This window comes from Kitasatospora sp. NPDC023385, assembly GCF_055664045.1.
In genome coordinates, this window is record NZ_JBVOOL010000017.1 from 1 (window position 1) to 54,920 (window position 54,920).

At 72.5% G+C, this 54,920-nt stretch carries 54 protein-coding genes and 3 pseudogenes (1 of these 57 running past the window's edge); 29 read left to right on the forward strand and 28 right to left on the reverse strand.

Annotated features, from left to right (window positions below):
* A pseudogene (locus AC0B61_RS24645) lies at positions 1–167 on the reverse strand (IS5/IS1182 family transposase); the annotation flags it as partial.
* Positions 168–449: 282 nt separating this feature from the next.
* On the opposite strand from AC0B61_RS24645, the gene AC0B61_RS24650 reads away from it, so the two are divergent.
* Positions 450–944 carry a hypothetical protein gene (locus AC0B61_RS24650; protein ID WP_471742910.1) on the forward strand — a complete coding sequence of 165 codons (495 nt, stop codon included), beginning with the start codon at positions 450–452 and terminating at the stop codon, positions 942–944.
* Between the two features lie 31 nt (positions 945–975).
* On the opposite strand, the gene AC0B61_RS24655 is transcribed toward AC0B61_RS24650, so the two are convergent.
* Positions 976–1,431 carry a DinB family protein gene (locus AC0B61_RS24655; protein ID WP_471743042.1) on the reverse strand — a complete coding sequence of 152 codons (456 nt, stop codon included), beginning with the start codon at positions 1,429–1,431 and terminating at the stop codon, positions 976–978.
* A 359-nt stretch (positions 1,432–1,790) separates the two neighbouring features.
* Here AC0B61_RS24655 and AC0B61_RS24660 point away from each other — a divergent pair, with 359 nt between their 5' ends.
* Entirely contained in the window at positions 1,791–2,666 is an 876-nt protein-coding gene (locus AC0B61_RS24660; protein WP_471742911.1) for a class I SAM-dependent methyltransferase, read from the forward strand.
* Between the two features lie 177 nt (positions 2,667–2,843).
* Here AC0B61_RS24660 and AC0B61_RS24665 read toward each other — a convergent pair whose 3' ends face one another.
* Positions 2,844–4,265, reverse strand: coding sequence for a non-reducing end alpha-L-arabinofuranosidase family hydrolase (locus AC0B61_RS24665; RefSeq protein ID WP_471743043.1), 1,422 nt, complete (start codon positions 4,263–4,265; stop codon positions 2,844–2,846).
* Between the two features lie 193 nt (positions 4,266–4,458).
* A complete protein-coding gene (locus AC0B61_RS24670; RefSeq protein WP_471743044.1) occupies positions 4,459–5,907 on the reverse strand; it encodes an arabinofuranosidase catalytic domain-containing protein in 1,449 nt (482 codons plus the stop codon).
* A gap of 1,601 nt (positions 5,908–7,508) precedes the next feature.
* Here AC0B61_RS24670 and AC0B61_RS24675 point away from each other — a divergent pair.
* A complete protein-coding gene (locus tag AC0B61_RS24675) occupies positions 7,509–7,790 on the forward strand; it encodes a helix-turn-helix domain-containing protein (RefSeq protein ID WP_471743045.1) in 282 nt (93 codons plus the stop codon).
* Positions 7,791–7,957: 167 nt separating this feature from the next.
* Here the strand turns inward: AC0B61_RS24675 and AC0B61_RS24680 are convergent, their stop codons facing one another.
* The 3 genes from AC0B61_RS24680 to AC0B61_RS24690 form a co-directional block, all read right to left on the reverse strand.
* Entirely contained in the window at positions 7,958–8,338 is a 381-nt protein-coding gene (locus AC0B61_RS24680; protein ID WP_471742912.1) for a CBS domain-containing protein, read from the reverse strand.
* Positions 8,339–8,497: 159 nt separating this feature from the next.
* Complete coding sequence (locus AC0B61_RS24685; protein WP_471742913.1) at positions 8,498–10,045, reverse strand: DEAD/DEAH box helicase; 1,548 nt, start codon at positions 10,043–10,045, stop codon at positions 8,498–8,500.
* A gap of 364 nt (positions 10,046–10,409) precedes the next feature.
* Positions 10,410–10,613, reverse strand: a complete 204-nt coding sequence (locus AC0B61_RS24690) for a cold-shock protein (RefSeq protein ID WP_030918248.1) — start codon at positions 10,611–10,613, stop codon at positions 10,410–10,412.
* Between the two features lie 503 nt (positions 10,614–11,116).
* Between AC0B61_RS24690 and AC0B61_RS24695 the strand changes: the two genes are divergently transcribed.
* Complete coding sequence (locus AC0B61_RS24695) at positions 11,117–11,344, forward strand: hypothetical protein (RefSeq protein ID WP_396459730.1); 228 nt, start codon at positions 11,117–11,119, stop codon at positions 11,342–11,344.
* Between the two features lie 191 nt (positions 11,345–11,535).
* On the opposite strand, the gene AC0B61_RS24700 is transcribed toward AC0B61_RS24695, so the two are convergent.
* Entirely contained in the window at positions 11,536–12,981 is a 1,446-nt protein-coding gene (locus AC0B61_RS24700; protein ID WP_471742914.1) for a non-reducing end alpha-L-arabinofuranosidase family hydrolase, read from the reverse strand.
* A 392-nt stretch (positions 12,982–13,373) separates the two neighbouring features.
* Here AC0B61_RS24700 and AC0B61_RS24705 point away from each other — a divergent pair.
* Positions 13,374–13,457: pseudogene (locus AC0B61_RS24705) on the forward strand (MarR family winged helix-turn-helix transcriptional regulator); the annotation flags it as partial.
* Positions 13,458–13,472: 15 nt separating this feature from the next.
* On the forward strand, positions 13,473–13,631 hold the full coding sequence (locus AC0B61_RS24710; protein WP_471742915.1) for a hypothetical protein: 159 nt from the start codon (positions 13,473–13,475) through the stop codon (positions 13,629–13,631).
* On the opposite strand, the gene AC0B61_RS24715 is transcribed toward AC0B61_RS24710, so the two are convergent.
* The 3 genes and pseudogenes from AC0B61_RS24715 to AC0B61_RS24725 all read right to left on the reverse strand — a co-directional run bounded on the left by AC0B61_RS24715 (position 13,616) and on the right by AC0B61_RS24725 (position 16,079).
* Positions 13,616–14,929 (reverse strand): MFS transporter, encoded by a 1,314-nt coding sequence (locus tag AC0B61_RS24715; protein ID WP_471742916.1) that lies wholly within the window; start codon positions 14,927–14,929, stop codon positions 13,616–13,618. The two genes, AC0B61_RS24710 and AC0B61_RS24715, sit on opposite strands and share 16 nt — an antisense overlap.
* A gap of 158 nt (positions 14,930–15,087) precedes the next feature.
* Positions 15,088–15,315, reverse strand: a pseudogene (locus tag AC0B61_RS24720) (beta-ketoacyl synthase N-terminal-like domain-containing protein); the annotation flags it as partial.
* A gap of 5 nt (positions 15,316–15,320) precedes the next feature.
* Entirely contained in the window at positions 15,321–16,079 is a 759-nt protein-coding gene (locus AC0B61_RS24725) for a beta-ketoacyl synthase N-terminal-like domain-containing protein (protein ID WP_471742917.1), read from the reverse strand.
* A gap of 337 nt (positions 16,080–16,416) precedes the next feature.
* On the opposite strand from AC0B61_RS24725, the gene AC0B61_RS24730 reads away from it, so the two are divergent.
* The 4 genes from AC0B61_RS24730 to AC0B61_RS24745 all read left to right on the forward strand — a co-directional run bounded on the left by AC0B61_RS24730 (position 16,417) and on the right by AC0B61_RS24745 (position 21,026).
* Positions 16,417–17,802 carry a condensation domain-containing protein gene (locus AC0B61_RS24730; protein ID WP_471742918.1) on the forward strand — a complete coding sequence of 462 codons (1,386 nt, stop codon included), beginning with the start codon at positions 16,417–16,419 and terminating at the stop codon, positions 17,800–17,802.
* Positions 17,803–17,843: 41 nt separating this feature from the next.
* Positions 17,844–18,947 carry an alkene reductase gene (locus tag AC0B61_RS24735; RefSeq protein ID WP_471742919.1) on the forward strand — a complete coding sequence of 368 codons (1,104 nt, stop codon included), beginning with the start codon at positions 17,844–17,846 and terminating at the stop codon, positions 18,945–18,947.
* A gap of 92 nt (positions 18,948–19,039) precedes the next feature.
* Positions 19,040–20,008, forward strand: coding sequence for an NAD-dependent epimerase/dehydratase family protein (locus AC0B61_RS24740; protein ID WP_471742920.1), 969 nt, complete (start codon positions 19,040–19,042; stop codon positions 20,006–20,008).
* A gap of 208 nt (positions 20,009–20,216) precedes the next feature.
* Complete coding sequence (locus AC0B61_RS24745; protein ID WP_471742921.1) at positions 20,217–21,026, forward strand: AAC(3) family N-acetyltransferase; 810 nt, start codon at positions 20,217–20,219, stop codon at positions 21,024–21,026.
* An 86-nt stretch (positions 21,027–21,112) separates the two neighbouring features.
* On the opposite strand, the gene AC0B61_RS24750 is transcribed toward AC0B61_RS24745, so the two are convergent.
* From AC0B61_RS24750 to AC0B61_RS24765, 4 genes are all read right to left on the reverse strand, one after another.
* The gene (locus tag AC0B61_RS24750) at positions 21,113–22,639 is read right to left on the reverse strand and encodes a M1 family metallopeptidase (RefSeq protein WP_471742922.1); all 1,527 of its coding nucleotides are present in this window, start codon (positions 22,637–22,639) and stop codon (positions 21,113–21,115) included.
* A 190-nt stretch (positions 22,640–22,829) separates the two neighbouring features.
* Positions 22,830–23,702 (reverse strand): sulfurtransferase, encoded by an 873-nt coding sequence (locus AC0B61_RS24755; protein ID WP_471742923.1) that lies wholly within the window; start codon positions 23,700–23,702, stop codon positions 22,830–22,832.
* Between the two features lie 278 nt (positions 23,703–23,980).
* Complete coding sequence (locus tag AC0B61_RS24760; protein WP_471742924.1) at positions 23,981–24,307, reverse strand: hypothetical protein; 327 nt, start codon at positions 24,305–24,307, stop codon at positions 23,981–23,983.
* A gap of 168 nt (positions 24,308–24,475) precedes the next feature.
* Entirely contained in the window at positions 24,476–25,411 is a 936-nt protein-coding gene (locus AC0B61_RS24765; protein WP_471742925.1) for a polysaccharide deacetylase family protein, read from the reverse strand.
* A gap of 263 nt (positions 25,412–25,674) precedes the next feature.
* Between AC0B61_RS24765 and AC0B61_RS24770 the strand changes: the two genes are divergently transcribed.
* A complete protein-coding gene (locus AC0B61_RS24770; protein ID WP_471742926.1) occupies positions 25,675–26,535 on the forward strand; it encodes an SAM-dependent methyltransferase in 861 nt (286 codons plus the stop codon).
* A gap of 83 nt (positions 26,536–26,618) precedes the next feature.
* Here AC0B61_RS24770 and AC0B61_RS24775 read toward each other — a convergent pair whose 3' ends face one another.
* Positions 26,619–27,488 (reverse strand): Fpg/Nei family DNA glycosylase, encoded by an 870-nt coding sequence (locus AC0B61_RS24775; RefSeq protein ID WP_471742927.1) that lies wholly within the window; start codon positions 27,486–27,488, stop codon positions 26,619–26,621.
* A gap of 98 nt (positions 27,489–27,586) precedes the next feature.
* On the opposite strand from AC0B61_RS24775, the gene AC0B61_RS24780 reads away from it, so the two are divergent.
* The 5 genes from AC0B61_RS24780 (at position 27,587) to AC0B61_RS24800 (ending at position 30,996) form a co-directional block, all read left to right on the forward strand.
* Complete coding sequence (locus AC0B61_RS24780) at positions 27,587–28,060, forward strand: SRPBCC family protein (protein WP_471742928.1); 474 nt, start codon at positions 27,587–27,589, stop codon at positions 28,058–28,060.
* Between the two features lie 98 nt (positions 28,061–28,158).
* Positions 28,159–28,818: a hypothetical protein gene (locus AC0B61_RS24785; protein WP_471742929.1), complete on the forward strand. Its 660-nt coding sequence runs from the start codon at positions 28,159–28,161 to the stop codon at positions 28,816–28,818.
* A gap of 129 nt (positions 28,819–28,947) precedes the next feature.
* Complete coding sequence (locus tag AC0B61_RS24790; protein ID WP_471742930.1) at positions 28,948–29,736, forward strand: DsbA family protein; 789 nt, start codon at positions 28,948–28,950, stop codon at positions 29,734–29,736.
* The gene (locus AC0B61_RS24795) at positions 29,733–30,350 is read left to right on the forward strand and encodes a vitamin K epoxide reductase family protein (RefSeq protein ID WP_471742931.1); all 618 of its coding nucleotides are present in this window, start codon (positions 29,733–29,735) and stop codon (positions 30,348–30,350) included. Before AC0B61_RS24790 ends, AC0B61_RS24795 begins: the two co-directional genes overlap by 4 nt.
* A gap of 85 nt (positions 30,351–30,435) precedes the next feature.
* Positions 30,436–30,996 (forward strand): dihydrofolate reductase family protein, encoded by a 561-nt coding sequence (locus tag AC0B61_RS24800; protein WP_471742932.1) that lies wholly within the window; start codon positions 30,436–30,438, stop codon positions 30,994–30,996.
* Between the two features lie 79 nt (positions 30,997–31,075).
* Here AC0B61_RS24800 and AC0B61_RS24805 read toward each other — a convergent pair whose 3' ends face one another.
* Genes AC0B61_RS24805 through AC0B61_RS24815 form a run of 3 tightly spaced genes read right to left on the reverse strand, consistent with a single transcriptional unit; the run spans position 31,076 to position 34,056 of the window.
* Positions 31,076–32,059 (reverse strand): adenosine deaminase, encoded by a 984-nt coding sequence (locus AC0B61_RS24805; RefSeq protein WP_471742933.1) that lies wholly within the window; start codon positions 32,057–32,059, stop codon positions 31,076–31,078.
* 60 nt (positions 32,060–32,119) lie between these two features.
* Positions 32,120–33,445, reverse strand: a complete 1,326-nt coding sequence (locus AC0B61_RS24810; RefSeq protein ID WP_471742934.1) for an MFS transporter — start codon at positions 33,443–33,445, stop codon at positions 32,120–32,122.
* Positions 33,442–34,056: an ArsR/SmtB family transcription factor gene (locus AC0B61_RS24815; protein WP_471742935.1), complete on the reverse strand. Its 615-nt coding sequence runs from the start codon at positions 34,054–34,056 to the stop codon at positions 33,442–33,444. Before AC0B61_RS24815 ends, AC0B61_RS24810 begins: the two co-directional genes overlap by 4 nt.
* A 143-nt stretch (positions 34,057–34,199) precedes the next feature.
* Here AC0B61_RS24815 and AC0B61_RS24820 point away from each other — a divergent pair, with 143 nt between their 5' ends.
* Complete coding sequence (locus AC0B61_RS24820) at positions 34,200–34,481, forward strand: DUF6158 family protein (RefSeq protein WP_051711280.1); 282 nt, start codon at positions 34,200–34,202, stop codon at positions 34,479–34,481.
* Positions 34,482–34,616: 135 nt separating this feature from the next.
* Positions 34,617–36,005, forward strand: coding sequence for an NADP-dependent succinic semialdehyde dehydrogenase (locus tag AC0B61_RS24825; protein ID WP_471742936.1), 1,389 nt, complete (start codon positions 34,617–34,619; stop codon positions 36,003–36,005).
* Positions 36,006–36,038: 33 nt separating this feature from the next.
* On the opposite strand, the gene AC0B61_RS24830 is transcribed toward AC0B61_RS24825, so the two are convergent.
* Entirely contained in the window at positions 36,039–36,320 is a 282-nt protein-coding gene (locus tag AC0B61_RS24830) for a hypothetical protein (protein ID WP_471742937.1), read from the reverse strand.
* Positions 36,321–36,372: 52 nt separating this feature from the next.
* Positions 36,373–37,407: a non-homologous end joining protein Ku gene (gene ku, locus AC0B61_RS24835; RefSeq protein WP_471742938.1), complete on the reverse strand. Its 1,035-nt coding sequence runs from the start codon at positions 37,405–37,407 to the stop codon at positions 36,373–36,375.
* 189 nt (positions 37,408–37,596) lie between these two features.
* On the opposite strand from ku, the gene AC0B61_RS24840 reads away from it, so the two are divergent.
* The 5 genes from AC0B61_RS24840 to AC0B61_RS24860 all read left to right on the forward strand — a co-directional run bounded on the left by AC0B61_RS24840 (position 37,597) and on the right by AC0B61_RS24860 (position 45,126).
* On the forward strand, positions 37,597–37,830 hold the full coding sequence (locus tag AC0B61_RS24840; protein ID WP_471742939.1) for a hypothetical protein: 234 nt from the start codon (positions 37,597–37,599) through the stop codon (positions 37,828–37,830).
* Positions 37,831–38,047: 217 nt separating this feature from the next.
* Complete coding sequence (locus AC0B61_RS24845) at positions 38,048–39,484, forward strand: amino acid permease (protein WP_471742940.1); 1,437 nt, start codon at positions 38,048–38,050, stop codon at positions 39,482–39,484.
* A 635-nt stretch (positions 39,485–40,119) separates the two neighbouring features.
* A complete protein-coding gene (locus AC0B61_RS24850) occupies positions 40,120–40,803 on the forward strand; it encodes an aggregation-promoting factor C-terminal-like domain-containing protein (protein ID WP_471742941.1) in 684 nt (227 codons plus the stop codon).
* A 251-nt stretch (positions 40,804–41,054) separates the two neighbouring features.
* Positions 41,055–42,059 carry a glycosyltransferase family 2 protein gene (locus AC0B61_RS24855; RefSeq protein ID WP_471742942.1) on the forward strand — a complete coding sequence of 335 codons (1,005 nt, stop codon included), beginning with the start codon at positions 41,055–41,057 and terminating at the stop codon, positions 42,057–42,059.
* A gap of 157 nt (positions 42,060–42,216) precedes the next feature.
* Complete coding sequence (locus AC0B61_RS24860; protein WP_471742943.1) at positions 42,217–45,126, forward strand: FAD-binding and (Fe-S)-binding domain-containing protein; 2,910 nt, start codon at positions 42,217–42,219, stop codon at positions 45,124–45,126.
* A 145-nt stretch (positions 45,127–45,271) separates the two neighbouring features.
* Here the strand turns inward: AC0B61_RS24860 and AC0B61_RS24865 are convergent, their stop codons facing one another.
* Entirely contained in the window at positions 45,272–45,721 is a 450-nt protein-coding gene (locus tag AC0B61_RS24865) for a CBS domain-containing protein (protein ID WP_471742944.1), read from the reverse strand.
* A 70-nt stretch (positions 45,722–45,791) separates the two neighbouring features.
* Positions 45,792–46,802 (reverse strand): slipin family protein, encoded by a 1,011-nt coding sequence (locus AC0B61_RS24870; protein WP_471743046.1) that lies wholly within the window; start codon positions 46,800–46,802, stop codon positions 45,792–45,794.
* Positions 46,803–47,011: 209 nt separating this feature from the next.
* On the opposite strand from AC0B61_RS24870, the gene AC0B61_RS24875 reads away from it, so the two are divergent.
* Positions 47,012–47,809: a uracil-DNA glycosylase gene (locus AC0B61_RS24875; RefSeq protein WP_471742945.1), complete on the forward strand. Its 798-nt coding sequence runs from the start codon at positions 47,012–47,014 to the stop codon at positions 47,807–47,809.
* A 40-nt stretch (positions 47,810–47,849) separates the two neighbouring features.
* On the opposite strand, the gene AC0B61_RS24880 is transcribed toward AC0B61_RS24875, so the two are convergent.
* A complete protein-coding gene (locus tag AC0B61_RS24880) occupies positions 47,850–48,728 on the reverse strand; it encodes a CHAD domain-containing protein (protein ID WP_471742946.1) in 879 nt (292 codons plus the stop codon).
* Between the two features lie 152 nt (positions 48,729–48,880).
* On the opposite strand from AC0B61_RS24880, the gene AC0B61_RS24885 reads away from it, so the two are divergent.
* From AC0B61_RS24885 to AC0B61_RS24895, 3 genes are all read left to right on the forward strand, one after another.
* Positions 48,881–49,555 carry a hypothetical protein gene (locus AC0B61_RS24885; RefSeq protein WP_471742947.1) on the forward strand — a complete coding sequence of 225 codons (675 nt, stop codon included), beginning with the start codon at positions 48,881–48,883 and terminating at the stop codon, positions 49,553–49,555.
* Positions 49,556–49,730: 175 nt separating this feature from the next.
* Entirely contained in the window at positions 49,731–50,546 is an 816-nt protein-coding gene (locus AC0B61_RS24890) for a DsbA family protein (protein ID WP_471742948.1), read from the forward strand.
* Positions 50,547–50,639: 93 nt separating this feature from the next.
* The gene (locus tag AC0B61_RS24895; RefSeq protein ID WP_471742949.1) at positions 50,640–51,287 is read left to right on the forward strand and encodes a vitamin K epoxide reductase family protein; all 648 of its coding nucleotides are present in this window, start codon (positions 50,640–50,642) and stop codon (positions 51,285–51,287) included.
* Between the two features lie 7 nt (positions 51,288–51,294).
* Here AC0B61_RS24895 and AC0B61_RS24900 read toward each other — a convergent pair whose 3' ends face one another.
* The 4 genes from AC0B61_RS24900 to AC0B61_RS24915 form a co-directional block, all read right to left on the reverse strand.
* Positions 51,295–51,804: an NUDIX domain-containing protein gene (locus tag AC0B61_RS24900; protein ID WP_471742950.1), complete on the reverse strand. Its 510-nt coding sequence runs from the start codon at positions 51,802–51,804 to the stop codon at positions 51,295–51,297.
* 118 nt (positions 51,805–51,922) lie between these two features.
* Positions 51,923–53,008: a serine hydrolase domain-containing protein gene (locus tag AC0B61_RS24905; RefSeq protein WP_471742951.1), complete on the reverse strand. Its 1,086-nt coding sequence runs from the start codon at positions 53,006–53,008 to the stop codon at positions 51,923–51,925.
* Positions 53,009–53,065: 57 nt separating this feature from the next.
* Complete coding sequence (locus tag AC0B61_RS24910; protein ID WP_471742952.1) at positions 53,066–53,590, reverse strand: GNAT family N-acetyltransferase; 525 nt, start codon at positions 53,588–53,590, stop codon at positions 53,066–53,068.
* 24 nt (positions 53,591–53,614) lie between these two features.
* A complete protein-coding gene (locus AC0B61_RS24915; protein ID WP_471742953.1) occupies positions 53,615–54,031 on the reverse strand; it encodes an ankyrin repeat domain-containing protein in 417 nt (138 codons plus the stop codon).
* 391 nt (positions 54,032–54,422) lie between these two features.
* Here AC0B61_RS24915 and AC0B61_RS24920 point away from each other — a divergent pair, with 391 nt between their 5' ends.
* On the forward strand, positions 54,423–54,617 hold the full coding sequence (locus AC0B61_RS24920) for a hypothetical protein (protein WP_030243350.1): 195 nt from the start codon (positions 54,423–54,425) through the stop codon (positions 54,615–54,617).
* Between the two features lie 105 nt (positions 54,618–54,722).
* Positions 54,723–54,920, forward strand: partial view of a hypothetical protein gene (locus AC0B61_RS24925; protein ID WP_471742954.1) — the start only. 1,419 nt of this gene lie beyond the right edge of the window; 198 of the gene's 1,617 nt are visible here — the first part of the coding sequence; it begins with the start codon at positions 54,723–54,725; the stop codon falls past the right edge of the window.

Below are 54,920 nucleotides of genomic sequence, written 5' to 3' on the forward strand. Positions count from 1 at the left end.
GCGGCCAGGACCTGCGGCGGCATGCTCGGCCGCCCGTTCGTCGACGGGTACATGTCTGCGAACATCGACCCCGGGAATAGCGTCTCCCGGTGCTCAGCCAGGAACGCGAAGACGCTCCCCACCGGGATCAACTCCCGGCAGGTCTCCCACACGTCCGGCCCGACCAACTCCCCATCCCACTGTCCCAGCACACCAGCAGTCTGACCCCACACCGAGTGACGCGGGGCCAGAACCCCTGATTTTCAGTGAACTTCTAGGAGCACGCGGGCGGCCCGTCCGCCCACCGGGTCGGGGACGACTCGGGGCACCCGTTTGGACTAGGTTGATCCCCGAAACGCATCAGTCGTAGGGACGAGGCGATCGGCTGTCCGGATAGGGGCCGACCAGCTCCTTCGCACTCCGACCGCCCCGGCTACCCCCCTCCCCGGCCCGCGAAGGGATCAGCAGCTGTGAACCGTACGACCGTAGGTGGGCCGGAGCTCGGGGGCGGCCGGGGTGCCGGTGGCGTCCTCGTCCTTGTCGACCCGTCCGGGGCCGGGAACAGCCCGGTCGCGGAGTTGCTCGCGCGGGAGCTGAACCCGAGCGTCCACCTGCGGACGGACGACTTCCTGCGGGTCATCGGCGGCGGCCGGCTGCCACCGCACCTGCCGGAGGCCCGGCGCCAGGACGCCACCGCCCTGGCCGCCGCCGCGCAGGCCGCCTTCGCGTACGCCACCCGCGGCTACCAGGTCGTGGTGGAGTCCCCGGCCGTCCCGGCCGCGCTCGACACCTTCCGCCGCGAGAGCCGCGCCACCGGCGCCGCGCTCCACTACGTCGTGCTGCACGCCGGTCCGGCCCCGGACGGCGCCTCGCACACCCTCGACACGGGCGACCTCACCGCCGAGAGCGCCGCCGAGTCCGTCCGCACCGCCCTCACCCGCCGCACCCACCTCCTCGGCTGGTAGGGCCTGCCGCCCCTCCGGCCCCCGATGGCCCCTACGCCCCCACCACCCCGTCGATCGCCTCGCGCAGGAAGTCCGCGTGCCCGTTGTGCCGGGCGTACTCGTGGATCAGGTGCAGCATCACCAGCCGCAGCGACACGTCGGCGTCCCACCGGGGCTGGTGCCCGGTGACGTCGAGGGTCTCGGCGGCGAGCTCGATGCGCCGGGAGTGCTCGACCTCGGCCTGCCACGCGGCGAAGGACTCGGCCCGGGTGGCGTCGGTGACGTCGTACGCGACCTGGTAGTCGCGGTCGGACCAGACCAGCGGAAGCTCCTCGGCGTTGATCACCCGGCGGAACCAGGTCCGCTCGACCTCCGCCATGTGCCGCACCAGGCCGAGCAGGCTCAGGCTGGATGGCGGGCTGGAACGCTGCCGCAGCTGGTCGTCGGTCAGCCCCTCGCACTTCATGGCGAGGGTCGCCCGGTGGTAGTCCAGGAAGCCGCGCAGCATCTCACGCTCACCACCGGTCAGCGGCGGTACGGGGCGGTCGTCGGGGACGTTCACGGTGTCGTTCTCCTCAAGCTCGGGTCAGGACCGTCGGGAATCCTCGCGGACTGTAGCGAACCGGCCTCCCCCGCCGCCGAGAATTTCCGCGCGCCCGCCCTCTCCGGACGGCCTCGGCCGCCACCCGTCCCACCTGCTCCCCGGCCGCTCCCAACCGCTTCCAGGCGTTCGGCGCCCCTGGTCAGCGCCCCGGTCGCCGCCCCCGGTCGCGCGGGTGCTCCTCCGAGCCCCCTCGGATCACCGCCGCGCCCCTTTCCCACCGACCCCACCGGCCCATCACGTAACGTGTTCGGACCATCACCGGTTTGGGTACGTACCTCGGCGCGTCCGACGCCCGGGCGCCCACCGAGCAGGAGATCCAGCGGCCCATGGACCACAACCGCATCCCCCCGACGGTACGCCGGACATACGGCGCCGACGACCTCAGCACCGCCCCGTCGTTCGCCGGCGGGTTCATCAACTTCGGTTACTGGCAAGGGATCGACCTCACCGCCCCCACCTCCGAGGACCGGGTGCGCAGCCAGGAGCAGCTCTACCGGCGGGTGCTGCGGGACTTCCCCGAGCCGCGCGAGCGGCTACGGCTGGCGGAGGTCGGCTGCGGGCGCGGGCTGGGTACGGCGCTGGCGCTGCGGGAGTTCCGCTTCGCCTCCGTCACCGGCGTCGACATCCACCCCGACCAGATCGAACGCGCCCGCGCCGTCAACGCCAGAGCCCTGGCCACCTACCCCGACCGGCTCGCCTACACCCTTGGCTCGGCCGACGAACTCCCCTTCCGTGACGCCTACCTGGACGGCGTGTACTCCGTCGAGACCGCCCAGCACTTCCGCGAGCTGACCGGCTTCGCCCGCGAGAGCGCCCGCGTCCTGCGCCCCGGCGGCCGCCTCGTCGTGACCACCTTCTTCACCGCCCCGGGCCCCGACGCCGCCGAACGCCTCAAGATCCTCCTCGCCAGCTTCGCCGACGGCCTCGACATCGCCCACCCCCTGACCACCTTCACCGACGACCTCACCGCGTCCGGCTTCACCGACATCGCCACCGAGTCCATCGGCACCCACGTCTGGCCCGGCCTCGACCGCTACCTCACCGACACCGTCCCGACCTCCCACTGGACCCGCAACTTCCTCACCGCCTGGCGCGACGGCCTCGTCGACTACCACGTCGTCACCGCCATCCGACTCTGACCGGCACGACGCAGGGGCCACCCCTGGGCCTGCCCGCACCAACCGAACAGGCCCAGGGCAGGAGACACCACCGCCCGACGCCAGCCTCCTCGACCCCCAGTTAAGGCGACTTATTACTGTCGGCCGCCGAAACCTCCAGGCCTCGGCGGCGTAGCCACACGTCGAACGGCTTCGGTACTAGCGCTGCAGTGTCAGCACGCCCGGCCGGTACGGCAGGAGGCCGTAGTCCGTGCCGTCGGTGCTGGGGTCGCGCCCCTGGTAGAGGAACTGCAGATTGCAGGGGTCGATGGTCTTGGTCTGGTCGGGGTTGGTGCGGACCAGATCGCCGTGGCTGATGTCGTTGGTCCACGTCGCGCCGCTGTTGGCCTTGCCGGCGAAGGGGTTGCTCAGGGTGTCGGCCTGCGGTGTCCACGTGCCGTCGAGGCTGGTGGCCGTGAAGGAGCGGAAGTAGCGACCACTCCCGGTGTAGTTCTGGGCCTCGACGATCATGAGGTACTGGTTCTGGCCCTGGACCTTGTAGACCTCAACCGCCTCGAACAGATTGAGCGCCGTGTCGCTCATGACTGTCGTGTACGAGGAGCCGAAGCTGCTGGGGAAGTTCCCGATCGGCATGCTCGCCCGGTAGATCTTGCCGTTGTCACCGGCGAAGAACAGGTACATGGTCGTGTCGTCGCCGATGAGGGTCACGTCGAGCGGGCCCCCATCCGGGAGGGTGCCCGTGAACAGCGTCTGCTGCGCGGACCAGCCGTTGGGGTTGGTGGGGTCGCTCGAGGTGCGGTAGGAGAAAGCGTCTGGCCACCCCCCGTTGTAGGCGAGCACCCAGATGTTCTTCGGGGCGAAGTAGAACAGCGTCGGCGCGATGCCGTCGAAGGGGATCGTGTTCTGGGTGGCGGTGGCCATGTCGGACCAGTTCGTGAAGGGGCTGAAGCTCGTCAGTCCCCAGCGCCCGTCGTTACCGGCGAGGGTGTTGTGCGCCGTGGCATAGACGATGTGCCGGCCGTTGTAGACGACGTCGGTGAAGTCCTTGAGCGAGGCCCACCCCGCCTTCGGGTTCGCCAGCGGGCCGGTCGATGTCCAGCGGTACGTCGACGGCAGCGTGCATGTGCCGGTGCCGCCATCCACCTTGACGAGTTGCCACTGTTGGTTGGTGCCGCCCCAGTCGGTGTACTGCACGACGTCGGCGCCGTCGTTGGTTGCCGCGTTCTGGACCTCGACCGCCTTGTTGCTGTTGCGGTTGATCAGTCGGACGTAGCCGCTGTCGGAGTCCGCCAGCCTGAACTGCTGGTTGGCACCGCCGTGGTCGGTCCACTGGTGGATGGCGGCACCGTCGGCCGTCGACCAGCTGGACACGTCGATCATCTTGCCCGAGTGCCGTGCCTTGATCCGGTAGTAGCCGCCGCCGGAGTCCACGAACTGGAACTGCTGGTTGCTGGCGTTGGTGCGGGTCCACTGGACGACGTTGGCGCCGTCGGCGGCGGAGGAGTTGTAGACGTCGAGGGCCTTGCCGCTGTTGTGGTTCACCAGCACGTACCAGGCGGTGGTGTCCACCGAAGCCGCCGAGGCGGACGACGGGTTCACCATCGCCAGGAAGCCGGCCATGAAGACCACCGACAGCAGGGCGGCCACCTGGGGCCGCCACCGACGACGCCACCTCGCGGCGCGCGCTGACCAAACCGACACAGCGTCTTCCTTCCATCATGGGGATCGCCGACATGAGACGGGCCGCATCGGCGCGGACGCCGCTTGGAGCGGCGGCACCGCTTGTACCCGTCAGGCCGGCGGCCGGGTCTGGTTATCGGTAGCCGGCGGCGGCGATGTTCGCCTGGACCGCATTTTCGGTCGCATCCGACGGGTAGCCCGAGACCATGGCACCCTCGTAGAACGTGCCCGCGCTGTCGTTGATATTGCCTACGTCGGGTGGGCAGCAGTCGCCGCCGCTGCCCAAGACGATGGCGCCTTGCTTCTTCATCGGGCTGTACACGTTGGGCTCGTTGGGAAGCGCGCCGTCCCATAGGGTGTTCAGGCTTCCGGCCTGGGCATTGCTGCCCTTCATCGCGAATCGCGACGTCCCGTTGTTCTTGAGTGTCGCCGTGACGAACTTGCTGCTGAACGGCTGCTGGTTCGGGTTCCACGTGCTGCTGCCACCTGGGAACAGGCCCCATTCGAGGTCGGCCTGCACCCAGGGTCCGGTTCCGGAGCAGCCGCCGAACCAGCAGCTCGTCCCGAAGTAGATGGCGTCCATGGCACCTGGTCCGTCGGCCTTGCGGGTGGTTTCGCTGTTGCCGTAGTCGAAGCAGCAGCCGCTGTTGACATGTGTGCCGCTGGTGACCATGTACATGCCCTCGGGTGCGCTGCCCGTCGGGATACCCGTCAGGTGGCCGTCGCGCCAGTAGGTGGCACCCGGGTTGATGTACAGCGAGTAGGCCTTGCTGCCACCGACCGTCAACGATTCGGTGGTCGCTACGGCCGGGCGGGTCTGTGGTGAGCCCGGGACCACGCTCGAACCCTGGTACCACAGGTCGTTGCCATGCCCGGACTGATCGAACAGGACCGTGATGACACACGTGGTGTTTGCGCAGAAAGAGTCCTGGGCCGCCGCGTTGGCGACGCCGCCAGGGGTCAGTACGCCGATGTTGCGGGTTGTGTTGTCCGAGCGTCGGACCTGATACAGGTCTCCGTTGTAGGCGCTGTAGAGGGCGCGCGTTGTGCTGTGCGCCGCCACGCAGGGCGTACCACCTGCGCCGTAGATGTCGCACGGGCCGGATCCGGTGCCGCCATCCACCTTGACGAGTTGCCACTGTTGGTTGGTGCCGCCCCAGTCGGTGTACTGCACGACGTCGGCGCCGTCGTTGGTTGCCGCGTTCTGGACCTCGACCGCCTTGTTGCTGTTGCGGTTGACCAGTCGGACGTAGCCGCTGTCGGAGTCCGCCAGCCTGAACTGCTGGTTGGCACCGCCGCGGTCGGTCCACTGGTGGATGGCGGCACCGTCGGCCGTCGACCAGCTGGACACGTCGATCATCTTGCCCGAGTGCCGTGCCTTGATCCGGTAGTAGCCGCCGCCGGAGTCGACGAACTGGAACTGCTGGTTGCTGGCGTTGGTGCGGGTCCACTGGACGACGTTGGCGCCGTCGGCGGCGGAGGAGTTGTAGACGTCGAGGGCCTTGCCGCTGTTGTGGTTCACCAGCACGTACCAGGCGGTGGTGTCCACCGAAGCCGCCGAGGCGGACGACGGGTTCACCATCGCCAGGAAGCCGGCCATGAAGACCACCGACAGCAGGGCGGCCACCTGGGGCCGCCACCCTCGCTGTGTCGAGGTTCGTGGGGCTGTACCCAGAGCGTTCATCTGCACCCTCCTAGGGGCGACTTGAGCAGGGGTGGTCCTTCTCGGTGCGTACGGACCGGGCACAGCACGCCCGAGGCGGCGGCACGACGTAACCCCTGGGGGTGGGGAGCCGGATCTCCGGCGCATTGTTAGCGCTAACAATTCAGTCGGACATCCTGCGCGTTGCAGGGAGAAAACCATGGGGCATGAGAGGACGTCAAGTACCGCGCTGCAACCTGTCGGTTACTGATGCGTCATCAGAACCACGTCTAGTCGCGACTGTTAACGGGGCTGACCCGAGCGCTCACACTCTTCGGCGCGGGCGGCAGTCAGAAGCCGTTGCTCTATCGATCTTGGTGAACATCGGTTCGAGCGTGGCGATTCAGTCGGGTGATCGCGGCGTCCTCCATGCCCGGTGCGGCTGCGGCGACCGGCCGCCCCGCCCTGTGCGGAGCGAAGGATACCTTCCCGGCCTACGCCGAAAAATCTATGCCCGCTGGAGTAGACATTGCCATACCTCGTGGTTAAGGTTTCTCTCGTAGACGAGATCAAGCGGTACCCGCCAGACACGAACTGGCGGGAGCAGTACAGAAGTTTGCACGTCAGCACGGTTGCAGGGCCCTGAAGCCAGGGATGGTGCAGTAAGGCGACAGGACCGGTGGCCGGGCCGGGCGGCCCGCAGGCATCAGGGGCCGCCACCGAGCGGTACCGCATTTCAGCAGGACGCGCCGGGCAGATGGGCGTGAAGAAGGTGACGCAAAAAGACGGCGCGGTAGCGGAGTTCCGGAGCCACAGCAGGTGTAGGACGGCGACGGGACTGGCGGCCGGGCCGGGCGGCCCGCAGGCATCAGGGGCCGCCACCGAGCGGTACCGCATTTCGGTAAGTGCATTACCAGCAGGTGAAGTTGAGTTGCGCAGTACCGGCAGTCGCAGTACGCGGTATCCCAGTGAAGGCGCTCAAGACTGCGGGCGCGCGTGCTGGGAGTCCGGCAGTGGGGTTCCGAGCCGAGCGGTTGAGCAGGACGGGCGACGGGGCTGGCTGCCGGAACCGGCGGACCACCAGGATCGCCGCAGCAGTAGCGGGTAGTTGGCACTACCGCGCAGTTCGCAGTACAGGCAGTTCGGCAGTACCTGGTAGTGGGAACTATCCGCAGTTCGTAGCAATCCGGTCAGTACAGAGGATGAACGGAGGGGACAGAGCGCCATCAGGATCGCCCGGCCCGCGAGGCAGTCACCCGGGCGGACTCCGAAGACCCCAAGGCAAGGACGGTGGTTTCCGGTCACGCATACGCGATCCCCGCACGCCCCCTCCCCCGGGGCGAGGCGGACATGAGGAAGCCGGTCACAGGGCCGGCAGATGGTGTAAAACCCTTCGGGGCCCCGGGAGCCGCAACGGCCCCGGGGCCCCTCAGCGCGTCCCCGACACAACAAGAAGAGGTGCAGTGACCACGGCAACCATCCGACCGCATACCCTCGGTGCCGTCAGCTCGCTCGACGATGACGACTACCCCGCCTACACCATGGGCCGCGCCGCCGAGATGACCGGCACCACCCCCGGCTTCCTGCGTTCGCTCGGCGACCAGGGCCTCATCACCCCCCTGCGCTCCGACGGCGGCCACCGCCGCTACTCCCGCTATCAGCTTCGGATCGCCATGCGCGCCCGCGACCTCGTCGACCAGGGCACCGCCATCGACGCCGCCTGCCGCATCATCATCCTCGAAGACCAACTCGAGGAAGCCCTGCGCATCAACGAGCAGCTCCGCCGCTCTGCACACGGCCAGGAACCCGCCGCCGACACCTGACCGAACCATCCACTCCGACGAGACCGGCCCGCGGTGAGCAGTAGGTGCTCACCGCAGGCCGCCCCGGGCACGAGCACCCTCGCACCCAGGCGCATCCGTCGGCAGTCGCGAAGCGCGCTACGGGCGGACACGGCGATGGCCGGCGCGGCGGCGCCGACGCGCCGGTCCTAGAAGCTGAGCAGGCCGATGGCGTGGCCGTCGTGGTCCACCACCGGCCACACGGCCAGGCCGCGGGCGCGCATGGCGGCGGCCGCGGTGGCGGCGGGCATGTCGGCGGTGGCGAACGGGGAGCGGTCGAGGACGATGTCGCGCACCGGGGTCCGCTCGGTGGACCGGGAGCGGGTCTGGAACGGCGCCAGGTGCAGGCGCGTCAGCAGCCCCGCGCAGCGGCCGTCGTCGTCGCGGACCAGGAGGTGGTCGGCACCGGAACTCTGCAGGATGTCGATCGCCATGTCGACCATGACGTCGTCGCTGATCTGCAGCTCCGGGCATTTCATGAGGTCGCCGACCGTGGCGGTGGTCACGGGGCGTTCGAGGGCGATGGTCACGGCGGACTCCTTGGCGTCGTTTCCGCCGGGGCCGGCGGTGGTCGGGGCGCCGGCGGTGGGACAACCGGCGGGGCCCGTCGGAGCGGGCCGAGACTGCTCTGCGCTTGGTGAGTGGTGGGGGCCCGGACTGCGGCGGCAGTCCGGGCCCCCGCGTACGCGCTAGGCGGCGAGGGCGACGCGGCGGGGTGCCCGGCGGCGGCCGGTGGAGCCCTGGTTGTCGCGGCCCGCGACGGTTGCACGGGTGTCGGCTCCCGCGTGGGCGGGTCGGCCCCGGCGGCCCCGGCTCGCGGACGCGCTGCGGCGGGGGCGTTCGACGACGGGGGCGGCGATCACGACGGGGATGCCGGTGGGCACCCGGGCGCCGGTGATGCGGGCCAGGTCCTCGTCGCCGGCGCTGACGCGGGTGGTGACGGGAGTGATGGCGGCGGTGGTCATCAGGCGGGCCATCTCGCGGCGCTGGTTGGGCAGCACCAGGGTGACGACGGTGCCGGACTCGCCGGCCCGGGCGGTGCGCCCGCCGCGGTGGAGGTAGTCCTTGTGGTCGCTCGGCGGGTCCAGGTTGACGACCAGGTCGAGCCCGTCGACGTGGATGCCCCGGGCGGCGACGTTGGTCGCGATCAGGGCCGTGACCTGGCCGGTGCGGAACTGCTCCAGGGTCCGGTTGCGCTGCGGCTGGGACTTGCCGCCGTGCAGGGCCGCGGCCTTCACCCCGTTCGCGAGCAGGTCCTCCACCAGGCGGTCCGCACCGTGCTTGGTGTCGATGAACATGATCACCCCGCCGTCGCGGGAGGCGATGTGGGCGATCGTGGCGTTCTTGTCGAAGTTCTGCACCTGCAGGACGTGGTGCTCCATCGTGCTGACCGCACCCGCGGACGGGTCCACCGAGTGCGTGACCGGGTCCTTGAGGAAGCGCCGCACCAGGCGGTCGACGTTGCGGTCCAGGGTGGCGGAGAACAACATCGTCTGGCAGCCCTCGGCGACCTGGTCGAGCAGCTCGGTGACCTGCGGCAGGAAGCCCATGTCGGCCATCTGGTCGGCCTCGTCGAGCACCGTGATGCCGACCCCGTCCAGCTGGCAGTCGCCGCGCTGGATCAGGTCCTTGAGCCGACCGGGCGTGGCCACCACGACCTCCGCCCCCCGGTTCAGCGCCTGCGCCTGGCGCCCGATCGACATTCCGCCCACCACGGTCGCCATCCGCAGCCGCACCGCGTGGGCGAACGGGGTGAGGGCATCCGTGACCTGCTGCGCGAGCTCACGGGTGGGGACCAGCACCAGGGCCAGCGGCCGGCGCGGCTCGGCCTTCTGCCCGGCGGTGCGGGCCAGCACGGCGAGACCGAACGCGATGGTCTTGCCGGAGCCGGTGCGGCCACGTCCGAGGACGTCGCGGCCGGCCAGCGAGTTCGGCAGCGTCGCGGCCTGGATCGGGAACGGAGCGGTGACGCCCTGGCGGGTCAGCACCGACAGCAGCGCCTTCGGCATGTCCAGCTCGGCGAAGGACTCGACGGCCGGCAGCGACGGGGTGGTGCTCACCGGCATCGCGAACTCCCCCTGCGAGGAGGATCCCTGACGGGAGCTCCGGCCGCCGGCGGGCCGGTCGCCGTAGAAGGAGCTGCCGCCGGAGCGGGATCCGTAGCTGCCGCCGGAGCGGGCGGAGGCCGAGGAGCGGGAGTTGGTGTTCTGGTACGGGGAGCGACTGGAGCGGTTCATGGGAGACCTTCCTGGAGCGGCACGTCGCGAGGAGGCTCCGCAGCGCGGGGCGCCGGCAGGAGGCCGCAAGGAACGGGCCGAAAGTATGGAATGCGGGGCGTGGACGGTGAAACCGTGCGGCACGTCACCTCAGGTCGGCGCTCACCGCGGAGGGCGGGAGCGAAGAACCTCGAACCGTGGGATGTCACGGCAGGGCGCCGATCCGGACGCGGCGCTGGGCGTCTCGCGTGGGGATGGCCGCCGGTGGCGGAGCCAGGGGCCTGAGCGGCCGGGGAATGCGCGTGGCGCAATGCGGAGGGGCCCGCACCGGGCATCATGTACGCGGTGCGGGCCCCTCGCTACCAGGCGGGTGCCGTGGCAGAAACTACAGCGGACGAATGTTCTCGGCCTGCGGGCCCTTCTGGCCCTGCGTGACGTCGAACTCGACCTTCTGGCCCTCGAGCAGCTCACGGAAGCCGTTGGCGTTGATGTTCGAGTAGTGGGCGAACACGTCAGGACCGCCACCCTCCTGCTCGATGAAGCCGAAGCCCTTTTCCGCGTTGAACCACTTCACAGTGCCATTAGCCATAAAAAAATCTCCTTCAAGGGGCTGTCCGAAACCCGCACAGCACGGGATCCGAGTCGCCGCGATGAGCACCCACCCGGGGAAGACCCGGGAAACAAAAATGCGCCTGCGAAACATCAGCAGGCGCACACAAAGTTCATGGGAACCACTACTGCAACTAAGACGACTCTAGCAGGCCCCAGCCCGCCACGGGCGGATATTTCACCTCCGGTTCCGCGGGCCCCTTCCCCGGGGCCGCCGATCGCGAGGCGCCAGGACCATCAACGCCCCTGGAGAGCAACCTCGTTGGGCATGCCTCCTGCCCTGCCAGCGCCGCCGACTCCAGGAAGGGAAAGGCGGCCAACGCGTGCGCGGGGCGCCTGGCCTGGCCGCGAACAGCGAAGCGCCACGTCCGCCGGCGCCATCCGGGGGCCCGTTGGACAGCGCACGCGACATTCCTGTCGAACTCCGAAATCGAATGCGCCGGAAGGACCCGCTCCCGCGATTTCCGGCGCATACTGCAGGAAATGACGAAATCTGCAGCAGTCCGCCGCGTCCTGCCCACAAGCCCCTTCAAGGCCCGGATCGAAGCACCGCGCAAGCACTTCGCCGTCGGCGACCGCGTCACTCACGACCAGTACGGCCTCGGCCGGGCCATCGGCGTCGAAGGCGACAGCGACATCGCGGTCCTCGTCGACTTCGGATCGCGGCAGGAACGCATCACCCAGCCCTACGCCGCGATGTTCAAACTCTGACCCAGGGCGAGCGGGCTCTCTAGGCCCTGAAAAAACCGCCTGCACACAGGATGAGGAACCCCAGCCGATGCGCGGCTGGGGTTCCTCGGTGCGGTGAGTACCGGTCAGCAGGTGAAGTTGCGCGCGCCGTGGACAGCTCGTCTACGCGTCGGCGGACCGCACCACATCGCGATCACCGTGGAGCAGACGGGTCAGCGCTGCAGGGTGAGCAGGCCCGGCCGGTACGGCAGGGCCGCGTAGCCGGTGCCCGCCGGTATGTTCTTGGGGAGGCCCTGGTAGAGGAACTGCAGGTTGCAGGGATCGATGGTCTTGGTCTGGTCGGGGTTGTTGCGGACCAGGTCACCGTGGCTGACGCCCTGCGCCCAGGTGGAACCGCTGTTGGCCTGGCCCGCGAAGGGGCTGCTCTCGCTGCCGGCCTGGACGGTCCACGGACCGTTCAGGCTGGAGGCGGTGAACGAGCGGAAGTAGCGGTTTGCCCCCTGCGCCTCGACGATCATGAGGTACTGGTTCTGGCCCTGGACCTTGTAGACCTCCGGCGCCTCGAACAGAAGGTCCGTTGTGTCGCTCATGACCGTCGTGTACGAGGAGCCGAAGCTGCCGGGGAAGTTCCCGATCGGCATGCTGGCCCGGTAGATCTTGCCGTTGTCAGCGGCGAAGAACAGGTACACGTTCTGGTCGTCGGCGATCATGGTCGGGTCGATCGGGGCGTCCTTCTGGCCCTGGGCGTTCACGGGGAGGCTGCCGGTGAACAGCGGCTGCGAGGCGGACCAGCCGTTGGGGTTGGTGGGGTCGCTGGACGTGCGGTAGTAGAGCGGCCACTGACTCCACTGGGACACCATCACCCAGACGTTCTTGGGCGCGAAGTAGAACACTTCGGGCGCCACCGCGGGATCGTTCATCGCGGTCTGGGTGGCCGTCGCCATGTCCGACCAGTTCGTGAAGGGACTGAACCCCGTCGAGCCCCACGACGTTCCGTTGGAGGTCGTCCCGTAGACCAGGTGCTTGCCGTTGTACGTGGTGGTGCTGAAGTCCTTCAACGCGACCTGCCCGTTCGCCGGCTCCGCCAGCGGACCCGTCGATGTCCAGCGGTAGGTCGACGGAAGAGCGCACGTGCCGGTGCCGACGTCGGCGACGGGGACGAGCTGCCACTGCTGGTTGCCGCCGCCCCAGTCGGCGTACTGGACGATCCTGCCGCCGTCGGCGGTGGAGGCGTTCTGGACTTCGAGGGCCTTGCTGCTGAGGCGGTTCAGGAGGCGGACGTAGCCGCCGGCGGAGTCGGCGAGGCTGAACTGCTGGTTGGTCGCGTTGAGGTCGCTCCACTGGACGACGTCGGTGCCGTCGGCCGAGGACCAGTTGTAGTCGTCCAGGACCTTGCCGGAGTTACGGTTCTGCAGGCGGTAGTAGCCGCTACCGGAGTCCAGGAAGCGCCACTGCTGGGCTTCGTTGCCGGAGCGGGTCCACTGGACGAGGGGCGAACCGTCGGCGGTGGCGAAGTTGTAGTCGTCCAGCGCCTTGCCGCTGTTGCGGTTGACCAGCACGTACCACTTGCCGGTGTCGACCGAGGCAGCGGAGGCGGACGACGGGTTCACCATGGCCAGGAAGCCGGCCACGAAGACCATCGAGAGCAGGGCGGCCATCCGCGGCCGCCATCCTCGCCGTGTCGAGGTTCGTGGAGCTGTACCGGGAGCGTTCATATGCACCCTCCTAGGGGCGACTTGGGCAGGGTCGGTTCTTCTCGGTGCGCGCGGACCGGGCACGGCACGACCGAGGCGGCGGCAGGACGTGACCCTGCGGGGTGGGGGGTGGGGGGCACCAGGTCGCCGACGCATTGTTAGCGCTAACAATTTGTACGTCGGACATTCGGCGTGTTGGGAGAAAACCATGGGAAACGAGAGGTCGTCAAGTACCGTGCGGCAACCTGTCCATTACTGAGGCCTCATCAGAATCCTGACCTGATCCCTGGCCACCTACCCCCGACCGGCTCGCCTTCCTCACCGCCTGGCGCGACGGCCTCGTCCTCGCCGCGGGAACCGAGACCACCGGTGCCGCCACCACCCAGCTGGTCAACGGCCTGGTCGCGGCCGGGTACGTCACCCGCACCCGGCCCCCGGAGGACAAGCGCTCCGTCGTGGTCACCCTCACCGACGCCGGACGCGAGCGGCACCGCCGGCGCCAGGAGGCGCTGGCCGAGGCCCTGCACACCGACCTGGGCGACTACGGCGACGCGGACCTCGACCGTGCCGCCGAGGTCCTGCACCGCCTGTCCGCCGTCTACGGCCGGCTCTGACGGAGACCAGCCGCCCGGCTCCGCGGCGACCCGCCCCCCGGCCGGGCCACCGGACCGGCGAGGGCCGCCAGTCGGCCCAGGCTGGCCCGGCGCTGAAGCGCACCGAGCCCGACGGTCGCCGCGCCGAGGGCCAGCCAGCCCACCGGGCCGGCCGCCATCACCACGCCGGTCAGCAGCAGCGGGCCCGCCGACTTCTGCACCGACTGGGACATCCCGGCCACTCCCAGGTAGGAGGCCTGGGCACGCGGCGGCGCCAGACTGACCGCAAGCTCCCAGGAACTCACCGAGCGCATCAGCTCCGCCAGGGTGACCAGCATGGCCGCGGCCAGCAGCGCGAGCGAGGCCGTCCACGGTCCGGCGCCGGTGGCCAGCACGATCAGCAGGCAGCCCGCCGACAGCGTCACCCCGTACCAGCGCACCGCCGCGGCGGCCCCGCGCGGGCCGTCCGCCCACGCCGAGACCCGCAGTTGCAGCAACACCACGAGCACCGTGTTGAGCACCAGGAAGACCGGGACGACGGCGTGCGGCGCCCCGGTGTGGTGGACGAGCCAGAGCGGCAGCCCGACGTTGAGGACCGAGTCGTCCAGGTTCAGCGGCATGTCCAGCAGCACGAACAGCAGGTACCCGCGGTCGCGCCAGGGGCTCGGCACCGCCGACGGGCCACCGCACGACTCGCCCTCACTCGGCCCGCTCCCGGACGCCGCCGCGACCAGGCCGCGCCCGGCCGGCTCCCGGGTGCGCCACACCAGCACGGCGGCCAGCAGGTACGAGAGCCCGTTGGCCAGGATCAGCACGCGGTAGGCGGTCGTGGTGCCCACGGCGAGGCCGATCGCCGCGCCGCCCGCGCCGAGCGCGTACCCGGCGTTGGCCACGCTGCGGAACAGCGCCTGGTACGTGCCGCGCCGCTCGCCCGCGACCCGGGTGGCGAACAGCATCTCCAGGGTCTTGGCCGCGCGTTCGGCCAGACAGGTCAGGGCGACCACGGGCAGCAGCAGCGGGAAGCCGTCGACCACCAGCAGCAGGGCCATCGTCCCGAGCCGTAGCAGGTGGCATCCGATCAGCAGCCACCGCACCGGTACGCGTTCCGCCGCCCGCCCGGCCAGCGGGGAACCGGCGATCCCCGCCACCGCGCCCACCCCGAGCAGCAGGCCGAGCTGCCGGGCGTCCATCCCGCACGCGTAGGTGAAGTACAGGACCGAGGCCGCCGCCCACAGCCCGGTCCCGGTCCGGTCGACGCACTGCGCCAGCAGCATGATCCGCGCGTCCCGCCCCCCGGGCGGCTTCTGCAGCTGCGCCATCAGTCCGTTCCCCCGCATGGCAGGCCCCCGTCACACGCTCGCTCATCAATCTCGACGTCAAGATACTTCATGTCGAGAGACAGGGACCAGCGGGATCCGCCCCGGACGGCCACGCGGCTCCCCGGCCGCGTCGATCGCCGTGACGATGGACACCATCCGTACCGGGTCGAGACGTCGGTCTGCGGCAGCAGGCGGCTGGGCAGGTGGTCGGCGGCCTCGAAGTCCAGGATCTGCCCGGCCAACCGCGCCGGGTAGCCCGAGACGTCGAACCGGGTCAGCTCGCCGATGCCGCTGCGACCGGTCAGCACGGACTTCCAGTACTCCTCCGTGCCCAGCCCGTTGGGCGCCACCACGGACATCCCCGTGACCACGACCGGGGCGCTCACCGGCTTCACCGGCTCGCCCGCTCGGGCCGGTGCAGGACCATCGCGCTCTGGAACCCCCCGAAGCCGCTGCCGACCGACAGCACCGCGTCGACCCGCTTGGACCGGGCCGTCAGCGGCACGTAGTCCAGGTCGCACTCGGGGTCGGGCGTGTGCAGATTGGCCGTCGGCGGGACGACGTTGTGCTCGATGGCGAGCGCGCTGGCCGCGATCTCGATGGAGCCGATGGCGCCCAGCGAGATGGCGTCCAGGCCCGACGTGCAGCCGTCGGAGGTCATCACGACCGGGCCCTCCGCACCGGCCACCCAGGCCACCTCGGCGGGCATCACGCCGGGGCTGAGGTAGTCGGCCATGTGCGGCGAAAGGTAGCCCGGGTCCATCCGCCGGTCCCGGCCCCGGTCGGACAGCACCAGGTACTCGTTGTCCAGGCTGGTCGCGGAGGCGACCGCGCTGCCGAGGCTGACGCCGATCCGGTGCGGGTCGAGCGCCTCGGTCTCCAGTCCGCTGTCGGCGAGCGCGTCCCCGGTTGCACGCGACGGCGAACTGGGTGGCCCGGTCCATCCGCCGGATCTCCCGCAGGCTGAACCCCTCCGCCCGGCGTCGAAGTCCACCTCTCCGGCGATCCGCGAGCGGAACGGCGAGGCATCGAAGAACGAGATGGTCCGGGTGGCGGTGCGTCCCTCGGTCAGCAGGTTCCAGAAGGCCTTCGTACCGGGGCCGCCCGGGGCGCGCACCCCGATTCCGGTGATCACTATCCGCCGGGTCATCGCCGGCCTCCGTCCGTGCGTCGCGTCACAGTCCGTTCCTTTCGCCTGTGTCCGGTGTCCGGTGAGGACGCCAGGCCCCGGAGCAGCTCACCGGAGGCCACCTGCAGGCTGGAACGGCGGGCTCGAGCGCGGCTCGATTGCCGATAGGAAGGCGAACGAGCCGTCTCGCCCGCCGACCGGCACCTCCAACCACCCGACCGGCAACCGGCAAACGGCAGCCGGGGGCGGCTCGGGCCTCGACGTGCGGCGGGCGGTGCGCCACACTCTCCCCAGCAGCACCCGCGCTCCCAACGCACCGGCACCACGCCATGACCACCGCATCACGGAGAGCCACACGGTGACCACTCGTCAACTGCTGCAGATCGCCTTCTCCTCCGGACGAGCCGGGTCCGGACCGGCCACCTGGGGCCAACGGGCCATCCGGGACGCCGTCCACCGACTCGGCCCGGCCGACGCGCCGCGCTACAACATCGCCACCGAGGCCCCCCTGGACCCGGGCCTGCCGCTGCCCGTCCTGCTGGACGCGCTGGAGCGGCTGCTGCACCTGCACGACTCGCTGCACACCCGACTGCTCCCGGGCGAGGACGGTCGCCTCCGCCAAGTCGTCGACGGGCAAGGGTCGTTGGACGTCGAGGTCCGGTCTGCCGGCGACGGCGACGGCGACCCGGCGGAGCTCGGCGCCCGGCTGCACGAGGAACTGGTGGCGCAGCCCTTCGACACCGCCGCGCGCTGGCCGGTCCGGGTCGGCGTGGTGGTGGCGGACGGGCTGGCCCGGCACATCAGCCTGGTACTCTCCCACACTGCGGTCGACGGCTCCGGGATGAGCCGGCTGGTGGCGGATCTGACCGCGCTCTGCCTCGGCAACTCCGCCGAAGGCCTGGCCGAGCTCCGCGAGAGCGCCCAACAGCCGCTGGAGGAAGCCGAGTTCCAGGCCTCCGAGCGGGGCGTTCGCCGTGACGCGGCCGCCCGCAAGCAGTTCCTGCGCAAGCTGCGGCTGGGCCCGCCCCGGCTGTTCCCGCCGGCCGCAGACGGCCCCGCCCCGTTCCCGAACGCGGTGCTCCGCTCCCCCGCCCCGTTCCCGAACGCGGTGCTCCGCTCCCCCGCCCTGGGCCGCGCGGTCGAGCAGGTGGCCGCCCTCCACCGGGTCAGTACGGGCTCCGTGCTGCTCGCCGCGACGGCCGCGATGACGGCCAGGCTCGCCGGGACGACCGAGGCCGTGCTGAACGTCGTGGTGAACAACCGATTCCTGCCCGGGCTGGCGAACGCGGTGAAGGTGGTCACCGGCGACGGCCTGTTCCATCTCCCGGACGCCACGGCCGAGTTCGGCGAGGTCGTGCGCCGCACCCACGCCGCCGCGATCGGCACCTACCGCCACGCCTACTACGACCGGCTCGCCCTGGCCGCCGAGATCGAGCAGCTGACCGCCGAGGGCATCGAACTCGCCGACCGTTCCTGCGTGTTCAACGACACCCGCGAACTACTCCCGGCCGCGCCCGGCCCCGGCGACGACCGGACGACCCTCATCTGGCCGGTGGAGTTCGAGCCCCGCCCCGGCCTGACCTACGCCCTGGACGCCCTGCAGTCCCGCGAGGCCCTGAGCCTGGCCATGACGGCGAACCCGGCCGTGCTCCCACGCCCCGCGATGGAGCGTTTTCTGTACGGTATCGAGGAGTTGGTCCTCACCGAGGCGTCCGCGGGCACAGCCGCGGGCACGGCCCGCTGACGGTTGAACCTGACACATGCGTCAGGTTCTACCGTACCGGCATGACCACCACGGAATCCCTGCTCAGCCCGTACCGCCTCGGCTCGCTCGACCTGCCCAACCGCGTCGTCATGGCCCCGATGACGCGGTACCGGGCCGCCGAGGACGGTACGCCGCTGCCCGTCGTCGCCGAGTACTACGCCCAGCGCGCGAGCGCCGGCCTGATCGTCACCGAGGGGATCTGGCCCAGCAGCCGGGGCCAGTCCGGCTGGTTCCTGCCGGGCCTGGAGACGCCCGCGCACACGGCCGGCTGGCGCGCGGTCACCGAGGCGGTGCACGCGGCCGGCGGCCGGATCGTCGCCCAGCTGATGCTCGGCGGCCGCCAGGGCCACCCGCTCAACCGGCTGCTCGGCGACCTCCCGGCCGGCCCCTCCGCCGTCCCCGCGCCGGGCCCGGTGCACGTCAGGGACGGCGGCAAGGCCGAGGCCGTCACCCCGCGCGAGATGACCCGCGACGAGATCCGCCAGGCGGTCACCGACCACGTCGACGCCGCCCGCAACGCGCTCGCCGCCGGCTTCGACGCCGTCGAACTGCACGGCGCCAACTCCTACCTGATCCACCAGTTCCTGGCCGACAACACCAACCTGCGCACCGACGAGTACGGCCCCGGCACCCTCGCCGACCGCCTGCGCCTCCCGATCGAGCTGGTCACCGCCGTCGCCGACGCCATCGGCCCGGACCGCCTGGGCCTGCGCCTGTCCCCCGGCAACCCGCAGTTCGGCATGCACGAGGCCGACCCGGCGCCGGTCTACCGGGCGCTGCTCGCCGAGTTGGGCGGCCTCGGCCTGGCCTACCTGCACCTCACCGACAACGACGACTACCCGGCCCTGGCCGACCTGCGCCCGCGCTGGTCCGGCCCGCTGATCGCCAACGTCGGCGAGAACCGCGCCGCCACCGACCGCGAGCGCGGCGAGGCGGTGCTGGCCGCCGGACTGGCCGACCTGGTCTCCTACGGGCGCGCCTTCATCGCCAATCCGGACCTGCCGCAACGATTCGCCGCCCATGCCCCGCTGACTCCCGTCGACCCGACCCACCTCTACGGCCAGACGGCCACCGGCCTCACGGACTACCCGACGCTCACCGACTACCCGAGCCTCACCGGCTGACCGGGCCTCACCGGCTGACCGAAGCCCCCGGCCGGCCGCGCAACCCCCGAAACCCCGCGCATCGGCGGAGGGCGAGTCCTACCCTGGGGCCCATGCGGATCCTCGTCCTCGGCGGCACCTCCTTCGTCGGCCGTGCGATCGTCGACGACGCCCTGCGCGGCGGCGCCGAGGTCACCCTGTTCAACCGCGGCCGGACCAACCCGGGCCTCTTCCCCGACGCCCGCCACCTCGTCGGCGACCGCGACACCGGTGACCTCACCGCCCTGCGCGACGGCCGCTGGGACGCCGTGGTGGACGTCAGCGGCTACCGGCCCCACCAGGTCGACCAGGCCATGGCCACCCTCGGCGACCGGGTCGGCCGCTACCTCTTCATCTCCAGCCACGCGGTCTACCGGCGGGACGGCCTCGCCCCCGGCTCGGACGAGTCCGCCCCGCGCCGCGCGCCGCTGCGCGAGGCCGAGCAGCTCACCGAGGAGACCTACGGCCGGCTCAAGGTCGCCTGCGAGGACGACGTCACCGCCCGCTACGGCGGCCGGGCGACCATCGTGCGGCCCGGCAAGGTCGCCGGGCCGCACGACGAGCAGCGCGGGCTCACCTACTGGGTGCGCCGGACGGCGCGCGGCGGGCGGATCGCGCTGCCGGGCCGTCCGGAGCAGCCGGTCCAGGTGGTCGACGCGCGCGACCTGGCCCGGCTGGTGCTCCGGCTGCTCCAGGACGACCGCCCGGGCGCCTTCCACGCCGTCGGCCCGGCCGAACCGACCACCCTGGGCGCCCTCATCGCCACGTGCGCCGAGGTCGCGGGCGCCGAAGTGGAGATCGTCCCGGTGCCCCCGGAGACGGCCCCGCCGCCGTTCTTCCCACTGGTCCGGGCCCGGCCGCTCTGGCCCGGCCAGCAGCGCGACCCCGCCCGGGCCCGCGCGGCCGGCCTGCCCGCGACCCCGCTGGCGGTCACCGCCGCCGACGTGCTCGCCTGGGACCGCGACCGCGGCGAACCACCGCTCGGCCACGGCTTCACACCCGAGCAGGAGGTACTGGTACTGACCGGGACAGCCCCGCGATGACTCCCGCCCCGGCCGCCGACTGACGGAGGGTGCCCCTGCCCTGACCGGTTGTCACTGGCAGCCGCTATGGTCGGCCCCGAACGATCCCAACCGGACCACACCACCGGCGCATCACCGGCGCAGCGGCAGCGACACCAGCAGCGGCACCGGCACCAGGCACGGGGCGCCGACGCACCGGGCACCGACACCAGCACCGCCAGGGAGCACCATGGCCACACCGGACACCACCTCGCTCACCACCACCGACCTCGTGGAGGGCTGGCGCCGGGTCGGCGTCCGCGAAGGCATGGCGCTGATCGTGCACTCCTCGCTCGCCAGCCTCGGCCGGGTCGAGGGCGGCGCGGCGGCCGTGGTGGCCGCCCTGCGCGAGGCGGTCGGGCCGGCCGGCACCGTCGCGGTGCCCACCTTCACCACCGACACGGTCTGCGACCCCGCCCCCGGGCACCCCGGCCCGCCGACCCCCGAGATCGCCGAACTCCGGTCTGCCGTCCCGCTGTTCCACGCCGCGCTCCCCTCCCGCATGGGCGCGGTGGCGGAGGCCCTGCGCGCCCTGCCGGAGAGCCTGCGCAGTACGCATCCGCAGGTGTCGGTCGCCGCCGTCGGGGCGCACGCCAAGGAGGTCACCGCCCGCCGCTCGCTCGGCTTCGCCGTGGGCCGCGAGTCGCCGTTCGGCGCGCTGCACGACCTCGGCGGGTACGTCCTGCTGATCGGTGTCGGGCACAACCGCAACACCTTCCTGCACTACGCGGAGACCTTCGCGCCCAACCGCCGCCTCAAGCTCCGCCGCTTCCCGATGGCGATCCAGGGCGAGCGGGTCTGGATCGAGGCGCCGGACGTGGGCGATGACAACGACACCCACTTCCCGGTCGTGGGGCGGGAGTTCGAGGCGCGGTCGGGCATCCGCGAGGTGCTGGTCGGCAGCGCGCCGTGCCGGCTGGTCCCGGTCCGCGACCTCATACCGTTCGCCGTCCGCCGGCTCACCGAGCTGCTGGCGGCGGACGGCTCCGCAGTGGCGTAGCCCGGTCGGCGCTCCCGCGCGAGCGGCCGACCGGGCCACGCCCGTCACCTCAGTGCGCGCCGGGCATCAGTGCTCAGCGCCTGGCGTCAGTGCCCGGCGTCGTGCAGGGAGTTGGTCTCCTGGATCTTCTTCCAGGACTTCGGCTCCACCAGCACCTGCCCATCAGCCTGCCCCGCGCCCGGTGCCAGCGAGGCGACAGCCGGAGCGCCCGCCGGGACCGGCCCGGCGGCCGGCTTCGCGGCGGTGAACAGCCAGGTGTCGAAGAGCCCGCCGAGCTTCTGGCCGGAGACCTTCTCGGCGTACGCCTGGAACTCCGGGATGGTGGCGTTGCCGTAGCGGCGCTCGGTCGGCCAGCCCTTGATGATGCGGAAGAACTTCTCGTCCCCGACGGCGTTGCGCAGCGCCTGGATGGCCACCGCGCCCCGGTCGTACACGGCGCCCGCGAACTGGTTGTCGGCGCCCGGGTCGCCCGGCTTGACGGTCCAGAACGGGTCGTCGGCCGGGTGCGAGGCGTAGACGTAGTCGGCCAGTTCCTGGGCGGTGCCCTCGTTCTCGTGCTCGGACCAGAGGAACTGCGCGTACCGGGCGAAGCCTTCGTTCAGCCAGATGTCGCTCCAGCGCGAGAGCGAGACGCTGTCGCCGTACCACTGGTGGGCCAACTCGTGCACGACCACCGAGGTGTTGGAGCCCTTCGCGAACTGCCGGGGGCTGTAGAAGACCCGGGTCTGGGTCTCCAGCGCGAAGCCGGTCGTGACGTTGGGGACGTAGCCGCCGACCGAGCTGAACGGGTAGTCGCCGAAGTAGCCGCTCAGCCAGTCGACCAGTTCGCCGGTGCGCTCGACGCTGGCCTTGGCCGCGTCCGCGTTGTCGCCGAGGTCCTTGCTGTACGCGTTGTAGACCGGCAGTCCGCTGGGCGTGGTGTCCGTGGTGACGTCGAACTTGCCGACCGCGAGGGTGGCCAGATAGGTCGCCTGGGGCTTGGTCTCGCGCCAGCTGTAGCGGGTCCAGCCGGCCTGGGAGGCGGTGCCGGCCAGGATGCCGTTGCTGATGACCTGGTTGCCGTCCGGCACCAGCACCGAGACGTCGAAGGTGGCCTTGTCGCTCGGGTGGTCGTTGCTCGGGAACCACCACCACGCCGACTCGGGCTCGCCGGCCGCCACCGCACCGTCCGGGGTGCGCAGCCAGGCGGTGAAGCCGTACTTCTTCACCGTGGACGGCACGCCCTTGTAACGGACCACCACGGTGGCCTGGCTGCCCTTGGCGAGCGGCCGGGCGGGGGTGATCTGCAACTCCTGCTCGCCGCTGGTGGTGAAGGTCGCGGGCCGCCCGTTGACCCGGACCTCCGAGACGTTCAGCGCGAAGTCGAGGTTGAACCGGGAGAGGTCCTGGGTCGCCGTGGCGAGGATGGTGGTGGTGCCTTCGAGTTCGTCGGTGGCGGGCTGGTACTTCAGCCGGATGTCGTAGTGCGAGACGCGGTAGCCGCCGTTGCCGTAGGTCGGGTAGTAGGAGTCGCCCACCCCGGCTGCGCCGGGTTGGAAGTCGGATGCCGAGGCGGGGACGGCCAGGAACAGGCTCAGGGCGCTGGCAGCGGAGACGATCAGTCTCTTGCGCACGTGGTCCTCCAGGATCACCGGAACGATGGGTCGGATCGATCCTTGTCCCGGTGGTCCCCGGTCCACTCCCATATTGTGAGATGTTCATGAAAAGAAACGCGCCGAAATGACGTCGTCGCAACGGTGCCGCGACGCCGTCACACCACCCCACCCGTCACGCCCATCACGCAGGCCACGCAGGCCCCGCCCCTCAGGTCCCGAGCACCACCGGCGCCCGCACCAGCGAGCCGTACTCCGTCCACGAGCCGTCGTAGTTCTTGACGTGCGGGTACCCCAGCAACTCGGTGAGCGCGAACCAGGTGTGCGCGGACCGCTCGCCGATCCGGCAGTAGGCGATCACCTCGCGCTCCGCCTCCACGCCCTTGCCCTCGTACAGCGCCCGCAGCTCCTCCGCCGAGCGGAACGATCCGTCGTCGTTGGCCGTCTGCGACCAGGGGATGTTGACCGCCCCCGGGATGTGCCCGGGCACCTGCGCCTGCTCCTGCGGCAGGTGCGGCGGTGCGATCAGCTCACCCCGGAACTCGGCGGGCGAGCGGACGTCCACCAGCACCGCGTCCGCCCCGGGCTTGGCGAACACTTCGGCCTTGGCCAGCACCTCGTCCCGCAGCGCCCGCAGCTCCGGCCGCTCGGGCCCGCTCAGCCGGTAGGCGGTGTGCTGGTAGTCCATCACCTCCTGGGTGAGCTCGCGCCCCTCCAGCTCCCACTTCTTGCGCCCGCCGTCCAGCAGCCGGACCGGCCCGAAGCCGCGCAGCCGCAGCAGCCAGTAGGCGTACGCCGCGAACCAGTTGTTGTTGCCGCCGTACAGCACCACGGTGGTGTCGTCCTCGACCCCGGCCGCCCGCAGCAGGTGCTGGACGCCCTCCCGGTCGACGTAGTCGCGGCCGACCCGGCTGTGCAGGTCGGTGGTCCAGTTCCAGCCGACCGCGCGGGGGATGTGGTCCCGGTCGTACGCGGTGGTGTCCTCGTCCACCTCGACGACCCGGACCGTCCCGTCGTCCAGGTGGTGGGCCAGCCATCCGGTGCCGACCAGCGTCTCGGGGTGTGCGTAGCCGTTGCCGCTCATCCCGCGCCCTCCTTCACTCCGCCCAGGGCGGTACGGACCGGGCCTCCGGGCGCACACGCACCGGCGCACCGCGAACGGGCCGGACACTTCGAACGTACGTCGCCCACCGCGCCCGGGCCACCCCGGGCCGCCCGTGGCCATCCCTCGCCACCCCGGGCCGGGTGCCGCGCCCCCGGCCCCGACGCCGCGAGCGCCCCAACAGGCGAGCGGCCCGGCGATCGGTCACACCGATCACCGGGCCCCCCGGGCGTGAAACGGTTCCGTCGGCCTCAGGGGACTCAGGAGAAGACGACGGAGCGCAGCTTCAGCCGGTCGCCGAGCTTCTTGCCGGGGTTCATCACGTAGAAGACGTCACCGTCGCAGTCGAAGTCGAGGAAGACCGTGGCCGTCGAGCCGGTGAGGTTCTCCGGCGCGAAGGCGGGGTCCTTCTCGGTGGCCCCGAACAGGTTGACGCACTTGCCGCTCTCCGGGTCGGCCATCCCGGCCGGAATGCCCTTGCCGACCTTGTAGAGGAAGTCGCCGGTGGCGGCGTTCGCGGAGACCGGGGTGGCGAGGACGAGGGCGGCGGCGCTGGCGACGGCGAGGACTGTGTTGCGGAGACGCATGAGTGAGGGCCTTTCAGATGGCACCGGGGCGGTACCGGTATGAAGTGGTGCGATATCACCCTAGAAGCCCAAAATCCGCAGAAACGGTTCTCCCAATCCACTCGTCCGGGTGGTTTAGACGGAAAAGCCATGACCTCGCGGCCGCTCACGAGACCGCGCTCACCGCTCTCAGTTCGGCGGGGCCGTGAAGAAGTACCCCGAGTCGATGAGCACCGGCAGGTACGTCTTCAGCGCGGCCACCGTCTGCGACCGGTCCCCGCCGCCGTCGTGGTTGAGCACGATCGACCCGGGCCGGACGTCCTTGAGGATCCGGTCGGTGATCACCGAGGTCCCCGGCCGGGCCCAGTCCCTCGGGTCCACCGACCAGCCCATGTTCCGCATCCCGAGCTCGGCGGCCACCTTGAGCGACACCGGGGACCAGTCCCCGCCCGGCGCGCGGAACCAGGCGGGCAGCCGGCCGGTGGTCCGGTGCAGCAGGTCCGAGGTGCGCTCCAGTTCGTCCCGCACCTTGGTGTCGGACAGGTGCCGCAGGTCCGGGTGGGTCCAGGTGTGGTTGGCGATGTGGTGGCCGTGGTCGGCGATCTCCCGCACCAGCTCCGGGTGCTCGACGGCGTTCTCGCCGATCAGGAAGAAGGTCGCCCGGATCCCGTGCTGCTGGAGCAGCGTCAGCACGGTGGGGGTGTACCGGGGGTCCGGCCCGTCGTCGATGGTGAGCGCCACCACCCGCCGCGCCGCGTCCAGCTCGTACACCGGCTTGCTCTCCGCCTCGGTGAGCACCTTGTGCACGGGCACCGCGGTCGGCGCGGCGGCCGAGGGGGAGGCGCCTGCGGGGGCGGCGGCCGAGGGGGAACCGGACGGCGGCGCCGGCGAGAGCGTCGCGGACGGAGCGGTCGCCGCGCCGGCGGCGGACGTGGCCGGCGCGGCGCCCGGCGCGCCCTCGGGCCCGGCCTGCGCCACCGGGAGGGCGCTTTCGGTCACGCCCGCCTCGACGTCGCCCTCCCCGCCGCTCCAGGGGCTCCGGCAACCGGTGGCCGCCCCCAGCAGGGACATCCCGGCCGCGACCAGCAGCAATCTTCGCGAAGTAATCTGACGATCTGACAGCATGGAGAATGCTTCCCCCGGCCGTCACCGCCACTCCCCGGCGGCAACTCCGACGGACCCGATCACCACTCCGACGGCCCAAGACCGACCGTGCGCCCACCGCGCTTCCAGGGTCGCCCACCGCATTTCCAGGCCCGTCCACCGCGCCTCCCAGACCCTTCCGTCGACCTCCCGCCGACCTTCCCCGCCCGGACGCCCGGCCTCCCGACCGGACCGCTACGCTGTGCCTTCGCCAGTGTGATGATCTGCCATCAGAGGACGTGGCCATGACGACAAGTCAGGACTCCCCCCAGCCGGGCCCGCAGGACGACGACGCCACCGAGCCCACCCAGTGGGAACGTTTCGGCGTCGACACCACCACCCCGCACTCGGCCCGTGTGTACGACTACTGGCTGGGCGGCAAGACCAACTTCCCGCCGGACCGCGCCATGGGGCAGGCCATCGAGCAGGCCGTGCCGAGCATCAAGGAGATGGCCAAGGCCAACCGCGCCTTCCAGGGCCGGGCCGTCCGCCACCTGGCCCGGGAGCACGGCATCCGCCAGTTCCTCGACCTCGGCACCGGCATCCCCACCTCGCCCAACACCCACGAGATCGCCGAGGCCGTCAGCCCCGGCACCCGGGTCGTCTACGTCGACAACGACCCGATCGTGCTCGCCCACGCCCGCGCCCTGATGGTCTCCAGCCCGGCCAGCCGCACCACCTACATCCACGCCGACCTGCGCAAGCCCGAGGAGCTGTTCGCCGACCCGGCGCTCACCTCCACCCTCGACCTCACCCAGCCGGTCGGCCTGCTGATGATCGCCGTGCTGATGCTGATCGCCGACGAGGACGACCCGTGGGGCCGGGTCGCCGCGCTGCGCGACGCCCTGCCCGCCGGGAGCTGCATCGCCCTGACCACCCCCACCCCGGACTTCGACCCGGAGGCCGTCGGCAAGGTCGCCGAGGCCGCCCGGGCCGGGGGGATGACCCTGGTGCCGCGCGGCTACGACGACGTGGTCCGGTTCTTCGACGGCTGGGAGCTGGTCGAACCGGGCGTCGCCCCGGTCCTGGCCTGGCGCCCGGACGGCGAACTCCCGGCCGACCCGAAGGCCGCGTACTACTGGGGCGGTGTCGCCATCAAGCGCTGAGCCGCCGCGTCACTGAGCCGCCGGGCCGGTGGCGGGCGCGGCTCCAGCTGGCCCCGCTCCCACCAGCCCCGCTCCGACCGGCCTCACTTCAGCAGCCGCGACATCCGCCGGTCCGCCAGCGGCTTGCCGCCGGTCTGGCAGGTCGGGCAGTACTGCAGCGAGGAGTCGGCGAAGGACACCTCCCGCACTGTGTCCCCGCAGACCGGACAGGGCTGACCGGTCCGGCCGTGCACCCGCAGCCCGATCTTCTTCTCCGCCTTCAGCTCCCCCGCCGCCAGCCCGCGCGAGCGCTCCACCGCGTCGCGCAGCGTGCTGCCGAGTGCGTCGTACAGCCGCGCCGTCTCCTCCTCGGTCAGGCCGGACGCCAGTTTGTACGGCGACATCCGGGCCACGTGCAGCACCTCGTCCGAGTAGGCGTTGCCGACGCCCGCCAGCACGCTCTGGTCCCGGAGCACGCCCTTGATCCGGCGCCGATCGTTCCGCAGCAGGGCGGCGAAGTCGTCCAGGGCGAAGTCCGGGTCCAGCGGGTCGGGGCCGAGCCTGGCGACGCCCGGCACCTCGGCCGGGTCCGCCACCACATAGACGGCGAGCCCCTTCTTCGTGCCGGCCTCGGTGAGGTCGAAGCCGTCTCCGGCCTCGCCGTCCAGGCGCAGCCGCAGTGCCAGCGGGTTCTTCGGGCCGGGGCGCGGCGGCTCGGTGGGCAGGCTGTCCTTCCAGCGCAGCCAGCCGGCCCGGGCCAGGTGCACCACCAGGTGCAGCCCGTCGGCCTCGATGTCCAGGAACTTGCCGCGCCTGGTCACCGGGCCGACCGTGCGCCCTTCCAGCGCCGTCACCGGCGGGTCGTACGTCTTCAGTGCGCTGATCGCCACCGGCTGCACGCGGGCGATCACGCGCCCGGTCAGCCGCTCGGACAGGAAGGCGCTCAACGCCTCGACCTCGGGCAGCTCCGGCATGCGCCCAGTCTCCCCCACCCCGCCGCCGGCCGCCTGCCGCCCCTTTGCCCACCCCCACCCCGAAGCGCAGGCTGGAACGGAGGAGGTGCCGCCCCGCCATGAGCACCCTTGAGGAACAGATCGACATCACCGCCCCCGTCCTCGCCGCCTGGGAGCAGCTTCACCGCGTGCACGAGTACCCCCAATTCGTCGACGGCGTGCGCAGCGCCCAGCCGCACGGGCGCAACCTCGCCCACCTCGGGGTGGAGGTCGACGGCACCGAGCGCTCGGTCGACACCGAGATCACCGACCGGGGCCGGGGGCGGGTGATGGCCTGGCGGACGTTGGACTCCCTCCGGCTGAGCGGTGCTTTCGCGCTGCTGCCGCTCGACGCCCGGCACACCCGGCTGCAGATCCGGGTGGAATACGACCCGGACGCCGTGCACCAGGTGTTCGGCGGGCCGCGTGGCTTCGCCCAGGCCGGGGCGATCGAGCGGACGGTCCGCGAGGACCTGCAGCACTTCCGGGAGCTGGTCGAGGCCCGGGTGAGCGCGGCCGACCACCACCCACCGGCGGGCGAAGCCGACCGATAAGGAGCGGATAAGACCAGCTCAGCGCGGGTGGTGAGGCTGTTCACAGCGCCCCGCCGACCCGACCGTTCCACTTTCAACCTGTGGCAGACTCGGATGCCATGGACATCGGCCCGGTCACCAGGACGCTCCGCGCGGCGGTCTTCGCCGCGCTGGTCGTGCTGCTCGCCGGGCTCGGCCAGGTGCTGGTCACCGGCCGCACACTGCCGGTCGGCACGATGCTCCTGGCGTCGGCCGCCGTGTTCGCGGCGGCCTTCATGCTCGCCGGCCGCGAGCACGGGTACCCGGCGATCGCCGCGGTGTTCCTGCCGCTGCAGCTGGGCGCCGGCGCGCTGTTCGACGTCGCCCAGTCCGCCTGCCCGTCCCTGCCGCCCGGCGCCGGGCACGGTCTCCAGCCGCTGCTGTGCGGCGGCGGTTCGCTCGGCGGTTTCCTGCTCGGCCACGGTGTCTCCCAGCAGACCGGTGTGCTGCTGCTCGCCCTGCTGCACGCGGTGATCGCGCTGGTCGGCGCGTACTGGCTGCACCGGGCGGACGCCGCGCTGGCGGGCCTCGCCCGGGCCGTCCGGACGCTGGGCGAGTTCCTGCACCGCCACCTCCCGGCCGCGGCCCGCTGGCTGCTGCTGCTCGCCGCACCCGTCCCGGCCCGCCCGGTGGTGCGGGTGCCGTTCCCCCGGGCCAGTCGAGTGCTGGTCCCCGCCGAGGACGTCGTCGTCCGTCCGGCTGTCCGGCGCGGTCCGCCGGTGTTCGCCCCGGCCGTCTGAGCCCCTCGCCGCCCGCGCCACCCGCGCCTGCGCCCCGTCGGCCAGCCCGGTCCTCTCCCTGCCCGCGCAGGCCCCGTCCCCCGGGCCGCGCCTGCCTTCCGCACGTTCGAGAGCACAGGACGACACCCCATGAGCAACACCCGCAAGACCGACCAGGCCTCCGCCACCGAGCGCATGCGCACCGCCCGGGCCCAGGCCCAGCGCTCCGACCGGATCCGCCGCCGGATCGTGGTCGGCGCCGCCTCCGCCGCCGTGCTCGCCCTCGCCGCGGGCGTGGCCTTCGCCGTCGGCGGCTCGTCCGGTTCCGGCTCGGGCGCCGCCGCGAGCGGCCCGCTGGTCGTTCCGGCCAACGCGAGCGGCGGCGGCACGGTGGTCACCTACGGCAAGGGCGACGCCCCGCACACCCTGGAGGTCTTCGAGGACTTCCGCTGCCCGTTCTGCGAGCAGCTGGAGACCACCACCGGCACGGCCGTCCAGCAGCTCGCCGACGGCGGCACGTACAAGATCGAGTACCACCTGGCGACGTTCCTGGACAAGAACCTGGGCGGCAGGGGTTCGCGCACCGCGCTGGCCGCGGCCGGCGCCGCGCTGAACGAGGGCGTGGACAAGTTCAAGCAGTTCCACGACGTGCTGTACGCCAACCAGCCCGACGAGCGCAGCGACGCCTTCGGCGACGTCAACCACCTGCTGGACCTGGCCGGCCAGGTGCCCGGTCTGAAGACCGACGCCTTCGTCAAGGCCGTCCAGAACGGCACCTACGCGCCGTGGGCGGCCAAGGTCGACGAGGAGTTCGGGAAGAGCGACGTGACCGGCACCCCGACCGTCAAGCTGGACGGCAGGAAGCTGGACGTCCTCTCCAACGGCAAGGCCGTCTCGCCCGAGCAGTTCACCGCGATGGTCAAGCAGGTGACCGGGTGACGGCCGCCGGCCCGGCCGCGCGGACCCACGGCGCGAGCCGCCCGTTCGCCTGGCTGCTGCTGATCGGCGGCGCGGTCGGCCTGTTCGCCTCGGCGGTCCTCACGCTGGACAAGCTCCGGCTGTTGAAGGACCCGTCGTACGTCCCCAGCTGCAACATCAATCCGATCATCAGCTGTGGCTCGATCATGCGCAGCGACCAGGCGGAGGCCTTCGGCTTCCCCAACTCGCTGATCGGGCTGGTCGCCTTCGGGGTGGTCGTCGCGGTCGGCGCCGGGCTGCTCGCCGGGGCTTCGTACCGGCGCTGGTTCTGGCTCGGCCTGCAGGCCGGGACGGTCTTCGGGATCGGCTTCGTGAGCTGGCTGATGTACCAGGCGCTCTACCGGATCGGCGCGCTCTGCCCGTACTGCATGGTGGTGTGGGCCACGGTGATCCCGCTGTTCTGGTACACCACGCTGCACAACCTGCGCTCCTGCGTGATCCCGGTGGGCCCGCGCCTGCGGGTGGTCGTCCGGGAGGTGGCCCGCTACCACTGGGTCGTCCCGGCCCTGGGGTACGCGGTCGTCGCGCTGTTGGTCCTCAACCGGTTCTGGTACTACTGGAGCACCCTGATCTGATCCCCGTCCGCCGCCCCCGCCCGATACCGGGGGCGGCGGCCCCTCTCCGGTGAGGTCGTCGATGCGACGCAGGATCGTCCTCTTCATGTCCGTGTCCCTGGACGGCTACTTCGAGGGCCCGGACCACGACCTCGGCTGGAACCTCGTCGACGACGAAGTGCACTCCGCCATCAACCGCGAGCTCGCCCGAATGGGTGGATTCCTCTCCGGCCGGCGCACCCACGAACTGATGGCCGCGTACTGGCCCACCGCCGACCAGGACCCGGCCGCAGCCCCGACGGTCGTGGAGTTCGCCGGCATCTGGCGCGCGATGCCGAAGACCGTCTTCTCCCGCACCCTCGACCACGCCGACTGGAGCACCGGCGTCGTCCGCGAGGTCACCCCCGCGTCGGTCGCCGCCCTCGCCGACGGGCCCGGCGGAGACCTCGCCCTCGGCGGCGCGGACCTGGCCGCGTCCTTCCTCGCCCAGGACCTGATCGACGAGTTCCACCTCCTCGTCCACCCCGTCGTCCTCGGCCGCGGCACCCTCCTCTTCCGCCCGACCGACCACCCCGTCCCCCTCACCGTGAAGAGGATCCACCGCTTCACGAACGGCGTGACGCTGCTCCACTACGCACGCGGCGGTCCGTCACCCCTCGACGGGTGACGGACCGCCCGGCGCGCATGTCCGCACGCATGTCCGCGCGCGTGCCCGCGAATCTGCCGGCGTCCCGCGGGTCTGCCGGTCAGAAGGCGAACGCCTCGACCTCCGCCAGGAGTTCGGCCCGGCGCTGCTCGCTGATGAACGAGGCGCGGAAGGAGTTGGCGGCCAGGAGGCGCAGGGTCTCCTGGTCGAGGCCGAGGGCCGCGTGGACGGCGCGGAAGTTGTCCTCCACGTAGCCGCCGAAGTACGCCGGGTCGTCGGAGTTGACGGTGACCAGCAGCCCGGCGTCCAGCATCTCGCGCAGCGGGTGGTCGGCGAGCGTGTCGATGCAGCGCAGGCGGACGTTGGAGAGCGGGCAGAGGGTCAGCGGGACCTGCTCGCGGACCAGGCGGGCGACCAGTTCGCCGTCCTCCAGGCACCGCAGCCCGTGGTCGATCCGCTCCACGCCGAGGACGTCCAGCGCCTCGGTGATGTACGACGGCGGGCCCTCCTCGCCCGCGTGGGCGACCCGCCGCAGCCCGGCCTCGGCGGCCCGCCGGTACACCTCGCGGAACTTCGCCGGCGGGTTGCCGACCTCGGCCGAGTCCAGGCCGATGCCCGCGATCCGGTCGAAGTACGGGCGGGCGGCCTCGAAGGTCTCCAGCGCGGACTCGGCCGTCTCGTCCCGCAGGAAGCACATGATCAGCTGGGTGCTGATGCCGTACCGCTCCTCGCTGCGCGACAGCGCCCGGGTCAGCCCGTCCACCACGACGTTCAGCGGCACTCCGCGCGCGGTGTGCGCCTGCGGGTCGAAGAAGATCTCGGCGTGCCGGACGCCCTGGTCGGCGGCGCGTGCCAGGTAGGCGTCGGCGAGGTCGGCGAAGTCGTCCTCGGTGCGCAGCACGGCCATCAGGGCGTAGTAGAGGTCCAGGAAGGACTGCAGGTCACTGAAGGAGTACGCGGTGCGCAGTTCCTCGGTGTCGGCGTAGGGCAGCGAGACCCCGTTGCGGGCGGCGAGTTCGAAGGCGAGTTCGGGCTCCAGGGTGCCTTCGATGTGGAGGTGGAGTTCGGCCTTGGGAAGCGGCATGTGCGATCTGTCCGAGCGGTAGCGGGAGGAACCGGGAGGTACGGTACGGAAGGATTCATCCTACGATCTTGCCGATCCCCGGGGTGCCGTGGGCAGGTCCCGGAGGGTGCGCAACGGCGAGAACAGCGGCAGCGTGCCGGACAGCGTGAGCAGACCGGTCATCACCCACATCGTCGCCCGCAGACCGATCACCGCGCCCAGTGCGCCGCCGGTCAGGGCGCCGAGCGGAATGGTGGCGTGGACGGCGAACATCGAGCCCGCCGTCACCCGGGTGAGCAGTCCGGGCGGGGTGTAGGACTGCCGGAAGCTGCCGAGCACGATGTTGCAGAGCACCACCGCCGCGACGACGGCGAGCGACCCGACCACGTACAGCGCCGTCCCGGCGCCCGGCCCGGCCAGCGGCATCAGCAGCCCGAACGGCACGACGGCGAGCAGCACGATCCGTACCCCGCGCGCCGTCCCGAACCGGCGGCACAGCGGGCGGGCCGCCAGCGCACCGAGCACGCCGCCGACCGCGGCGGCGGAGGCGAGGGCGCCGACCCAGCCCGGGGCGATCCCGGCCTCCCGGACCAGGAACAGCGCGAGGATCGACTGGTAGCCCATGAGCGCGAAGTTCGCGGCCGCGCCGAAGCACAGGAAGGCGCGCAGGTACGGGTCGCGCAGCAGGAAGGCCAGACCCTCCCGGATCTGCCCGCGCACGGCCGCCTGCCCGCGCGTGTCGGCCTGCTCGCGCGCGGCCGTCTGCTCCAGGGGCGTCGGCTCCGGCCGGGCGCGGATCCGCAGCAGGGCGCCGGCCGCGATCAGGAAGCTCACCGCGTCTATGAGCAATCCGGCTGCCGCGCCGACGAGTTGGACGGTCATACCGGCCAGGCCGCGCCCGGCGACCTCGGCCGCCGAGCCGCCGCCCGACAGTTTCGCGTTGCCCTCGATCAGGTCGTCCGCCGCCACCAGCTCGGGCAGGTACGCCTGGTCGGCGGCGTCGAAGAACACCGAGCAGACCCCGCTGAGGAAGGCCACGGCCAGCAGTTGCGCGAGGGTGAGCGCGCCGAGCCGGGCCGCCAGCGGCACGCTCGCGAACAGCACGGCGGAGCCGAGGTTGCAGCCGATCATCACGGCCCGCCGGGGCACCCGCCCGACCCACACCCCGGCCGGCAGGCCGAACAGCAGCCACGGCAGCCAGATCGCACTGGTCAGCAGGCCGCCGGCGAGCGGCCCGGCGTCCAGGGCGAGCACCGCGACGAGCGGCAGCGCGACGGTGGTGACGCTGCTGCCCAGCCGGCTGACGGTCTGCCCCGCCCACAGCAGCCGGAAGTCCCGTTGGGCGAACAGGCCCCAGCGGGGCCGGACTTCGGGACTTTCGGGCGACCGGGCGAGAGTGGCGGTCACGGCTTGGCCGGGACGCTGTGGGCGAAGGCGAGGACGGTCTCGCGGTCCCGCCCGTCCTCGGGCACCGGCCGGTGCGCCCACTTCTGGATCACCTCGTGCAGGTCCGCCGCCAGCTCCCGGGCCTCCTCGGGGGTCAGCCGCAGCCAGGTCTGGGTGGCCACCGAGCAGCCGTCCCGCCAGTCGGGCCCGTACCCGACGCGCCGCGCGGACCACTCACGGACCAGCTCGACCTGGCGTTCCAGCAGGATCGATCCGGCCGCGTCCGCGACCGCCTCGGTGACCGGGTCGCCGTCGAAGTCGGCCCTGGTCCAGCTGAGTTCGCGATCGGCCAGCCGCCACCAGTGCTCCCGCCGGTCCCGGGCGAGCTCGGGCGCCTCCTCGATCAGTCCGCTTTCGGCCAGCACCTTCAGGTGGTGGCTGACGTTGCCGACGGCCTGCTCGGTGCGCCCGGCGAGCTTCCCGACCGTGGCCGGGCCCTCGACCTTGAGCAGGTCGAGCAGCCGGCGGCGCAGCGCATGGGTGAGGGCGGCGAGCACCCGGGAGTCCTGGATCTCCCGGGCGCCGCGCGGACGGTCCGTGGTGTCGGCCCTGCGGCTCGTCGTGTCGTCCATGGCGGAAGAATATCAACAAGAGCTCTTGTACGACAGTTCTTTCACAACCTCCCTTGTCCAATGCCTCCTCGCCCGAACGGGGTGTACCGCCGCCGGACACCGGGCACCCGGATAGCAGGGGGATCCGCCGAGGAGGTACCGAGATGCGGCATGCCGACGCCACACACATCCGGCCCGAGGGCATCTCCCCGCACGCTCTGGGCAACGACACGCTCCTGCACGAACTGGAGCAGCTGCACCGCACGCGCCACGAGACGTTCCTGTACGGCTCGGAGGAGGCGTTGAAGCGGCACACGCTGCGAACCGGTCAACTGGAGGCCGAATACCTGCACCGCTTCCCCACCCGTCAGGTGACCGCCGGGCGGACCAGGGCCGGCGCCCGGGCCCGGGAGGCGGCGGCCCGGGTGGAGTCACTGCCGGAGTGACGGAGCCGACGTGACTGACGCGGGCACCGCTGTCCGGCGGGACACGCCGGACAGCGGTGGCGTGCCCGGGGCCGGGCCGTCGGGGAGGGTGTGAGGGCAGACGCACCGGACCCAAGACCCCCTCGGGAGCCCCGCATGCCCATCGCCAGCGTCAATCCCGCGACCGGCGAGACCCTGGAGACCTTCGAACCGCTCGACGCGGACGGCATCGAGCAGCGGCTGGCCCGCGCCGACGCCGCCTTCCACAGCTACCGCACCACCCCGCTCGCCACCCGCGCCGGGCTGATGCGCCGCGCCGCCGACCTGCTGGACGAGGGCCTGGAGGCGGTCGCCCGCACCATGACCGAGGAGATGGGCAAGCCGCTGGCCGCCGCCCGGGCCGAGGCCGCCAAGTGCGCGAAGGCGATGCGCTGGTACGCGGACCACGCCGAGGAACTGCTCGCCGACGAGTACCCGGCGCCGGACGACGTCTCCGACTCCGGCGCCGCCCGCGCCTACGTCCGCTACCGCCCGCTCGGGCCGGTACTGGCCGTGATGCCGTGGAACTTCCCGTTCTGGCAGGTGATCCGGTTCGCCGCGCCGGCCCTGATGGCGGGCAACGTCGGCCTGCTCAAGCACGCGTCCAACGTGCCGCGCACGGCGATGGCGCTCGAGGACCTGTTCCGGCGGGCCGGCTTCCCGGAGGGCTGCTTCCAGACCCTGCTGATCGGCTCGGGCGCGGTCGAGGACGTGATCCGGGACCGCCGGGTCGCCGCGGTCACCCTCACCGGCAGCGAGCCGGCCGGACGGGCGGTCGCGTCCACCGCGGCGGACGAGGTCAAGAAGGCCGTGCTGGAGCTGGGCGGCAGCGACCCGTACGTCGTGCTGCCGAGCGCCGACCTGGACGCGGCGGTGCGCACCGCCGTCCGCGCGCGGGTGCAGAACAACGGCCAGTCCTGCATCGCCGCCAAGCGCTTCATCGTGCACGCCGACGTCTACGACCGCTTCACCGCCGGCTTCACCGAGGCGATGAGCGCGCTGCGGGTCGGCGACCCGATGGACGACGCCACCGATGTCGGCCCGCTGGCCAGCCGCCAGGGCCGGGACGACCTGGAGGAGCTCGTCGAGGACGCCCGCACCCACGGCGCCCGGGTGGAGTGCGGCGGCGGGCGCCCTGAGGGCTGGGACACCGGCTGGTTCTACGAGCCGACGGTGCTGACCGGCATCACTCCGGCGATGCGGATCCACCAGGAGGAGACCTTCGGCCCGGTCGCCACCGTCTACCGGGTCGCCGACCTGGACGAGGCGGTGGCTCTCGCCAACGACACCCCGTTCGGCCTCAGCGCCAACGTGTGGACCACGGACGAGGGCGAGCAGGAGCGCTTCGTGCGCGACATCCAGGCGGGCGGCGTGTTCTTCAACGGGATGACCGCCTCCCACCCGGCGCTGCCCTTCGGCGGCGTCAAGCGCTCCGGCTTCGGGCGGGAGCTGTCCGGGCACGGGATCCGGGAGTTCTGCAACGTCACCACGGTGTGGATCGGCTGAGCACTCCCGGCCCGTCGCTCACCTCCGCCGGGGTCAGGCCGCCATCCGGTGCCTGCCCCGGCCGGGGGTCATCCAGCGGGCGATCACCCCGACCATGGCGAGGACCGTCAGGCCCCAGAAGATCGCCATCACCACCAGCATCGGCAGCAGGTTCACCTGGGTGGCGATCATGCCGAGGCCGACCGAGAGCGCGATCATGAACGTCACGACCGTCGGGCTGAGGGTGAGCAGCCAGCTCCAGGCCCGGTGCCCGAGGCTCGGGTCGCTCGGGGCGTCGGGGCCGGTTTCGAGTTCCTTGTAGGTCAGCAGGTCCATCGGGGTCGCCTCCAATGCTGGACGGGAGAGGAAAGCCTGGCCCTGGGAGGGGTCAGGAGGCCTTGCGCGGAGCCGCGGACTTCCGAGTGGTGGTCTTCTTCGCCGACGAGGTCTTCGAAGCAGTCTTCGAGTCAGTCTTGGAGTCGGTCTTCGAGTCAGCCTTGGAGTCAGCCTTGGAACCGGCCTTCGACGCGGTCTTCTTGGCGGTCGCGGTGCTCTTCTTCGCCGGGGCGCGCTTGCGCGGCGCGGGCTCCTCCTCCGAATCCTCCTCCGGCTCCGCCTCGTCCTTCGCCGCGCCTCCCGGCCCCCGCCCGCCCTTGGCCTGCTTGAGGCTGCTGCGCAGCGCCTCCATCAGGTCGATGACGTTGTCCGGCGCCTCGCCGGACTCCTCCTCGTGCGGGATCTCGACGCCCTCCAGCCGCGCGGTGATCACCTGCTGCAGCGCCTGCTGGTAGTCGTCGTGCAGCTGGGACAGGTCGAAGTCCTCGGAGAGGGTGTCCATCAGCGACCGCGCCATCTTGAGCTCCTGCGGCCGGACGGTGACGTCGTCCTCGGGCGCGATCCCGGCCGCCGGGCGGACCTCGTCGGGCCAGATGCAGGTCTGCAGCACCAGCGTGTTGTCGTGCACCCGCAGCACCGCTGGCGACTCCCGGGTGCGCAGCGCGATCTTGGTGACGGCGATCTGCCCGGACTCGGTGAGCGCGTCGCGCAGCAGCGCGTACGGCTTGGCGGCAGCCTTGTCGGCGACGCCCACGTAGTAGGCCTTGGAGAACATCAGCGGGTCGATCTCGCTCTCGTCGACGAAGGCGAGCACGTCGATGATCTTCTTGCTGGGCAGCGGCAGGTCGGCGAGGTCTCCGTCGCTGAGCGTGACGGTCCGCCCGTCGGGGGACTCGTAGCCCTTGGCGATCTCCGCGTACGGGACTTCCTTCTCCTCCCGCTCGCAGTACCGCTTCATCCGCACCCGGCCGCCGTCCTTGGCGTGCACCTGGTGCAGCGGGACGTCGTGCTCCTGGGTCGCGGAGTAGAGGTGGACGGGGATGCTGACCAGCCCGAAGCTGATCGTCCCCTTCCAGGTGGTCTGCATGGGGTCGCTCCTGACCGGCGCCGGGAACGGACCGCGCCGAGAACGCTCGGGGATGCTCCGAGAAATGCCCCGAGAATCCCACTGTGCCCGGATTTGCCCTGATCGGCCACACCGCGCCGACGACGGGACGACGACCGGACGGCACCGGGCCGACGACGGGCCGACAATGAGCCGAGGAGGTCGATGCGGATGACCGTCACACAGCGACCCGGCCACGTCCCACCACCGGACCGCACGACGTACCGGGTGACCTACCGGGCCTTCGGGGAGGTGCGCGAGGACGAGGTCACGGTGGTGCCCGGGTACTCGCGGGAGAGCGACATCCCGCGGATCCTGGCCGCCCGGCTCACCGGCCGCCCGCCGGGGCGGGAGCCCGGGATCGTCGTGCTCGGCCTGCGGGAGCTCCGACCCCCTCCGGGCTGACGATGCGTCAGATCTGAGCTTTCCGGCGCCCCGGTTCGCGTCGGCCCACCCCCTGTGACCTGGCCTTTTACGTCCGGTGAGCGAACAGTTATCAAAGGCTTGTTCCGATACCCGGGCGTAGAAGTTAGGTTGCACCGCAATGCGCGGGTCTGTCCCCCCACCCTGTGGCGCGACGAGCCGAGGGTCGCCGCGCTGGAAAGGCACAGGGCACCCCTTGATGAGTGCGAACACCACCAAGTCGACGGCAGCCGACCCGGCTCCCCACGAGGCCGGGCCGCACGGACACGGCGACGGCCACCTGAAGGCCGGGCTCAAGAACCGCCACCTGTCGATGATCGCCATCGGCGGCGTGATCGGCGCCGGTCTGTTCGTCGGTTCCGGCGCGGGCATCGCGTCCACCGGCCCGGGCATCCTGCTCTCCTACACCCTGGCCGGCGTGCTGGTCGTGCTGGTGATGCGGATGCTCGGCGAGATGGCCGCGGCCGACCCGCAGAGCGGCTCGTTCTCGGCGTACGCGGACCGCGCGCTGGGCCGCTGGGCCGGGTTCAGCATCGGCTGGCTGTACTGGTTCTTCTGGGTCGTGGTGCTCGCGGTCGAGGCGACGGCCGGCGCGAAGATCCTCAACAACTGGGTGCCCGGCGTGCCGCAGTGGGGCTGGGCGCTGATAGTGATGGCGGTGCTGACCGCCACCAACCTCTTCTCGGTGGCCTCCTACGGCGAGTTCGAGTTCTGGTTCGCCGGGATCAAGGTGGTCGCGATCGCCGCGTTCCTGGTGATCGGCACCCTCGCCGCCTTCGGTCTGATGCCCGGCACCCACGCGGTCGGCGCCGAGAACCTGACCGGCCACGGCGGCTTCCTGCCGCACGGGGTGGGCGCCGTGTTCACCGGCATGCTCACCGTGGTCTTCGCCTTCATGGGCAGCGAGATCGTCACCCTGGCGGCCGGCGAGTCGGAGGACCCGGAGAAGGCGGTCTCCAAGGCCACCAACAGCGTGATCTGGCGCATCGGCATCTTCTACCTGGGCTCGATCCTGCTCGTGGTCACCCTGCTGCCGTGGGACTCCGCCGCGGTCAAGGAGAGCCCGTACGTCGCCGTGCTGAACCACGTGGGCATCGCGCACGCGGGCCAGGTGATGAACGTGATCGTGCTGACCGCGGTGCTCTCCTGCCTCAACTCCGGGATGTACACGGCCTCCCGGATGGCCTTCTCGCTCGGCCAGCGCGGCGACGCCCCGAAGGTCTTCGCGACGGTGACCTCGCGCGGCGTGCCCCGGGTGGCCATCCTCTCCTCGGTGGTCTTCGGCTTCGTCGCCGTCTTCTTCAACTACACCTCGCCGGACACCGTGTTCGCCTTCCTGCTCAACTCCTCCGGCGCCGTCGCGCTCTTCGTCTGGCTGGTGATCTGCTTCTCCCAGCTGCGCATGCGCCGGATCATCGAGCGGGAGATGCCCGAGCGGCTGACCGTACGGATGTGGCTGTACCCGTACCTCACCTGGACGGCGATCGGCATGATCGGGTTCGTGGTGGCGTACATGTTCACCGACGCCGACGGGCGCAAGCAGATGTACCTGTCGCTGGTCGCCGCGGCGATCGTGCTGGTGGCCTCGGCCGTGGTGGGCCGACGGCGGCGGGCCGCGGTGGCGGTGGAATCCTGATCCGTCCGCACCGTGCGGGAACGCCGGGCCCGGGAGCCGTTGCGGAGGCTCCCGGGCCCGGTGCCGTCTCCGGCCCGCCCCACCCCCCGGAGCGGTGACCGTCCGGTCACGCTGCGCCGATGCCGCGCCGCCTGATGTGTGAGGCCGCCCACAGGGGATTCGGCATCTACGACCCCCGCTAGTGGACGGGCGCGGCGCGCGCCCCCGCCGACCGCCGTCGGCTCGCGCCGTCCGGGCTCGGTCCGACCGCGCCCGGCCTGAAGAACGCAGGCCACCGCGCCTGTCACCCTGGCGTTCCTCCGGTGCCAGACGACGAATCTTCCAGGTGTGCAATTCGGGCAAATGCCCTTTAACTCACCGGCAGGTCCGCCCTCAGCCGCCCCATAGCCACTACGCGGCGTAGTAGCGACCGGCTTTGCCACCCGTCCCGGGCCCTGCCAAGAATGGCCCGTCGCCAGGCAGCGCGGCCCAGCCGGTCCAGCCGGTCCGCCGCGCAGCCCGCCCGCCCCGCCGCTTCCGCGGGGCGCCACGGCCGTCCCGGACGGCCGCGCGGGCCCCGCCCACCCGGAGCCCGCGCGACGCCCCCGTGCCCGGCACACCGGCGCGGGCCCCGACGGAGAAGGAACGCCCGCTTCATGCAGCTCAGCCATGCCCGCCGCAACTCCCTGATCACCGGCATCGCCACCCTCGTGGTCGCGAGCGCCGCCACCGCCGCCCTCGCCATCCCGCAGGCCGGGAACGCCGTCGACGCCGCCGCCCCCGCGGCCGCCGTCTCGGTGGACGGCAAGCCGGCTGCCGACCAGGCCCAGGCTGACACCGCTGCCGCTGACCAGCAGGCCGCCCAGGGCGCTCAGGACGCCCAGGCCAGGACCGCGGCGGAGGCCGCCGCCCAGGCGCAGGCCCAGGCCCAGGCCCAGGCCCAGGCCGAAGCCGAGGCGAAGGCCCAGGCGGACGCCAAGGCCAAGGCCGACGCGGACGCCGCCGCCTCCCGCTCCCAGGAGCGCCCGAGCCTCGACAGCGCGCCGGCCTACTCCGGCACCCCGCAGCAGATCGCCGCCCAGATCGTCCCGGCCGGCCAGCTGCAGTGCTTCAGCAACATCGTGTCCCACGAGAGCACCTGGAACCCGCTGGCCGTCAACGCCTCCTCCGGCGCCTACGGCCTGGTCCAGGCCCTGCCGGGCTCCAAGATGGCCTCCGCGGGCGCCGACTGGCGCACCAACCCTGCCACCCAGATCAAGTGGGGCCTGAACTACATGAACACCCGCTACGGCAGCCCCTGCGCCGCGTGGTCGTTCTGGCAGACGCACCACTGGTACTGAGCCGACCCCACCCGATCGGCGCCCCCGGGGCCCGCGACGCACCTCCGCGTCGCGGGCCCCGGCCCGTTCCGGCCCGGGCCCCCTTCCGGGCTCCGGTTCCGACCCCCTGCCGGCCACCGGCCTGGCGTGGACGCGTCCGGAAGGCGACGTGAAGATATGGCGTGCGGTCGTACGATTTGCCGCTAATTGCTAGGAATTACGCACCGTCAGGGCTTTGCCACGGTTCGCGGGCCCTCTTACGCTCCGGCGTCATGGCCTCACCCCTGATCAGCGTCGTGCTCCCCGCCTACGACCAGCACGAACAGCTCGCCGACTGCCTGGACTCACTGCTCGCGCAGTCCCTGGCCGACGTCGAGGTGATCGTGGTCGCCGACCGCTCCCCCGAGACCGCGGGCGCACTCGCCGACACGTACGCGGCCCGGCATCCGCGGGTGTCCGTGCTGCACCTGAACGCGGCCGTCGGGGTCGGGGTGAGCCGCAATGCCGGGGCCGCCCGGGCGACCGGCGACTACCTGCTGTTCCTCGACGCCGACCACCTGCTGCCCCGGGACGCCCTGCGGACGCTCGCCGACCGCCTCAAGCAGACCGGCCCCGTGGACGTGCTGCTGTTCGGCCACTCCCGCCGGCACCAGGACCGGGACTGGCCCGGCGGAGCCGAGGCGCTGCTCGCCGAAGCCGGCCCCGAGGTGTTCGCGCCCTTCGACCGGCCCGCGCTGTTCGGTGCGCCGCCGCTGGTCTGGGACCGGCTGATCCGCCGCGGCCACTGGGAGAACCTGGGGCTCGCCTTCCCGCCCGGCCGCTACGAGGAGGTCCCGGTGGCGCACGCGGCGCTGCTCGGTGCCCAGACGGCCGCCGTGCTGGCGCGCGAGTGCGTCCAGCTGCGCCGCCGGGAGACCGTCCACCCCGCGAGCGGGCCGGGCAACAGCGTCTTCGACCTCTTCGACCAGTACGAGCGCAGCTTCGCCCTGGTGGAGGACCAGCCGCACCTGTACGCGGTGCGCGACGCGCTGTTCGTGCGGATGATCCGGCACTACCTGTTCGTCTTCGACCTCGCCGGCTGCGTCACCCGCGCCGAGCGGCCCCAGTTCTTCCACCGGGCCGCCGAGCACCACCGCCGCTTCCAGCCGCCCGGCCACCGGCGGCCGAGCGGCCGCGAAGGGGTCAAGTTCTCCCTGCTGGCGGGCGGCGCCTACCCGGCGTTCGAGGTCGCCAAGCTCTCGCACATCGCGCGCGGCACGCTCACCGGGCGGAAGTGAGCCGGGCCCCCGCCGGGCCGGGTAAGCCGTGCCGGGCCCGGTAGGCCGTTCGCGCCCCACAACCCGTCGCCCTACCCCCGTCGTGCCCGGTACCCCGGGAGCGCCGCGGCTGCCATGATCGGCGCAGCCGTCGTCGCACCCCCTCCGGGAGGCCCTGGTGAGCCGTCCGTCCGCCGTCCCCGGCGCCGAGCTGGCCCGTGAGCTGGCCGCCGTGCTGCGCGGGGAGGTCCGTTTCGGCACCGCCGAGCGGACCGTCTACAGCCACGACGCGTCCAACTACCGGCACCTGCCCCTCGGCGTGGTCAAGCCCGCCGATCCGGACGACGTGCGCACCGCGCTGGCGCTGTGCCGCCGGTACCGGGTGCCCGTGGTGGCCCGCGGAGCCGGGACCAGCATCGGCGGGCAGGCGATCGGCCCGGGCGCGGTGGTGCTGGACTTCCGCCGCCACCTCGGCGAGGTGCTGGAGATCGACCCGCAGGCCCGCACCGCGCGCGTCCGCCCCGGCACCGTCCTGGACGACCTGCAGCGCGCCGCCAAGCCGTACGGGCTGCGCTTCGGCCCGGACCCGTCCACGCACAGCCGCTGCACCATCGGCGGCATGATCGGCAACGACTCCTGCGGCTCCCACTCGCTCGCCTGGGGGCGCACCGCCGACAACGTCGAGCGGCTGGAGCTGCTGCTCGCCGACGGCACCGAGCTGACCGTCGGCGGCCCGCTCACCGGCCGGGAACGCGCGGCGGTCGCCGAACTGCCCGGACGGCCCGGCGAACTCCACCGGCAGCTCCGGGAGTTCACCGACCGCAACCTCGCCGTCATCCGCCAGGGGATGCCCCGACTGCCCCGCCGCACCTCCGGCTACCCCCTGGACGCGCTGCTGCCCGAACACGGCCACGACCTCGCCCGGGCGCTCACCGGCACCGAGGGCACCTGCGCGCTGCTGCTCGCCGCCACCGTCCGCCTCGTCGAGGACCCGCCCGCGCGCGCCCTGGTCGTGGCCGGCTACCCCGACGAGGGCGCCGCCGCCGATGCCGTCCCCGCGCTGCTGCCGTTCGGGCCGCTCACCGCCGAGGGCATGGCGGCCGACCTGATCGCCGCACTGCTCGCGGCCGGCCCCCGCCCGCCCGCGCTGGACCGGCTGCCCGCCGGCGCGTGCTGGCTGTTCCTCGAGACCGGCGGCGCCACCCCACTGGCCGCTTACCAGGACGCCCGCCGACTCGCCGACGCGGTGCGCCGCGAGCGCTCGGCCACCGTCGCCCTGGTCACGGACCCCGCCGAGCAGCGCCAGCTCTGGGCCGTCCGGGAGGCCGGGGCCGGGATCGTCACCCGCCTCCCCGGCGGCGGGCAGGCCTGGCCCGGATGGGAGGACTCCGCCGTCCCGCCCGAACGGCTCGGCGACTACCTGCGGGACCTGCGCGCCCTGCTGCGCCGGCACAGCCTGCACGGCGTCCCGTACGGGCACTTCGGCGACGGCTGCGTACACCTGCGGATCGACTTCCCGCTGGACGAGCCCCAAGGGGTGCTGGTCTTCCGGGAGTTCCTGGAGCAGGCGGCCGATCTGGCGGTCTCGTACGGCGGTTCGCTCTCCGGTGAGCACGGCGACGGCCAGGCCCGGGCCGAACTGCTGCCGCGGATGTACCCGCCCGAAGTCATCGACCTGTTCGGCGCGTTCAAACGGATCTGGGATCCGGAGAACCTGCTCAACCCGGGCGCCCTGGTCGACCCCCGCCCGCTCGACGCCGACCTGCGCTTCGTCACCGCCCCGCGCCGCCCGCTGCCACTGGCCCTGCCGTACGAACAGGACGGCGGCAGCCTGACCACGGCGGTGCACCGCTGCGTGGGCGTCGCCAAATGCGTCGACCCGACCACCGGGGTGATGTGCCCGAGCTACATGGCCACCGGCGAGGAGCGGCACTCCACCCGGGGGCGAGCCCGGCTGCTCGCCGAGATGCTGCGGGGGGAGGCGATCCCGGACGGCTGGCGGTCCGAGGAGGTCCGGGAGGCGCTGGACCTCTGCCTGAGCTGCAAGGGCTGCGCGAGCGACTGCCCGGTCCACGTCGACATGGCGACCTACAAGGCCGAGTTCCTGCACCAGCACTACCGGCACCGGCCGCGCCCGCTCTCGCACTACTCGATGGGCTGGCTGCCGCTCTGGCTGCGGGCCGTCGCGCACGCGCCCGGGGCCGCCAACACGCTGGTCCGTTCGCCGCTCGGCGGGCTGCTCAAGCGGCTCGGCGGAATCGACCCGCGCCGGGTGCTGCCGGTCTTCCCGCCGGAGACCTTCACCGCCTGGCACCGCCGGCACCGCGCCGCGCACCCCGCGCCGGCCGGCACGCGCCCGGTGCTGCTGTGGCCCGACACCTTCTCCGACCACCTCCAGCCGAACGTCCTGCGCTCGGCCGTCGAGGTGCTGGAGCACCTGGGCTTCGACGTCCGGCTGCCCGCGGGCCCGGTCTGCTGCGGCCTCACCTGGTACTCCACCGGCCAACTCGACACCGCCCGCCGGGTGTTGCGGCGCAGCCTGCGGTCGCTCGCGGCGACCGGGCCGGCCGGCGTCGGACTCCCGGCCGACACCCCCGTGGTCGGCCTGGACCCGAGCTGCACCGCCACCCTGCGCGAGGACCTGCCCCGACTCCTCGGCGCGGACGGCCTCCCGCTCGCCGAACGCACCCGCACCTTCGCCGAGTTCCTCGACGAGTACGCTCCGGACGCGCCGCTCCCCCGCGTCCCCCTCACCGCCGTCACCCAGACCCACTGCCACCAGCACGCGGTACTCGGCTCCGCCGCCGACCGCCGGGTGGAGGCCCGACTCGGGCTGGACAACCGGGTGCTGGACTCCGGCTGCTGCGGCCTGGCGGGCAACTTCGGCTTCGAACGGGGCCACTTCGAGGTGTCCGAAGCGATCGCGGAGCGCGTCCTGCTACCCGAGGTCCGGGCGGCCGGGCCGGACACGGTGGTGCTGGCCGACGGCTTCAGCTGCCGCACCCAGATCGCCCAACTCGCCGGAGGCAGGCAGGCCTTGCACCTGGCGGAGCTGATCGCCCGGGCCCTGCGGGAACCGACGGACTAAGGCTGGCGGCCTCGACCGGCTCCGTGTCCCGAGGCCGGCGCCGGGCCACCGGAGACCCCGGCGGTCCGAACGCGGCGACGGCCCCCACCGCCGGGGTGGGGGCCGTGTCCGGGACGGGCCTGCGGCCCGCGTGCGTACGGCGGGGTCAGCCCTGGGAGGTCGCCGCCGGCGTCTCCTCCGAGCAGACCGCCGAGACGAACTCGGCGACCCGGGACTGCGGCAGACCGCGCGCGATGTCCGCCTCGCTGATCATGCCGACCAGCTTGTGCTCCGGGTGGCTGATCACCGGCAGCCGGCGCACCTGGTACTGCTCCATCACCCGCAGCACCTGCTCGGTGTCCTCGTCCGCCTCCACCGTCATCGGCCGCCCCTGCGCCAGCTCGCCCGCCGACACCGACCCCGGGTCGCGGCCCTCGGCGACGCAGCGCAGCACGATGTCGCGGTCGGTCACGATGCCCAGCAGCTTGTCGCCCGGCCCGCAGATGGGCAGGGCGCCCACGTCGCGTTCCCGCATGATCCGGGCGGCGGCGGCGAGCGTCTCGTGCTCGCGGATGCACTCCGCGCCCGGGTGCATGATGTCGCTGGCTTTGGTCATGGTCCGCCTCCTGACCTGCTTCCTCAGTCCATCGTGGTCCGGGCGGGTGCCCGACGCCACCTGGCACCGCTCAGGCCTCCGGCCCGGGCTCCGGCTTCGGCACGCCGCCGGCACCGGTGCCGGACTCGGCATGCCCGTCCGGCGCGTCCGAGCCCTCCAGCGGTGAGTGCTCCAGCAGTTCCTCCAGCGGCGCGACCTCGTGCTGGGGCGGCTCCTGGTCGAGCTCGCCCTCCGGGATCTCGCCGCTCTCCACTGCCTCCTCGGCGGCCTTCGCCCCGGCGGCGACCGCGGCGGCCGTCAGCAGGTTCCGCTGCTGCACCTCCGTCGCGCTGTCCAGGAAGCGCAGCAGCTCCACCGGGAAGGGCAGCACGAGCGTCGAGTTCTTCTCCGCCGCCACCTCCACCACGGTCTGCAGCAGGCGCAGTTGGAGTGCCGCCGGGGTCGCACTCATCACCGCCGCCGCGTCCGACAGCCGCTGCGAGGCCTGGTACTCGCCGTCCGCCGTGATGATCCGCGCCCGCCGCTCACGCTCGGCCTCCGCCTGGCGGGCGATCGAGCGCTTCATCGACTCCGGCAGCGCGACGTCCTTGATCTCCACCCGGTCGATCTCGATGCCCCAGCCCAACGCCGGGCTGTCGATCATCAACTCCAGCCCCTGGTTGATCGGTTCGCGGTTGGCCAGCAGGTCGTCCAGCTCGCTCTTGCCGATGATCGAGCGCAGTGAGGTCTGCGCCACCTGGGAGATCGCGAAGTTGTAGTCCTGGACGTTGACCGTCGCCTTCACCGGGTCGAGCACCCGGAAGTAGACCACCGCGTCCACCCGCACCGTCACGTTGTCCCGGGTGATGCCCTCCTGCCCCGGGATCGGCATCGTCACGATCTGCACGTTCACCCGGCGCAGCCGGTCCGCGATCGGCACCAGCGCCACCAGCCCGGGCTGGCGCACCTCGTCGCGCACCCTGCCGAAGCGGAACACCACGCCCTTCTGGAACTGCTGGACCACCCTGATGCTCAAGCCCGCCCAGATCGCCCCCAGCCCGGCCAATCCCCCGATGGCGCCCAGCACCGCATCGACGATCATCGCGGCCTCCTCGCGGCCTCCGCGCATACCGGTGCGTCCGGCCACCGCCGACCCGGCCGGGCCGGGGGCCACCGGAGCAACTGCTTCCACGCTACGCCTCCCCGGCCGAGCCCGATCGAACCGAACGGACCGGCGGACGACGGGGGCAGGACGACGGGGCGGCCCGGACCACGGAGCAGCCGCACGGCGGGGCGCCTAGGCTCGGGCGCATGCCGATCGTGGCCCCGCCGCCCTCTCCCGCTGACGACCCCGGAGACCCCCGACACCCGGCCGCGGCCGCCGAGGCCGCCGCCCGGACGGGCGGACTGGCCGCGCTGGACCGGGTGGTCACCGGCTGCCGGGCCTGTCCCCGTCTGGTCGAATGGCGCGAGGAGACCGCCCGTACGAAGCGCCGTGCCTACCAGGACTGGGACTACTGGGCCCGCCCCATCCCCGGCTTCGGCCCGCCCGACGCCCCGCTCGTCCTCGTCGGTCTCGCCCCGGCCGCGCACGGCGCCAACCGCACCGGCCGGATCTTCACCGGCGACCCCTCCGGCGACCTGCTCTACGCCGCCCTGTACGACCTCGGACTCGCCAACCGCCCCGAATCCGTGCGCTACGGCGACGGTCTGGAGCTGTACGGCGTGCGGATCACCGATCCGGTCCGCTGTGCCCCGCCCGACAACAAGCCCAGCACCGCCGAACGCGACACCTGCCGCCCCTGGATCACCCGCGAACTGCGGCTGCTGCGCCCCACCGTGCGGACTATCGTCGCCCTCGGCGGCTTCGCCTGGCAGGCCATGCTCCCGGTGATCGCGGACGCCGGCTGGCAGGTTCCCCGCCCGCGGCCCGTCTTCGGCCACGCCGCCCGGGTCGAGCTGCCGGCCCAGGACGGCGGGCCGCCGCTGCGGCTCTACGGCTGCTACCACGTCAGTCCCCGCAACACGAACACCGGCCGCCTGACCACCGCGATGCTGAGGGACCTGCTGCGCGACGCGGCGCACTCGGCGGGACTCGGCACTGTGTAGCCGCTCCCGGCAGCCGGACGGCCGGCTCCGTGCGACGCCGCTACTCGAAGCGCGCCAGCTTGGGTTTGCCCGCCCGGTGCCACGCCTTCGGGAGGTGCTCGCGGGCCTCCGCCGCCTCGGCCAGCTGGCGGCCGTAGAGGATGCCGTAGCCGAAGGGCTCTCCGCCGGTCGGCGCGTGGGCGGCGAGGGCGGCGGCGGCGACCACGGCGTCCTGGTGTTCGCCGAGGATCTGCTGGACGGCCTTCATCCGCTTCGTGTAGCGCTCGGCCCGGGCCCCGATCTCCGGGGCCGCGGTCTCGCCGGCGTAGCGGGCGCGCTTGGCCGCCTTGCGGGCGTCGTGGAGGGCCTGGTTGCGGTCGTCGGCGGCGGCGCCGAGGGCGGTGTGGACGCGTCCGGCGGTGCGGCGCTGTTCGCGGGCGGCGATCCGGGACAGCTCGGGGCCGGCGGGGCGGGCGGCGCGGTGGCGCAGCGGCGGGTCGGCGACGAGGGTGGCGAGGGCGTCGCCGAGGGCGCGGCGGCGGGGGCTGTCGAGGGCGGCGAGCGCCTCGGTCCGGGCCGCGCGGTACTCGGCGGCGCCCCACCGCTCCAGGCTGGCGGCGACCCGTTCCGGGCCGCCTGGGGCGGGCAGTTCGCGGGCCTGGGCGGCCAGCCGTGCGGTCAGCACTTCACGGTCGCGGGCGCCGCCGAGGGCGCCGCCCAGCCAGCGCAGCTCCGCGACCATTTCGTCCGTCGCGCCTGGGGCGAACAGCCGGCGGAAGGTCCGGAGGGCGCTGCGCAGCCGCCGGCAGGCGACTCTCATCCGGTGCACCGCGTCGGGCTCGTCCGCCCGGACGGCGTCGTCCAGGCCGGCCAGCACCGCCGCCTGCGACTCGATGCGGGCCAGCACCGCCTGCCCCACCGTGGTCTCGGGTTTCGCCATCTGCTCGCCCCTCCGTCGGGGTCGCCGGGGACGCTTCCAGGCTAGTCCGGCCGCGGCGGTTGTCGCCCCCGCGCCCGGCTGAGCGGGGGTCAGCCGGGACAGCGCGCAGGCACCCTCGTGCCGGGTGTGAGCGTCATGGCATACTCCGGAGCGTGACGACCTCCACCCATGCGACCAGGGCCCTGCGGGCCGCGGTGTTCACCGCGCTCGCCGTGCCGCTGGCCGCGCTGGGCCAGGTGGTCATCACGGGCCGCCCGCTGCCGCTGTCGCTGGTGGCCTCGGCGTGCGCCGCCGTCTTCCTAGTCACGGCCGCGCTGGCCGGCGGGGAGCGGCGGATGCTGCACGTCTGCGGGGTGATGGTGCCGGTCGAGCTGCTGCTCAACACCACCTTCAACCTGGGCCAGACCGGCTGTGGGCCGATGCTGTCCGGGCAGGTCCCCGCACGCGGGGTGAACCTGCTGGTCTGCGGCGGCGGTTCGATGGACGGCTCGCTGCTGTCCGGCCCGCTGGGCCACGCCGGGCAGTTGGCGCCGGCCGCGACCCAACTGCTGCTCCTGCTGGTGCACCTGGTGATCGCGCTGGCAGCCGCTGCCTGGCTGCGGCTGGGCGATGCGGCGCTGTCGGGCCTGGCCCGGGCGATGCGCGCGCTGCGCGAGTCGCCGGCCCGTTCGCTGCGCGCCCTGCTCGTCCTGCTGCTCCCGGCCCCGGTACTTCCGGTGCTGCGGGTGCCACTGCCGGTGTCGGACCACCCGCGGCCGCGCCGCGAGGACGTGGTGCTGAGCCCGGCACCCCGGCGTGGCCCGCCGGCTTTCGCGCCTGCCTGCTGATCGTTTCCTTACGGCTGCCCCCGGGCACCCCGGACCCGATCGTCCCCGTACCCGGCCGAACGGCCCCCGTACGCCCGCAGGCAGTGCGCACGACTCCCGCGTCCACCGACCCCCGCCGCACCCGGTGCGGTTTTCCGCGCGCACCCGCGCGCCGCGTACAGGAGTTGACTTCCCCATGGCTCAGACCCCCGGCAAGCAGCAGGCCCAGCGCATCAGTGCCCGTGAACGGATCCAGGAGGCGCAGCTCCGCGAGCAGCAGGCCGCCAAGCGCCGTCAGCGGATCGTCGTGACGGTCTCCGCCGTCGCCGTGCTCGCCCTCGCGGGCGGCGCCGCCGTCGCGATCGGCTCGGCCTCGCACAAGGACGACAAGGCCCCCGTGGCGGCCGCCGCGGCCCCGCTGGTCGTCCCGGCCAACGCCACCGGCCCGGACGGCACGGTGATCACCTACGGCAAGGCCGACGCCCCGCACACCATGGAGGTCTTCGAGGACTTCCGCTGCCCGATCTGCATGCACTTCGAGGCGGCGAACGGCGAGACCGTCAAGAAGCTCACCGAGGACGGCCGGGTCAAGGTGGAGTTCCACCTGGCGGCCTTCCTGGACAAGAACCTCGGCGGCAGGGGTTCGCGCACCGCGCTGGCCGCCGCCGGCGCCGCGCTGAACGAGGGCGTGGACAAGTTCAAGCAGTTCCACGACGTGCTGTACGCCAACCAGCCCGACGAGCGCCAGGACGCCTTCGGCGACGTGAACCACCTGCTGGACCTGGCCGGCCAGGTGCCCGGTCTGAAGACCGACGCCTTCGTCAAGGCCGTCCAGGACGGCACCTACGCGCCGTGGGCGGCCAAGGTCGCCGACGCGTTCAACGACAGCGGGGTGACCGGCACCCCGACGGTCAGGGTGGACGGCAGGCCGGTCACCCTGTTCAGCGGCAAGGCCGTGGTCTCGCCGGAGCAGTTCACCGCGCAGGTCAACCAGGCCGCCGGCCTGCAGTAGGCCCGGCCCCGCCCCGCATTCGCACGGCACCACCGGCCCGGCCGAACTCCCGGCCGGGCCGCCCCTCCCCGTCAGCCACCGGAGTGTGCTGCCATGTCTGCCGCGACCACCGTGCACCTCTCCCACCCCGCCCCCGACGCCGGCCGGGCCCCGATCGGCGCCGGCCGGGCCTACGCGTTCCTGCTGTTCCTCGGCGGGCTGGTCGGGCTGGCCGCCTCGGCCGTCCTGACCTTCGACAAGCTCCGCATCCTGGAGAACCCGTCGTACGTCCCCAGTTGCAACATCAACCCGGTGATCAGCTGCGGCTCGGTGATGCGCACCGAGCAGGCAGAGGTCTTCGGCTTCCCGAACCCGCTGCTCGGCCTGGTCGCGTTCGGCGCGCTGGCGGCGATCGGCGCGGGGCTGCTCTCCGGTGCCGCGTACCGGCGCTGGTTCTGGCTGGGCCTGCACGCGGGCACCGCGCTGGGCGTGGTGTTCGTGCACTGGCTGGCCGACCAGGCGCTGTACGACATCGGCGCGCTGTGCCCGTACTGCATGGCGGTGTGGGCGACGGTGGTGGTGCTGTTCTGGTACACGACGCTGCACAACCTGCGCGCGGGCGTGATCCCGGTGGGCCCGCGCCTGCGGGTGGTCGTCCGGGAGGCGGCCCACTACCACTGGGCGCTGCCGGTGCTGTGGGCGGCCGTGATCGCGCTGCTGGTCCTCAACCGCTTCTGGTACTACTGGAGCACGCTGGTCTGATCACCTGTCACCCCACGTACCCCGCCGAGTGCAGCAGAGCGGCGGCGCCGGTACGCCGGGCCTCCAGGGCCCCGGTGAGCCGGCGCGCCGCGCAGGGGTGCAGCAGGGCGGCGGCCTGTGCGGGCGTGAACCAGCCGTAGTCGGCGATCTCCTCGGCCTGCACCCGGACCGCCGCGCCCGCCTCGACCGTCCCGCCGTCGAACATGAACTGCACGGCGGGGTGAGCGTGTTCACCCTGGTCGGGGATGGCGTCGCGCCACTCCACCACGAGCAGCCGCAGCTCCCCCGCCACCAGCCCGGTCTCCTCGTGCAGTTCGCGCGCCGCACACTCGGCGGGCCCCTCCCCCTGGTCCATCCCGCCGCCGGGGAACTGCCACTGGTCACGGTAACTGACCTTCAGCAGGAGGACGTTGCCCGATTCGTCGGTCAGCAGCACGCTGCAGCCGACGTAGGCGCGCACCAGCCGGGCGAGCCACTCCTCTTCCGAGAGTGCCCAGGTGTCGCAGGTGTCCGTCATCGCGCCTCCTCCGCCGAGTGCCGTCCTCGGGGACACTCTGCCGCGATCCCCGCCCCGCAAACGGTGGTTCGCACGCCATCACCCGAACGAGTGCCCGTGCGGATGGCCCGGCTACGCGTCAGCCGAACACCGCGCGCCGGAAGGCGTTGCGCAGGTCGGTGAGCGGCTGGGTGACCCGGTCGTGGTGCACCTTGTTGGTGAGCAGCAGCGCCCAGCGGCCGAGCCGCCGGGAGAGCCAGCAGCCGGTGCCGGTGAAGCCGTAGTGGACGAAGGTGCCCTCGGCGGGCTCGGTGCCGGGGGCGTACAGCCAGGACAGGCCGCGGGCGGGCCGCAGTCCGCCGGTCTGCTCGCGCAGTGACTCCTCGATCCACGGCTCGCCCCACGGCAGTCCGGCCGGCGGGGCGAGCGCCGCGGCGAGGAACCGGGCGAGGTCGCGGGCGGTGGCGAAGGCCCCGGCGTTGCCGCTGACGCCGCCGAGCAGCCGGGCGGAGGGGTCGTGGACGACTCCGCGCAGGTGGCCGCCCGCCTGCTCGTCGTACTCGGTGGGCGCGGTCCGGGCGGTGGACGCGGCGTCGAGCGGCCCGTACCGGGTGTCGGTCATGGCGAGCGGGCGCCAGGCCCAGCGCGCGGCGAGTTCGTCCAGCGGCGCGCCGCCGAGGTCCTCGACCAGGTAGGTGAGCAGCACGGCGGCGCGGTCGGTGTACTCGACGACCGTCCCGGGCTCGCGGTGCAGAGGAGCGGCGAGCACGCCGGCCCGGATCGCCGCGGGCCGGCGCCCGTAGAGCGATTCGAAGCGGGTGTAGGGGGGCATCCCGGCGGTGTGGGCGAGGAGTCGGCGGGCGGTCACCGCGCCGACGGGGCGGCCGGCGGCCGGCGCCCACCAGTGCCCGAGCGGCTCGTCCAGCGGCAGCCGCCCGGCCTGCCACAGCACCCCGGCGCACGGCCAGAGCGCGACGACCTTGGTGAGGCTCGCCAGGTCGTACAGGGTGTCCGGCCCGGGCGCGAGCCGCGCGTACGGGCCCTGCCCGAGCGCGCCGTGGCTGCCGCCGCCGAGGGCGCCCCCGGCGTCGCCGACGGCCCATACGGCGCCCGCCCCGACGCTGCGGACGCCCGCGCGGACAAGTCCGTCCAGCTCCCCGCCCGGGGCGGCCAGGGCGGGGAGCCGGTCGGCTCCGGGTGCTCGTCCGGGTGCTCGGTGGCTCATCCCGCCCCCCAGGGCCAGTCGTCAGGGCGATGGGAGCCTACCCGGCGGGGCGAGCAGTCAGGCCGCCGCGACGAGTTCCTTGCCGAGGCAGATGCTCTGCGGGTGCTCGCGGTAGATGCCGAACTTCTGGACGGCCTCGTAGCCCTCGGATCCGTACAGCGCGATGGCCTCGGGCTGCTCGGTGCCGGTCTCCAGGATGAAGCGGGTGCGGCCGGCCTCGACCGCCGTCTCCTCCAGTCGCCGCAGCACCGCGCGGGCGAGGCCGCGGCCGCGGGCGTCCGGGATCACGAACATGCGCTTCAGTTCGGCGTCGCCGTCGCGCAGCCCGTGCGGGCCGGCCTGCTTGGCGCGCCAGCCGCCGCAGGCGACCGGCCGGCCGTCGAGGTAGGCGATCAGGAACAGGCCGGCCGGCGCCTCGAAGTCCTCGGGGTGCAGCACGGTCTCGTCCGGGTCGCCGTACCGGCGGACGTACTCCTGCTGCACCTCCGCCGACAGGGCCTGGGCGTCGGCGTGGGCGTAGCCGGTGATGCGGAACTCGACGGTGCCGGTGACCTTGGCGGCGGTGGTCGCGGTGGTGTCCATGGTCGAAAAGCCTACGGTCCCCGCTCAGCGCGCCTCGAACCGGGCGACGAGGTCCACCTTGCCGAACATCCGGGCGGTGTCCAGGGCGCTCGGGGTGCCGGCCTGCGGGTCGGCGCCGCCGGCCAGCAGCGCGGTGAGCACGTCCTCGGCGCCCTTGAAGACGGCGCCGGCCAGCGGGGTCTGGCCGCGGTCGTTGGCCAGGTTCGGGTCGGCGCCGCGCTGGAGCAGCGCCTCGACGGCGGCCGCGTGGCCGTGGTAGGCGGCGAGCATGACGAGGGTGTCGCCGCGGTCGTTGGTGAGGTCCGCCGGGGCGCCGGCGTCCAGGTAGGCGGCCAGGGTGGCGGTCTCCCCGGCCCGGGCGGCGTCGAACAGCTTCCCGGCCAGCGCGATCACCTCGGCGTCGGGGGCGTCGGCGGGCTGCTGGCTGGCGGCGTCGGTCATGGCGGGCGGCCTTTCCGGTCGGTTCGTCGGACGGTCACGGGCTGCGTCCAGGGCACGGTAGCGGCCGGTGCGGGAGCGGGCCACCCGGTGTCCGTGATCCGGATGGCGGCCCGGCCCGCCACGACACACGGCCACCCGGGCGCGCAGCCATTCGAGCGACTTCGCCGACCCCCGGAAAACTCCCGCCCGCCCGGCGGGAATGCCTGGCCGCACCGAATCCCCGCGGCGACCGGCCCCACCCAGACCGGTTCGCATACCGCCATCCGGCGTCAGGAGCGGTACTGGACGGCGGAACCACCCATTTGCGCCGTTCCATCATCTATTACTTTTTGTCACGATTAGTGCACTTTCCGTAACACCCCCGCTTGTCCCCCCTCCTGAGGAGCGGAACGTGATCCTCTCGATTTCCGGCATCGTCCTGTTCGGCACCATCGCTTTTCTCTTCTTCCGCCGAGACGGACTGAAGGTCTCCCACGCCATCGTCTGTGCCCTCCTCGGCTTCTACATCGCCGGCTCCTCGATCGCCCCGAGCATCACCGCGGGCGGCGCCAGCCTCGCGAGCCTGCTCAGCGGCATCAAGTTCTAGCCGCCGCCACTCCCCCGTACCGGCCCGGGCGCGGATCCCACCGCCCCGGGCCCCGTCGTACCCCACCCCGCCCCCACCCGTCCCACTCGCCCGGGGAGTCAAGGAATGCCGCTCCACCGCCACCTCAGCAAGGGCCGCGAGGTCGCCCGGACCGCCGGGGAACACGCCTCCGACATGTTCGCCCCGCTCTCCGTCATCGGCCGCGGCCTGCGCCACCAGGCCGGCTGGGCCAAGTCCCGCTGGCAGGCCACCCCGAAGGAGCGCCGCGGCCCGACGCTCTTCCTGACCGCCGCGATGCTGGTC

Excerpts from the sequence above, each read along its gene's own strand:
- AC0B61_RS24900 (WP_471742950.1), bottom strand. The coding sequence starts at position 51,804 with ATGACGGACACCTGCGACACCTGGGCACTCTCGGAAGAGGAGTGGCTC.
- AC0B61_RS24765 (WP_471742925.1), bottom strand. The coding sequence starts at position 25,411 with ATGCTGTCAGATCGTCAGATTACTTCGCGAAGATTGCTGCTGGTCGCG.
- AC0B61_RS24655 (WP_471743042.1), bottom strand. The coding sequence starts at position 1,431 with ATGCTGCGCGGCTTCCTGGACTACCACCGGGCGACCCTCGCCATGAAG.
- AC0B61_RS24790 (WP_471742930.1), top strand. The coding sequence starts at position 28,948 with ATGAGCAACACCCGCAAGACCGACCAGGCCTCCGCCACCGAGCGCATG.
- AC0B61_RS24735 (WP_471742919.1), top strand. The coding sequence starts at position 17,844 with ATGACCACCACGGAATCCCTGCTCAGCCCGTACCGCCTCGGCTCGCTC.
- AC0B61_RS24825 (WP_471742936.1), top strand. The coding sequence starts at position 34,617 with ATGCCCATCGCCAGCGTCAATCCCGCGACCGGCGAGACCCTGGAGACC.
- AC0B61_RS24910 (WP_471742952.1), bottom strand. The coding sequence starts at position 53,590 with ATGGACACCACCGCGACCACCGCCGCCAAGGTCACCGGCACCGTCGAG.
- AC0B61_RS24870 (WP_471743046.1), bottom strand. The coding sequence starts at position 46,802 with ATGATCGTCGATGCGGTGCTGGGCGCCATCGGGGGATTGGCCGGGCTG.
- AC0B61_RS24815 (WP_471742935.1), bottom strand. The coding sequence starts at position 34,056 with ATGGACGACACGACGAGCCGCAGGGCCGACACCACGGACCGTCCGCGC.
- AC0B61_RS24715 (WP_471742916.1), bottom strand. The coding sequence starts at position 14,929 with ATGGCGCAGCTGCAGAAGCCGCCCGGGGGGCGGGACGCGCGGATCATG.
- AC0B61_RS24785 (WP_471742929.1), top strand. The coding sequence starts at position 28,159 with ATGGACATCGGCCCGGTCACCAGGACGCTCCGCGCGGCGGTCTTCGCC.
- AC0B61_RS24905 (WP_471742951.1), bottom strand. The coding sequence starts at position 53,008 with ATGAGCCACCGAGCACCCGGACGAGCACCCGGAGCCGACCGGCTCCCC.
- AC0B61_RS24915 (WP_471742953.1), bottom strand. The coding sequence starts at position 54,031 with ATGACCGACGCCGCCAGCCAGCAGCCCGCCGACGCCCCCGACGCCGAG.
- AC0B61_RS24760 (WP_471742924.1), bottom strand. The coding sequence starts at position 24,307 with ATGCGTCTCCGCAACACAGTCCTCGCCGTCGCCAGCGCCGCCGCCCTC.
- AC0B61_RS24890 (WP_471742948.1), top strand. The coding sequence starts at position 49,731 with ATGGCTCAGACCCCCGGCAAGCAGCAGGCCCAGCGCATCAGTGCCCGT.
- AC0B61_RS24855 (WP_471742942.1), top strand. The coding sequence starts at position 41,055 with ATGGCCTCACCCCTGATCAGCGTCGTGCTCCCCGCCTACGACCAGCAC.
- AC0B61_RS24800 (WP_471742932.1), top strand. The coding sequence starts at position 30,436 with ATGTCCGTGTCCCTGGACGGCTACTTCGAGGGCCCGGACCACGACCTC.
- AC0B61_RS24880 (WP_471742946.1), bottom strand. The coding sequence starts at position 48,728 with ATGGCGAAACCCGAGACCACGGTGGGGCAGGCGGTGCTGGCCCGCATC.
- AC0B61_RS24770 (WP_471742926.1), top strand. The coding sequence starts at position 25,675 with ATGACGACAAGTCAGGACTCCCCCCAGCCGGGCCCGCAGGACGACGAC.
- AC0B61_RS24695 (WP_396459730.1), top strand. The coding sequence starts at position 11,117 with ATGACGAAATCTGCAGCAGTCCGCCGCGTCCTGCCCACAAGCCCCTTC.
- AC0B61_RS24875 (WP_471742945.1), top strand. The coding sequence starts at position 47,012 with ATGCCGATCGTGGCCCCGCCGCCCTCTCCCGCTGACGACCCCGGAGAC.
- AC0B61_RS24865 (WP_471742944.1), bottom strand. The coding sequence starts at position 45,721 with ATGACCAAAGCCAGCGACATCATGCACCCGGGCGCGGAGTGCATCCGC.
- AC0B61_RS24745 (WP_471742921.1), top strand. The coding sequence starts at position 20,217 with ATGGCCACACCGGACACCACCTCGCTCACCACCACCGACCTCGTGGAG.
- AC0B61_RS24700 (WP_471742914.1), bottom strand. The coding sequence starts at position 12,981 with ATGGCCGCCCTGCTCTCGATGGTCTTCGTGGCCGGCTTCCTGGCCATG.
- AC0B61_RS24775 (WP_471742927.1), bottom strand. The coding sequence starts at position 27,488 with ATGCCGGAGCTGCCCGAGGTCGAGGCGTTGAGCGCCTTCCTGTCCGAG.
- AC0B61_RS24820 (WP_051711280.1), top strand. The coding sequence starts at position 34,200 with ATGCGGCATGCCGACGCCACACACATCCGGCCCGAGGGCATCTCCCCG.
- AC0B61_RS24805 (WP_471742933.1), bottom strand. The coding sequence starts at position 32,059 with ATGCCGCTTCCCAAGGCCGAACTCCACCTCCACATCGAAGGCACCCTG.
- AC0B61_RS24780 (WP_471742928.1), top strand. The coding sequence starts at position 27,587 with ATGAGCACCCTTGAGGAACAGATCGACATCACCGCCCCCGTCCTCGCC.
- AC0B61_RS24895 (WP_471742949.1), top strand. The coding sequence starts at position 50,640 with ATGTCTGCCGCGACCACCGTGCACCTCTCCCACCCCGCCCCCGACGCC.
- AC0B61_RS24840 (WP_471742939.1), top strand. The coding sequence starts at position 37,597 with ATGACCGTCACACAGCGACCCGGCCACGTCCCACCACCGGACCGCACG.
- AC0B61_RS24685 (WP_471742913.1), bottom strand. The coding sequence starts at position 10,045 with ATGAACCGCTCCAGTCGCTCCCCGTACCAGAACACCAACTCCCGCTCC.
- AC0B61_RS24670 (WP_471743044.1), bottom strand. The coding sequence starts at position 5,907 with ATGGTGAACCCGTCGTCCGCCTCGGCGGCTTCGGTGGACACCACCGCC.
- AC0B61_RS24725 (WP_471742917.1), bottom strand. The coding sequence starts at position 16,079 with ATGACCCGGCGGATAGTGATCACCGGAATCGGGGTGCGCGCCCCGGGC.
- AC0B61_RS24850 (WP_471742941.1), top strand. The coding sequence starts at position 40,120 with ATGCAGCTCAGCCATGCCCGCCGCAACTCCCTGATCACCGGCATCGCC.
- AC0B61_RS24665 (WP_471743043.1), bottom strand. The coding sequence starts at position 4,265 with ATGGCCGGCTTCCTGGCGATGGTGAACCCGTCGTCCGCCTCGGCGGCT.
- AC0B61_RS24740 (WP_471742920.1), top strand. The coding sequence starts at position 19,040 with ATGCGGATCCTCGTCCTCGGCGGCACCTCCTTCGTCGGCCGTGCGATC.
- AC0B61_RS24675 (WP_471743045.1), top strand. The coding sequence starts at position 7,509 with ATGGGCCGCGCCGCCGAGATGACCGGCACCACCCCCGGCTTCCTGCGT.
- AC0B61_RS24830 (WP_471742937.1), bottom strand. The coding sequence starts at position 36,320 with ATGGACCTGCTGACCTACAAGGAACTCGAAACCGGCCCCGACGCCCCG.
- AC0B61_RS24755 (WP_471742923.1), bottom strand. The coding sequence starts at position 23,702 with ATGAGCGGCAACGGCTACGCACACCCCGAGACGCTGGTCGGCACCGGA.
- ku (WP_471742938.1), bottom strand. The coding sequence starts at position 37,407 with ATGCAGACCACCTGGAAGGGGACGATCAGCTTCGGGCTGGTCAGCATC.
- AC0B61_RS24690 (WP_030918248.1), bottom strand. The coding sequence starts at position 10,613 with ATGGCTAATGGCACTGTGAAGTGGTTCAACGCGGAAAAGGGCTTCGGC.
- AC0B61_RS24845 (WP_471742940.1), top strand. The coding sequence starts at position 38,048 with ATGAGTGCGAACACCACCAAGTCGACGGCAGCCGACCCGGCTCCCCAC.